This window comes from Paenibacillus sp. FSL H8-0548, assembly GCF_038630985.1.
Classification (GTDB): domain Bacteria; phylum Bacillota; class Bacilli; order Paenibacillales; family Paenibacillaceae; genus Pristimantibacillus.
In genome coordinates this window covers 2,082,317-2,139,987 of record NZ_CP152049.1, presented here as the reverse complement: position 1 = coordinate 2,139,987, position 57,671 = coordinate 2,082,317, and the positions used below count along the sequence as shown (strand labels likewise).

Annotated in this window: 55 protein-coding genes, 1 tRNA gene and 2 other annotated features (1 of these 58 cut by a window edge); of the genes, 3 read left to right on the top strand and 53 right to left on the bottom strand. The window is 46.5% G+C overall.

Going from position 1 to position 57,671, the window contains the following annotated elements:
- The 32 genes from MHI37_RS09040 to ccsA all read right to left on the bottom strand — a co-directional run.
- A protein-coding gene (locus tag MHI37_RS09040; RefSeq protein WP_076337376.1) for a homoserine dehydrogenase crosses the window boundary here: on the bottom strand, positions 1-1,020 show its 5' portion. The gene continues 267 nt to the left of window position 1, outside the view; 1,020 of the gene's 1,287 nt are visible here — the first part of the coding sequence; its start codon is at positions 1,018-1,020; the stop codon falls past the left edge of the window.
- A 30-nt stretch (positions 1,021-1,050) separates the two neighbouring features.
- On the bottom strand, positions 1,051-1,488 hold the full coding sequence (locus MHI37_RS09035; RefSeq protein ID WP_076337375.1) for an ACT domain-containing protein: 438 nt from the start codon (positions 1,486-1,488) through the stop codon (positions 1,051-1,053).
- A 144-nt stretch (positions 1,489-1,632) separates the two neighbouring features.
- Complete coding sequence (obgE, locus tag MHI37_RS09030; protein ID WP_076337374.1) at positions 1,633-2,958, bottom strand: GTPase ObgE; 1,326 nt, start codon at positions 2,956-2,958, stop codon at positions 1,633-1,635.
- A gap of 13 nt (positions 2,959-2,971) precedes the next feature.
- Positions 2,972-3,709: a Spo0B domain-containing protein gene (locus tag MHI37_RS09025; protein WP_076337373.1), complete on the bottom strand. Its 738-nt coding sequence runs from the start codon at positions 3,707-3,709 to the stop codon at positions 2,972-2,974.
- A 141-nt stretch (positions 3,710-3,850) separates the two neighbouring features.
- Positions 3,851-4,162, bottom strand: coding sequence for a 50S ribosomal protein L27 (gene rpmA / locus MHI37_RS09020; protein WP_054027240.1), 312 nt, complete (start codon positions 4,160-4,162; stop codon positions 3,851-3,853).
- A gap of 49 nt (positions 4,163-4,211) precedes the next feature.
- Positions 4,212-4,550, bottom strand: a complete 339-nt coding sequence (locus tag MHI37_RS09015) for a ribosomal-processing cysteine protease Prp (RefSeq protein WP_076337372.1) — start codon at positions 4,548-4,550, stop codon at positions 4,212-4,214.
- 11 nt (positions 4,551-4,561) lie between these two features.
- Positions 4,562-4,873 (bottom strand): 50S ribosomal protein L21, encoded by a 312-nt coding sequence (gene rplU, locus MHI37_RS09010; RefSeq protein ID WP_053374798.1) that lies wholly within the window; start codon positions 4,871-4,873, stop codon positions 4,562-4,564.
- Between the two features lie 15 nt (positions 4,874-4,888).
- Positions 4,889-4,978, bottom strand: a sequence feature (ribosomal protein L21 leader region).
- A gap of 83 nt (positions 4,979-5,061) precedes the next feature.
- Positions 5,062-6,309 carry an Rne/Rng family ribonuclease gene (locus MHI37_RS09005; protein WP_076337371.1) on the bottom strand — a complete coding sequence of 416 codons (1,248 nt, stop codon included), beginning with the start codon at positions 6,307-6,309 and terminating at the stop codon, positions 5,062-5,064.
- A gap of 37 nt (positions 6,310-6,346) precedes the next feature.
- On the bottom strand, positions 6,347-7,228 hold the full coding sequence (locus MHI37_RS09000) for a M50 family metallopeptidase (RefSeq protein ID WP_076337370.1): 882 nt from the start codon (positions 7,226-7,228) through the stop codon (positions 6,347-6,349).
- Positions 7,221-8,021, bottom strand: a complete 801-nt coding sequence (locus MHI37_RS08995) for a M23 family metallopeptidase (RefSeq protein ID WP_076337369.1) — start codon at positions 8,019-8,021, stop codon at positions 7,221-7,223. The genes MHI37_RS09000 and MHI37_RS08995 overlap by 8 nt, the downstream gene beginning before the upstream one ends.
- Positions 7,993-8,427 (bottom strand): hypothetical protein, encoded by a 435-nt coding sequence (locus MHI37_RS08990; protein WP_076337368.1) that lies wholly within the window; start codon positions 8,425-8,427, stop codon positions 7,993-7,995. The genes MHI37_RS08995 and MHI37_RS08990 overlap by 29 nt, the downstream gene beginning before the upstream one ends.
- A 452-nt stretch (positions 8,428-8,879) precedes the next feature.
- Positions 8,880-10,025, bottom strand: a complete 1,146-nt coding sequence (locus MHI37_RS08985) for an FtsW/RodA/SpoVE family cell cycle protein (protein WP_076337367.1) — start codon at positions 10,023-10,025, stop codon at positions 8,880-8,882.
- A gap of 7 nt (positions 10,026-10,032) precedes the next feature.
- The gene (gene minD, locus MHI37_RS08980) at positions 10,033-10,824 is read right to left on the bottom strand and encodes a septum site-determining protein MinD (protein ID WP_076337366.1); all 792 of its coding nucleotides are present in this window, start codon (positions 10,822-10,824) and stop codon (positions 10,033-10,035) included.
- Positions 10,825-10,827: 3 nt separating this feature from the next.
- On the bottom strand, positions 10,828-11,493 hold the full coding sequence (locus tag MHI37_RS08975; RefSeq protein ID WP_076337365.1) for a septum site-determining protein MinC: 666 nt from the start codon (positions 11,491-11,493) through the stop codon (positions 10,828-10,830).
- Positions 11,494-11,558: 65 nt separating this feature from the next.
- A complete protein-coding gene (gene mreD, locus MHI37_RS08970; RefSeq protein WP_076337364.1) occupies positions 11,559-12,083 on the bottom strand; it encodes a rod shape-determining protein MreD in 525 nt (174 codons plus the stop codon).
- The gene (gene mreC / locus MHI37_RS08965) at positions 12,080-12,943 is read right to left on the bottom strand and encodes a rod shape-determining protein MreC (protein ID WP_179090230.1); all 864 of its coding nucleotides are present in this window, start codon (positions 12,941-12,943) and stop codon (positions 12,080-12,082) included. Before mreC ends, mreD begins: the two co-directional genes overlap by 4 nt.
- A gap of 58 nt (positions 12,944-13,001) precedes the next feature.
- Positions 13,002-14,030 (bottom strand): rod shape-determining protein, encoded by a 1,029-nt coding sequence (locus tag MHI37_RS08960; protein WP_076337362.1) that lies wholly within the window; start codon positions 14,028-14,030, stop codon positions 13,002-13,004.
- Positions 14,031-14,069: 39 nt separating this feature from the next.
- Positions 14,070-14,759 carry a DNA repair protein RadC gene (radC, locus tag MHI37_RS08955; protein ID WP_076337361.1) on the bottom strand — a complete coding sequence of 230 codons (690 nt, stop codon included), beginning with the start codon at positions 14,757-14,759 and terminating at the stop codon, positions 14,070-14,072.
- A gap of 90 nt (positions 14,760-14,849) precedes the next feature.
- Positions 14,850-15,479, bottom strand: a complete 630-nt coding sequence (locus tag MHI37_RS08950) for a Maf family protein (RefSeq protein WP_076337360.1) — start codon at positions 15,477-15,479, stop codon at positions 14,850-14,852.
- A 32-nt stretch (positions 15,480-15,511) separates the two neighbouring features.
- Positions 15,512-15,754, bottom strand: coding sequence for a DUF4321 domain-containing protein (locus tag MHI37_RS08945; RefSeq protein WP_076337359.1), 243 nt, complete (start codon positions 15,752-15,754; stop codon positions 15,512-15,514).
- Positions 15,755-15,815: 61 nt separating this feature from the next.
- Complete coding sequence (locus MHI37_RS08940; RefSeq protein ID WP_076337358.1) at positions 15,816-17,222, bottom strand: SPOR domain-containing protein; 1,407 nt, start codon at positions 17,220-17,222, stop codon at positions 15,816-15,818.
- A gap of 1,178 nt (positions 17,223-18,400) precedes the next feature.
- Positions 18,401-19,795 carry a UDP-N-acetylmuramate--L-alanine ligase gene (gene murC / locus MHI37_RS08935; protein ID WP_076337357.1) on the bottom strand — a complete coding sequence of 465 codons (1,395 nt, stop codon included), beginning with the start codon at positions 19,793-19,795 and terminating at the stop codon, positions 18,401-18,403.
- Between the two features lie 7 nt (positions 19,796-19,802).
- Entirely contained in the window at positions 19,803-21,188 is a 1,386-nt protein-coding gene (locus MHI37_RS08930; protein ID WP_076337356.1) for a folylpolyglutamate synthase/dihydrofolate synthase family protein, read from the bottom strand.
- 31 nt (positions 21,189-21,219) lie between these two features.
- A complete protein-coding gene (locus MHI37_RS08925; RefSeq protein WP_076337355.1) occupies positions 21,220-23,865 on the bottom strand; it encodes a valine--tRNA ligase in 2,646 nt (881 codons plus the stop codon).
- 57 nt (positions 23,866-23,922) lie between these two features.
- Positions 23,923-24,163 (bottom strand) — a binding site (T-box leader).
- Positions 24,164-24,283: 120 nt separating this feature from the next.
- Complete coding sequence (locus MHI37_RS08920; RefSeq protein WP_076337354.1) at positions 24,284-25,567, bottom strand: LysM peptidoglycan-binding domain-containing protein; 1,284 nt, start codon at positions 25,565-25,567, stop codon at positions 24,284-24,286.
- Between the two features lie 89 nt (positions 25,568-25,656).
- Positions 25,657-26,658 (bottom strand): RluA family pseudouridine synthase, encoded by a 1,002-nt coding sequence (locus MHI37_RS08915; protein WP_083676304.1) that lies wholly within the window; start codon positions 26,656-26,658, stop codon positions 25,657-25,659.
- A 53-nt stretch (positions 26,659-26,711) separates the two neighbouring features.
- Positions 26,712-28,013 (bottom strand): glutamate-1-semialdehyde 2,1-aminomutase, encoded by a 1,302-nt coding sequence (gene hemL, locus MHI37_RS08910; RefSeq protein ID WP_076337353.1) that lies wholly within the window; start codon positions 28,011-28,013, stop codon positions 26,712-26,714.
- Positions 28,006-29,016, bottom strand: a complete 1,011-nt coding sequence (gene hemB / locus MHI37_RS08905; RefSeq protein ID WP_076337352.1) for a porphobilinogen synthase — start codon at positions 29,014-29,016, stop codon at positions 28,006-28,008. Before hemB ends, hemL begins: the two co-directional genes overlap by 8 nt.
- A gap of 16 nt (positions 29,017-29,032) precedes the next feature.
- Positions 29,033-30,586 (bottom strand): uroporphyrinogen-III C-methyltransferase, encoded by a 1,554-nt coding sequence (cobA, locus tag MHI37_RS08900; protein ID WP_256710548.1) that lies wholly within the window; start codon positions 30,584-30,586, stop codon positions 29,033-29,035.
- Between the two features lie 5 nt (positions 30,587-30,591).
- Positions 30,592-31,563 (bottom strand): hydroxymethylbilane synthase, encoded by a 972-nt coding sequence (gene hemC, locus MHI37_RS08895; protein ID WP_076337350.1) that lies wholly within the window; start codon positions 31,561-31,563, stop codon positions 30,592-30,594.
- Entirely contained in the window at positions 31,563-32,207 is a 645-nt protein-coding gene (locus tag MHI37_RS08890) for a bifunctional precorrin-2 dehydrogenase/sirohydrochlorin ferrochelatase (protein WP_076337349.1), read from the bottom strand. Before MHI37_RS08890 ends, hemC begins: the two co-directional genes overlap by 1 nt.
- A gap of 29 nt (positions 32,208-32,236) precedes the next feature.
- Positions 32,237-32,830, bottom strand: a complete 594-nt coding sequence (gene ccsA, locus MHI37_RS08885; RefSeq protein WP_076337348.1) for a cytochrome c biogenesis protein CcsA — start codon at positions 32,828-32,830, stop codon at positions 32,237-32,239.
- Between the two features lie 135 nt (positions 32,831-32,965).
- On the opposite strand from ccsA, the gene MHI37_RS08880 reads away from it, so the two are divergent.
- Positions 32,966-34,210 (top strand): IS4 family transposase, encoded by a 1,245-nt coding sequence (locus tag MHI37_RS08880; protein WP_076340182.1) that lies wholly within the window; start codon positions 32,966-32,968, stop codon positions 34,208-34,210.
- A 176-nt stretch (positions 34,211-34,386) separates the two neighbouring features.
- On the opposite strand, the gene MHI37_RS08875 is transcribed toward MHI37_RS08880, so the two are convergent.
- The 19 genes from MHI37_RS08875 to MHI37_RS08785 all read right to left on the bottom strand — a co-directional run bounded on the left by MHI37_RS08875 (position 34,387) and on the right by MHI37_RS08785 (position 55,094).
- Positions 34,387-34,656 carry a hypothetical protein gene (locus tag MHI37_RS08875; protein ID WP_076339080.1) on the bottom strand — a complete coding sequence of 90 codons (270 nt, stop codon included), beginning with the start codon at positions 34,654-34,656 and terminating at the stop codon, positions 34,387-34,389.
- 22 nt (positions 34,657-34,678) lie between these two features.
- Complete coding sequence (gene hemA, locus MHI37_RS08870) at positions 34,679-36,061, bottom strand: glutamyl-tRNA reductase (RefSeq protein WP_076339081.1); 1,383 nt, start codon at positions 36,059-36,061, stop codon at positions 34,679-34,681.
- A 197-nt stretch (positions 36,062-36,258) separates the two neighbouring features.
- On the bottom strand, positions 36,259-36,657 hold the full coding sequence (gene speD, locus MHI37_RS08865) for an adenosylmethionine decarboxylase (protein ID WP_076339082.1): 399 nt from the start codon (positions 36,655-36,657) through the stop codon (positions 36,259-36,261).
- 587 nt (positions 36,658-37,244) lie between these two features.
- Complete coding sequence (locus MHI37_RS08860; RefSeq protein WP_083676486.1) at positions 37,245-37,913, bottom strand: YjgB family protein; 669 nt, start codon at positions 37,911-37,913, stop codon at positions 37,245-37,247.
- A 298-nt stretch (positions 37,914-38,211) separates the two neighbouring features.
- Positions 38,212-38,361: a hypothetical protein gene (locus tag MHI37_RS08855; protein WP_218638950.1), complete on the bottom strand. Its 150-nt coding sequence runs from the start codon at positions 38,359-38,361 to the stop codon at positions 38,212-38,214.
- 6 nt (positions 38,362-38,367) lie between these two features.
- Positions 38,368-38,958, bottom strand: a complete 591-nt coding sequence (locus MHI37_RS08850) for a non-ribosomal peptide synthetase module (protein ID WP_076339084.1) — start codon at positions 38,956-38,958, stop codon at positions 38,368-38,370.
- 189 nt (positions 38,959-39,147) lie between these two features.
- On the bottom strand, positions 39,148-39,735 hold the full coding sequence (yihA, locus tag MHI37_RS08845) for a ribosome biogenesis GTP-binding protein YihA/YsxC (protein ID WP_076339085.1): 588 nt from the start codon (positions 39,733-39,735) through the stop codon (positions 39,148-39,150).
- A complete protein-coding gene (gene lon, locus MHI37_RS08840) occupies positions 39,732-42,101 on the bottom strand; it encodes an endopeptidase La (RefSeq protein WP_076339086.1) in 2,370 nt (789 codons plus the stop codon). Before lon ends, yihA begins: the two co-directional genes overlap by 4 nt.
- Positions 42,102-42,138: 37 nt before the next feature.
- Positions 42,139-43,842, bottom strand: a complete 1,704-nt coding sequence (gene lonB, locus MHI37_RS08835) for an ATP-dependent protease LonB (protein ID WP_076339087.1) — start codon at positions 43,840-43,842, stop codon at positions 42,139-42,141.
- Between the two features lie 146 nt (positions 43,843-43,988).
- On the bottom strand, positions 43,989-44,231 hold the full coding sequence (locus tag MHI37_RS08830) for a hypothetical protein (RefSeq protein WP_076339088.1): 243 nt from the start codon (positions 44,229-44,231) through the stop codon (positions 43,989-43,991).
- Between the two features lie 13 nt (positions 44,232-44,244).
- Positions 44,245-45,468, bottom strand: coding sequence for a Ger(x)C family spore germination protein (locus MHI37_RS08825; protein WP_076339089.1), 1,224 nt, complete (start codon positions 45,466-45,468; stop codon positions 44,245-44,247).
- Positions 45,469-45,470: 2 nt separating this feature from the next.
- Complete coding sequence (locus tag MHI37_RS08820; RefSeq protein ID WP_076339090.1) at positions 45,471-46,568, bottom strand: endospore germination permease; 1,098 nt, start codon at positions 46,566-46,568, stop codon at positions 45,471-45,473.
- Positions 46,565-48,139 (bottom strand): spore germination protein, encoded by a 1,575-nt coding sequence (locus MHI37_RS08815; protein WP_076339091.1) that lies wholly within the window; start codon positions 48,137-48,139, stop codon positions 46,565-46,567. The genes MHI37_RS08820 and MHI37_RS08815 overlap by 4 nt, the downstream gene beginning before the upstream one ends.
- Positions 48,136-49,233 (bottom strand): endospore germination permease, encoded by a 1,098-nt coding sequence (locus MHI37_RS08810; RefSeq protein WP_076339092.1) that lies wholly within the window; start codon positions 49,231-49,233, stop codon positions 48,136-48,138. Before MHI37_RS08810 ends, MHI37_RS08815 begins: the two co-directional genes overlap by 4 nt.
- Before the next feature lie 174 nt (positions 49,234-49,407).
- Entirely contained in the window at positions 49,408-50,517 is a 1,110-nt protein-coding gene (ispG, locus tag MHI37_RS08805) for a flavodoxin-dependent (E)-4-hydroxy-3-methylbut-2-enyl-diphosphate synthase (protein ID WP_076339093.1), read from the bottom strand.
- A 194-nt stretch (positions 50,518-50,711) separates the two neighbouring features.
- A complete protein-coding gene (clpX, locus tag MHI37_RS08800; RefSeq protein ID WP_076339094.1) occupies positions 50,712-51,968 on the bottom strand; it encodes an ATP-dependent protease ATP-binding subunit ClpX in 1,257 nt (418 codons plus the stop codon).
- Positions 51,969-51,984: 16 nt separating this feature from the next.
- Positions 51,985-52,578, bottom strand: a complete 594-nt coding sequence (gene clpP, locus MHI37_RS08795; protein WP_053374767.1) for an ATP-dependent Clp endopeptidase proteolytic subunit ClpP — start codon at positions 52,576-52,578, stop codon at positions 51,985-51,987.
- Positions 52,579-52,809: 231 nt separating this feature from the next.
- A complete protein-coding gene (gene tig / locus MHI37_RS08790; RefSeq protein ID WP_076339095.1) occupies positions 52,810-54,099 on the bottom strand; it encodes a trigger factor in 1,290 nt (429 codons plus the stop codon).
- Positions 54,100-54,188: 89 nt separating this feature from the next.
- Positions 54,189-55,094 carry a hypothetical protein gene (locus MHI37_RS08785; protein ID WP_256710668.1) on the bottom strand — a complete coding sequence of 302 codons (906 nt, stop codon included), beginning with the start codon at positions 55,092-55,094 and terminating at the stop codon, positions 54,189-54,191.
- 239 nt (positions 55,095-55,333) lie between these two features.
- On the opposite strand from MHI37_RS08785, the gene MHI37_RS08780 reads away from it, so the two are divergent.
- A tRNA-Arg gene (locus MHI37_RS08780) sits at positions 55,334-55,410 on the top strand.
- Between the two features lie 156 nt (positions 55,411-55,566).
- Here MHI37_RS08780 and MHI37_RS08775 read toward each other — a convergent pair.
- Positions 55,567-55,764: a hypothetical protein gene (locus MHI37_RS08775; protein WP_076339096.1), complete on the bottom strand. Its 198-nt coding sequence runs from the start codon at positions 55,762-55,764 to the stop codon at positions 55,567-55,569.
- A 607-nt stretch (positions 55,765-56,371) separates the two neighbouring features.
- Between MHI37_RS08775 and MHI37_RS08770 the strand changes: the two genes are divergently transcribed.
- Positions 56,372-56,851 carry a GNAT family N-acetyltransferase gene (locus tag MHI37_RS08770; protein ID WP_076339098.1) on the top strand — a complete coding sequence of 160 codons (480 nt, stop codon included), beginning with the start codon at positions 56,372-56,374 and terminating at the stop codon, positions 56,849-56,851.
- Between the two features lie 130 nt (positions 56,852-56,981).
- Here the strand turns inward: MHI37_RS08770 and MHI37_RS08765 are convergent, their stop codons facing one another.
- Positions 56,982-57,590 carry an AAA family ATPase gene (locus MHI37_RS08765; protein ID WP_076339099.1) on the bottom strand — a complete coding sequence of 203 codons (609 nt, stop codon included), beginning with the start codon at positions 57,588-57,590 and terminating at the stop codon, positions 56,982-56,984.
- Positions 57,591-57,671: the final 81 nt, after the last annotated feature.

Genomic DNA, 57,671 nt, shown 5'->3' with positions numbered 1-57,671 from the left:
TTTCAGCTTCTTCTCTTTGTAAGAAAGACTTCCTTGCATGCCGTTTACGCCGAGCTTAAGGTTTTTCACGACTGCCACTAAATCCGCTACGATCGAGGTCGCAGTTGGAAGCTCGCCTGCTCCAGCACCGTAAAACATCGTCTCGCCTACTGCTTCGCCATGCACATACACTGCGTTAAACACGCCATTAACCGAAGCAAGAGGATGCGTTTTCTTCACCATCGTCGGCTGAACGCTAATGCTGATCAGATCATCCTGACGCTCTGCGATGCCGAGCAGCTTCACTTCATAGCCAAGACGCTTAGCGTACAAAATATCTTCTTTGCTCACCGATGAAATGCCTTGTACGGATACATCCTCAAGCGCTACGTTAGCACGGAAGCCGATCGTCGCTAGAATCGTCATTTTACGTGCTGCATCAAGCCCTTCCACATCGGAGGTCGGATCTGATTCGGCATAGCCCAGCTCCTGTGCTTCCTTAAGCACATCCAGATAAGAAGCGCCCTCTTGACTCATCTTTGTCAAAATAAAGTTTGTTGTTCCGTTGACGATCCCCATAATTTTGTTGATACGATCGGAAGAGAAGCCTTCTACTAGCGTCCGAATAATCGGAATACCGCCAGCTACGCTCGCTTCATACATGATGTCGCAGCGATTCTCCTGCGCTTTGGCCAATATCTCCGGTCCATGCAGCGCCATCAAATCCTTATTGGCCGTTACAACATGCTTGCCGAGCGACAATGCCTCCAAAATGTATTCCTTCGTAAGCCCAATTCCGCCCATAACCTCGATGATGACATCGATATCAGGATGACGGATAATATCCCAAGGATCCTCCGTCAGCTTATCCGAATCAATGGCAATGTTGCGAGCTTTATTTTTATTTTGAACGAGTATCTTTTCGATGACGATCGGCGACCCAACCTGGCTTGCCAAATCCTCTTGATGCCCTTCGACAATACGAACTACACCTGTGCCTACAGTACCTAAACCTAACAAACCTACTTTAACTGGCTTCATATATACCCTCCAATAATCTTTTCTTATCTATTATCCTTGCCCGATGACCGAGGCTTTGCGTACGCCAGGATGGCTGCGGAGCATTTCGACCAGCGATGACAGTTCCCCGGAAAGCTGCGAAATATCGACGGAAATGACAACGTTAGCGAAGCCCTGCAGCGGAATGCTCTGATTCATCGTCAGTACATTACCTTCAAGGCTGGCAACCATGCTGATCACGTTCGAGAGCACGCCCGAGCGATGCTCCAAATCCATTGAGATCGTCGCAATACGTTCGCGCTCCAGCTGATCCAGCACATAAACGCCGTCTTTATACTTATAAAAAGCGCTTCGACTGAGTCCTACGCGTTCCACCGCTTCATGAACGGTTGCCGCTTCCCCCCGACTAAGCATCTCCTTCACTTGTATCGTCTTCATAATCGCTTCCGGTAAAATGTCCTCCCGAACGACATAATAGCGTTTAGTCACTATACGTCCTCCTCAAAAAGACAATTGTTCACCTATAGTGGACATTATAACTAAATTTACGGATTGGAGCAATAGGTAAAAAAGAAAAGACGGCTTTCGCCGTCTTCATTCGTTCAACTATTAGAGAGGATATGCACGTGTCAACTAGCCATTCGGGTTATAATCGCTGCCCTCGAAAAATTCGAATGCAAAATCGCCGATTTGAACCATATCGCCGTCCTTGGCACCCATTTTACGAAGCTCTGCATCTACACCCATTTTGCGCATCGTACGCGCAAAGCGCATAACGGCATCATAGGAGGTTAAATTCATCCGCTTCATATAATTATCGATACCAACGCTCACGATGACATACACTTCATCTTCTTTATGAATCGTAAAGGTCGTCTCTTCACGCTTCTCGTAAGTATAGACCTTACGCTCAGCAACGTCCTTCACATCCTCAATTTCGACATCCTCCGATATCGTATCGAGTACATCAGCCGCTTTGTACAGAAGCTCCTGCACCCCTTGCCTCGTTAACGAGGAGATCGGCAAAATTTCATAATGGCGGTCGCCGCTAACTTCAGCAAGCTTTTGCCTAAACAGCTCCAGCTGCTCCGCGGATTCCGGCATGTCCATTTTGTTAGCTGCAATAATTTGCGGACGATCAACTAGCTTCTCATTATAAAGCACTAGTTCTTCGTTGATTTTTAACCAGTCATCAAAAGGATCGCGCCCTTCTGAAGCAGACATATCAATCACGTGAATAATGACCCGGGTCCGCTCAACATGACGAAGGAATTCATGTCCTAGACCAACGCCCTCGTGCGCGCCTTCGATCAAGCCCGGCAAATCAGCCATAACGAAGCTGCGGCTATCGCCAACATCTACGACACCAAGATTGGGCGTAATCGTTGTAAAATGATACGCACCGATTTTTGGCTTAGCGCCAGAAACGACAGAGAGCAGCGTCGATTTGCCGACGCTTGGAAATCCGACAAGCCCAACATCAGCCATAACCTTAAGCTCAAGCACAACCCAGCGCTCTTGCCCTTCTTCGCCGTTCTCCGAAATATAAGGAGCAGGGTTGTTCTGCGTAGCGAAGCGAATGTTGCCGCGTCCCCCGCGTCCGCCCTTTGCGATGACGATTTTTTGACCATGACGCGTCATATCAGCAATAATTTCTTGCGTATCATCATCTACGATGATCGTTCCAGGCGGAATACGTACAATCGTATCCTCAGCGCCAGCTCCATGCATGCTCTTTACTTTGCCGCGCTCGCCGCGATCAGCTTTAAAGTGCTTCTGATAGCGGAAATCCATGAGCGTACGAAGCCCTTCATCCACTTGGAAAATCAAATCTCCGCCGCGGCCGCCATCACCGCCGGCAGGACCGCCCTGCTCAACATACTTCTCGCGGCGAAACGAAACGATACCATCGCCTCCGTCGCCGCCTTTTACAAATATTTTCGCTTTATCGACAAACATGTTGTGCCCCCGTTCATGCGCGCATTTCCGCCCTCAGCAGCACCTTTGCATACGGCTGCTCGAAGTTGATCGGTTGCATTGGCGCGCCTTCCAACTGCTGTTGTATTTTTTGCTTCCATTGCTGTTCATTCATTAGTTCGCCATCATAATAGAATATTGCATTCAGTGCATCCTCATCCAGCGATAGCTCCAGCGTAAGAACAGCAGCATTACCATAGCCAGGCTTCGCCGCAAACCGATATGCGTTAATCGTATGAATGAGCGATTCGGCTATTTGATCGGCATCTGCCGTTAATTCGTTTAATTGAATATCGCCTTTAATCACAACCTGAAGCTCCAGCGAATTCGATATCGTGCGAAATGATTGAATGTAACTAATAAGAGACGGTACACCCAACTTAGAGATACTGCTCTCCACAGCCATCCGCTTACTTATCTTCTCCACATACTCGGCCGCTTTATCCAGCTTCTTAAGCCGAATGTAGCCAAACACCACTTGCAAGTCGTTCATCCAATCATGACGATGATGATTAAGCGTTCGTATTGCAGAGCTTTGCGAAGAATGAATCGTTCGCGTAGTCAGCACCGCATGCTCTTTCCGTTCCGTTCGTATCCAGTATGTCGCAGCAGCTATAAGCCAAACAAGAAAGACAGCAGTTAACCACACTTTAGCAGGCCAAATAAGTACCGCAGCACAGGGCAATATAATAGATGCCGCCACGTAATATTTCGCCGATGTTAAGCGCTCCATCGATTAAACCTACCTTCTTCAAATTTCCTAGCTTATCCAGTATATCACGCTGCCGTTCCACGGTCATTAGTCATTATCCTTGAAACAAAAAAAACCGGCCTAGCGATGCAGGCCGGGACTTATTGCTTATATAAGGCTGTATTAAGCTTCTACTGCTGCAGCTACCGGAGCAAGAACTGCTGGATATACGCTCACTTTTTTGCGATCGCGTCCCCAACGTTCGAACTTCACTACGCCTTCTACTTTTGCATAAAGCGTATCGTCTTTCCCGATGCCTACGTTAGTACCTGGGTGAATTTTTGTTCCGCGTTGGCGAAACAAAATGCTTCCAGCGGATACGGTTTGACCATCAGCACGTTTAGCGCCAAGGCGCTTCGACTGTGAGTCACGTCCGTTTCTAGTGGAACCAACACCTTTCTTCGAAGCGAAAAGCTGAAGATTCAGTTTCAACATAGTTATTCCCTCCTTTTAAAGGATTGTGAAGCCAATTTGCTTCTCATGCCTAAGCATGAAGAAGATCATGAATGACGACATGTTTGCCGTATGATTTTGCGATAGTGTCAAGCATAACCGCCATCGATTCCAGCAGCAGCTGCATCCGAGCATCTGAAGCTTCGTCTGCCAGCGTCGGAATATCCGACGATAGCCAGCCGTTCTTCATCTTGCACGGCAGCTCTTCTCCTGCTAAAGCTTCGATTGCGTTAACGGTACCGACCGAAATGGCTGATACACCCGCACAAACGATATCTTTGCCCGGTTTCGCATATTTAGCATGTCCTTCGACTGCAAAAGATACGATACGTCTGTCAGCGGCTCTCCGTACAAATGTAACAGTTATCATAGAAATCCCGCTTACGCTTGGATTTTCTCGATTGTTACTTTTGTAAACGGTTGACGATGACCTTGCTTACGACGATAGTTCTTTTTGGCTTTGTATTTGTAAACGATGATCTTTTGGCCTTTACCTTGTTTCTCAACTTTACCTGTTACTGTAGCGCCGGATACTACCGGAGTTCCAGTTACAAGACCGTCACCTTTAGAAACCGCCAAAACACGATCAAACGTTACGCTCTCGCCTGCTTCAGAATCCAGTTTTTCGATGTAGATAACATCGCCTTCCTGAACTTTGTATTGCTTTCCGCCTGTTACGATGATTGCGAACATTGTTAGTGCACCTCCTTATTTTCGAAGACTCGCCTAATTCAGGTGGCTCTCAGCTTTCGCCAAAAACGCTTATTTACCCAATCGGAGCGGTACTTGTACATCTCGTTCCTTACGAGGTACGAGACACACACCCAAAGAGTATACCATACTATAAAAGCTATATCAATTCTCTATGCAGAAAAATATATTCAATGCCTATTTTCAGCCTGCTTCGTTTGCGCTCCACAGGCTACACAGCGCTCTGTTAGCTGATGGGCGATGTTTTCACGAGCTTTTTTGCGGGTCATTTCAATTAATCCCAGTTTCGTCCACCCAAGAATCGTACATTTCGTCTGATCGTTTCGCGACTTTTCAATCAGTCGCTGCATCACTTGCTCACGATGCTCGTTTTGCTCCATATCGATAAAATCAATAATAATGATGCCGCCTACGTCTCTTACGCGAAGCAGTCTCGCAATTTCATCCGCAGCTTCCATATTGGTGCGAAACACAGTATCCTCGAGGCCGGAGGAACCCGTAAACTTTCCGGTATTCACATCAATGACCGTCAGCGCTTCCGTCTCTTCCCAGATTAAATGACCGCCGCAGGAAAGTGATATTTTCCGATCAAACGCCTTCGTCACCTGCTCTGTAACACGATAGAAATCAAATAAAGGAACGCCGTCCCTGTGCACATACTGCTTGAGGCGCTCACGCAGCCTCGGCGTCATTTCCTCCAGCAAAGCAGAAACTTCCTCAAATCGTTCAGCATCATCTATCCAAATTTCATCCATGTCCAGCGTCAAGGTGTCACGAACCGCTCTACGCATCAGGCCTGCTTCACGGTGCAGCTCAGACGGTACAGCCGCTTCTATGCTCCGCACTGCTATACTTTGCCATGTCTCCCTTAACTGAGCTACATCACCGTGGAGAGACTCCTCACTCTCTCCGCTTGCTGCCGTCCGCAGTATGATGCCTTCCTCATGCATCCGCAGCCTCTCGCCAATCGAGCGCAAGCGCGTCCGTTCGCCCTCGGTGCTAATTTTTTTGGAAACCCCCACATAATCAGAGATCGGCATATAGACTAGGTACCGTCCTGGAAGTGAGAAGTGGGTAGTTACACGAGCGCCTTTCCCTCCAAGCGGCTCCTTCATCACCTGTACGATCAGCTCTTGACCTGGCTTAACAAGCTCTTGAATGAGCGGTTTCTGCAGCGGCTGTTTCTCTAGATGCGGATCGAGCAGCTCATCAATATACAAAAATGCATTTTTGGCCAAACCAACATCAACGAATGCCGCCTGCATACCAGGCAAAACATTAATTACGCGGCCTTTATAAACATTGCCGACCAAGCTGCTTGCTTTCGTTTTTTCCATAAAAAATTCAACTAGGCGTCCATTCGATAGCACTGCGGTTTGCAGCATCTCACCCTGTACATGCATCAACATTTGCTTCATTCCCGAGCATCACCTGCCAGTACGCTTTTCATCTATTTTAACTGAAAAGTTCAGATACTGCACGATTAGGATTACTGCCTGACAAACAGCCCTCAACAATTTTCTGCTCTGGCAGCATTCTGACCTCCTTACTGCGATCCTCCACCATATAAATCAAATGATATCGTTCTCTTTGAAAGAGTCTCGCAACAGAGAGAATGCTTTGTTTTCCATTAACGATAATTGGATTTGCGATATGCCCCATCGTTAAAGCTTTAATGTTTACCCGATCACGGTACATGAGAAATCGATAAAATAAAAAGGGCACATTCCGATAATAAGTCCAATTGGTCATAAAAAGAAATATACCGACGATCATCAGATTCAGCTGTATGCCATCCTTATAAACAAGCAATGGAAGAAGCGATGAAACGATCATAAGCACGCTAAACAATAAGCTTATTCGAGCTGACCAAATTAGCATTTTGTAATAATTGACGACATAGCTCAATGAAGCCTGGAGCAGCTTTCCGCCATCGAGCGGATGAATAGGCAGCAAGTTAAACAAGCACAGCATCAGATTCGCCTGCCACACATACTCGGCCCAAGCTTGATCCCACAAGCCAAGCTGACCGCAGCCCCAAGCGGCTAGTCCCATCCACACATTTTGCAGGGGGCCCGCAATGGCTACGAGAGCTTCCTCCTTGGCTGGAAGTCCTCCTGACTCCTCTACCTCCACAACCCCGCCAAAGGGCAGCAGCTTCACTTCCCTAATCGTCCAGCCAAAGCTGCGCGCCATGATCACATGACCCATCTCGTGGACCAGCACTAGCAAAAACAACGTAATCAGCTCCGCAAAATAACCAGTCATAACCGATCCGAGCATAATGATTACGAACAGCGGATGAACGGACCAAATAATACCTTTCCATTTAATCAAGCGGTATCACGTCCACCGGGTCGATATACAGGTCATTTTGCTTCACTGCAAAATAAAGCAGGCTCGGCTGTACGCCCTCTGAGCTCATCAGCTTCCCGATAGGGTCCCCCGCTTCTACCCAGTCATTTACACGTACCTCAGTTTCTCCAAGCTTTCCATAAATCGTTACACGCTGATTAGCATGCTGAATAACGATTGTAGAGCCCTTGTCGCTTGGGTCCGTCAATACGAGTACACGGCCTGTCTCAGCAGCGACAACCTGCTCTTCAGAGCCTCCCGCAAGCTCAATGCCATTTAGCAGCTCTGCAAAGGTTCGTACAAGCGATCCTCCTTGCAGCGGAGCAACAATGGGTAGCCTCACCGTTCCATCTGCCCCTACCGCGGCCTCATTCTTATCCTCAAAGATGGGAATAAAGGATGGAGCACCTGCAAATGTCTCCTTGTACCACGCTGCCGCCGCTGCAAAATCAATCTCATCGACAAGTGCCTGCCTCACGAGCGCTTGTCCCTTGCGTGTATATTCCGTATCATATTGAAACATCGTCCATATTCCGCCAAACAATACGAGTGCAATTACGAGCTTCCACATCAGCTCCCTGCGAAATGGATGCTTGCTGCGTTCAAAGCGAGTATCTTTGTTAGGCGTAGAATGAGGAGCTTTCACGAAGCTTCTTTTTTCGCTAATTTCGTTATCCTCGCCCCAGCTCGCCCATGGATTAGGGTTTGTTTTCCATACTACCTCTGGATCAAGCTCTTCTTTGTCCTTATGCTGCTTGCCGTCCTTCATATTCATCTCGGCGCTCCTCCTCCGCTTCCATCGTCGTTACGACAGCTTGTTCCTCATTACATGGATATGTAGAGAGTAAGACAAGTATGCGAACGTATGCGAGGACTACTAGCATAGCTTTATCGAAGCGGAAAGGAGCTGTATAATCCCACAAGCGTAAACGGCTGTCGCCGTCCTTTAAAGGCAGAGCTCGTATGCAAAGGCGAACCCTTCGTTTCTCCAAAACGATCTTCTCGCTTCGCTTAATCTTCATTTTTTTAAAAATAGAGGGAAGTAGATCATTTCGCCATACTTTCTCTATATTTCTCCGGAATGAAACGCACTGACGCCGCCAAAGGACGGCGACAGCCGTTTCACCTCGGTTCAAATGATATCGTTTAAGGAGAAGCAGCCTAGACTGTACTTTGTACACTAGAAACCTCACATGAGAGCTGTTTCAGATGGCTACATTGTAATTTTGCAGGAGAATGAGCTCCAAACCAACCAATATCGCCCTAGAATAAGCATTCTATTGCACAAACTACAGTGTAGGTATCGAGTCAGGCTAGTAACGTCAATTACGTTGTACAAACTGCAGCGTAGCCTCGTCCTATCGCGCTATTCTCTAAACGAACTAACCCGGCTATATCAGTTGAACCAAAGAAATTGACGGTGTCCTTGACTTCTTTTCCCTTAAGATATAAATATAACGCTTGATAACGTTCATACCTGCCTGTTCCAGTTATTTGCGTTCTTATTCGACATGCGGGTCGTTATTTCCTCACCATAGGTTTCTAAAACTTTAGTTCAACTTATCTATTAAAAAAAGCTGCTTCTGAAACGGATAAATTCCGTTTTAGAAGCAGCTTTACAGCCGGCTTGAATTTAATCAGCCAGTTCATATATTTCTTGATGTGCCTTAATGCTGAATACGAGCCCAATGCACATCATATTGAGCAGGAGAGACGTACCTCCATAGCTTATAAATGGCAGTGTAATGCCCGTTATCGGCATAAGTCCAATCATCATGCCAATGTTTTGGAATACCTGGAATACATACATCGACACAATTCCGATGACGATAAACGACGCACGCAAATCATAACATTTGAAAGCGATAATGATCATACGATAAATCAGCAGGAAATACAGGAGCAGCAATATGGCTGAGCCCTGAAAGCCGAATTCCTCTCCGATAACGACGAAAATCGAATCCGAATACGGATAAGGAATAAAACCGCCATTTTTCATATCCCCCTGCAAATACCCATCACCGCTTAAGCCGCCTGAGCCAATTGCAATTTGCGCATTTTCAGATTGATGCCGGTCATCGGACGAGGCCTGCTCCGGATTTATGAACGTATTGATCCGTCCATGCCAGTGCTTCATTCCCTTATCGTCCAAATAATCATATATTTCTTGATTGAAGATGTTAAATAGGGAAACGAACAAAATTAATCCAGCTACTACAATAGCAAGTCCAGTTATGACGTGGGAGTACTTCACATTTCCTATCCACAGCATTCCTAGAACAATAACCAAATAAATGATCGCATTTCCCAAATCAGGCTGAATCATAACTAGCATAAATGGTACAAATGCAAAGGCGGCAATCGGCAGCAGATCATGTGAAAACGTCAATCGATCTCCTTGACGCCGCCCCATAAGATAAGCAATGCCAATAATCAGTATGATCTTGGCAATTTCTGCTGGTTGAATAGAGAAGCTGCCCAGCTTGAACCAGCCTCTTGCACCATTTATGGTAGCCCCGAAAAAGTACACAAGCACCAGCATCGTAATACCAATTCCATATAGGACATGCCAGCTCTTAAGCACAATTCGGTAATCGAACAAGGTGGCTGCGATTGCGATAACGAAGCCTAATATATAAAACTTAAGCTGTTTCATGTCGTTTCCTGCATACAGGGGGAAATTAGCGGTTGCACTATGAATAACGATTATACTGATAACCATGAAGAATACTAAAATGATTAATATTCCCCAGTCCAGTTTTTTTAGTTTGTTAAGCAATTTGCTATCATCCTATTCCAAGAAACTTACGAAAACGCTTGAAAGCTCCCGCCTTCTCATCAAGCAGCATTAACGGAACCATGTCACCGAGGATCCGCCTTGCAATGTTTCGATAGGCGATTGCAGCACGCGAGGTCGGGTTCATAACCGTAGGCTCTCCACTGTTAGCAGCAGAAATTACTTTTTCGTCATCAGGAACGATGCCTACCAGATCAATAGCCAGTACTTGACAAATCTCATCGATATCGAGCATTTCACCGTTTTTCATCATATTGGGACGAATACGGTTAATAATTAGCTTGCTCGGTATTTTTTCTTGCTCGAGTAGCCCGATAACTCGATCGGCATCACGTACAGCCGCATTTTCTGGAGTTGTAACGATGATCGCTCGGTCTGCCCCGGCAATGGCGTTGCGAAAGCCATGCTCGATTCCAGCAGGACAATCAATAATGACGTAGTCATGCTCTTTTTTCAGCTCGTCAATCATTTTTTTCACCTGCTCAGGCTTCACAGAATCCTTATCCTTCGTCTGTGCGGCAGGAAGCATATATAGCTCATCGAAGCGTTTGTCTTTCACTAGCGCTTGATTTAATCGACAACGCCCTTCGGCTACATCTACTAAGTCATATATGATCCGATTTTCAAGTCCCATGACTACATCAAGATTACGTAGGCCAATATCGGTATCAACCATACATACCTTCTTGCCAAGTAATGCTAGCGCGGTTCCCAGATTTGCTGAGGTGGTCGTTTTGCCAACGCCGCCCTTGCCTGAAGTAACTACAATCGCTTCTCCCATGCTCTACACTCCTTTAAACATTATAGGATTATGCCGTATGCGAAATAATTGCGATAGCTTATCAATTTGCATTCGACCTTCACTTAGAAAGGCGAACTCCATTGATGCATCGCTCGTCATCCATTCCTCGGGCGGCCTGCTTATCACGTCTGCAATACGCAGCTGTGTAGGACGCATGAGAGACGTAGCGATTATGACATCCGTGCGTCCGCTTATCCCTGCATGTGCTGTTCCACGCAACGCGCCTAGTACGTAAATATCACCTGTGCACAGCAGTGTGCCGCCTGGATTCAAATCGCCGATTAATAGCAAATCGCCATCATGCTCATAGGTCTGACCAGAGCGTATAATAGACGTGAGCACTTGCAGATTAGGCTGCTGATCCTCCTGTGAATCAACCTTTGGCGGGTCGGATTCTACAGATTGAACCATCAGATTCCCCTGCGTCCGTATGACATTTCGTATCCGATCCTTATCATCATCCGTCACTTGTCTTGCTCCAAGCTTCACCTGCACATGAACAAGTGGACCTGCAAGCAGCTGTTGATGCGTTTTTTCCAGCTTGTATTGAAGCTCATCCAACAATGCCGCAAATTCACATTTATCGTCGAGAAGGAACACGAGACCTTCTTTTACACCCTTTATTATAATATGCTGCCTCTCGGTCACGTTCGTCCCTCCCCAACCTAATCATTTCTGGCTCTACCTAACAAATTCCTGCAAGGACTCAATTTTTATTCCTCGTCCTTCTCCGCATTCGTCTTGGACTGCCCTTCAAAAAGCTTCCTTGCAGGCACATAGCAGGCTAGTGCAAATGCTAGCTGGAGAAATAAACTTGGTAGAATGTGATCGATTAGTGCCCAGGCATAGCTTTCATGCGTAATGCGAAATACGCTGTATATGAAAAAAATAACACTGTCATATAATAGACAAGCAAAGCCAATAACAGAAATAGCCATCATTATAGTTGAACGTCTCCGCTCTAAGAGCACACCCGTAAAATAACCCATTAATCCCATAATGAAAGCATTTGTACCTAGTAAATGACCAAAATAAACAATATCCTGAAGCATACCAAAGCAAATGCCAAGCAGCAATGCAAGATGCCTTCTACTATAAAGTCCAGAAAAAATGACAATGACAAACACAAAATGAGGAATGATCCGATGACCGAAGCCAGCAGGAATAATCCATGACATCACGGTTCCCTCGATAATAAACAGAAGAAACATGAGCAAAAGGATTCGGTTCATGCTCATTGCTCGCCATCCTCCAATTCAGGAACCTGAACGACGAACACCTCAGTCAAATGATCGAAGCTCGCTGCGAGCTTGACCGTTGCCGTATAGGTAAGACCAAAGTCACCCAGCTGCTTATTTTCCACTGTACCGACAACGAGTCCCCTAGGGTAAACATTGCCTAAGCCGGATGTAATGACCGTATCCTGAAAAGCCATTTTATCGTCTTCGGGGATCTTCGTCATCATAACTCTCGATGTTTCCTTATTGTAGTTGCTTAAAATACCAAAGGATTCATTCACGCGCCCCAAAATCGTAACGGCAACCGGACTAAACGTTTGCGAAGACTCGCTTAGCTCTGTAATCGGTGTTACCGCTGCTGTAAAGGGGGTTACTGAGCTTACGATGCCGATTAAGCCATCGACCGTAGTTACGGCCATATTCGGCTTTATTCCGTCTTTGGAGCCTACATTGATACTCATTGTCCGATTATTTGCATCATTGCTGACGGCCACTACCTGTGCAATGATATAGTTATAATCAAACATTTCTTTCTGCTGCTTCGTAAACGCTAGCTCCTCTTTGTATCTTTCATTCTCTTTTTCTACGAAATTGTATTTGATCTTGTCACGAGAGTAAGCAGCCGCTGTAATGCGAAGCTGCTCGTTCTCTTCATAAATCATACGCATATTGCGAATATCCTCAAACAAGCCCGCTATGTAACCAGCGGGCTTGTAAAACCATTGCTGTACGTATGCTGTTGAGTCCTTAAGAAACTTTTCCGGCAAGGACAATTCCTTGCGATCACTGAGCGAGAAGCCGATGACCGCTATAAACAAAATAAACCCGATCATCAGCATAAACACTCGCTTATTTCGCATTAGCTTAAACAGCTCGACCACCTGCCCATTTCATATCCGTTTCCGCACTAGCCCTTGTCTATCTTCTCGAACGAGATGAGTTTCTTGCTTTGAATAAATGAATGTTGTCCAGCGAACGTCCCGTGCCAATCGCTACGCAATCAAGTGGATTTTCCGCAACAATGACAGGCATGCCCGTCTCGCGCTGCAGCAGCTTGTCCAGATTGCGAAGCAACGCGCCGCCTCCCGTAAGTACAATACCGCGATCCATAATATCCGCAGAGAGCTCTGGAGGACATTTCTCTAGGGTAACTTTCACCGCATCAACGATCGCGTTTACGGTATCTGTAAGCGCCTCAGTAATTTCGTCGGATGTTATCGCAAGCGTCTTAGGCAAACCAGATACGAGATCGCGTCCACGAATTTCGATTGTTTCGGCTTTATCCAATGGAAGAGCAGAACCAATTTCCATTTTCAATTGCTCTGACGTTCTCTCGCCGATCATGAGATTGTATTGCCGTTTAATATACTGAATGACAGCATCGTCCATCTCATCGCCAGCTACACGAATCGATCGTGCAGTAACAATCCCACCTAGTGAAATGACCGCAACCTCTGTTGTACCGCCGCCAATATCAACAACCATGCTTCCTGTCGGCTCCCAAACGGGCAAGTCAGCACCGATAGCGGCTGCGAAAGGCTCTTCTATCGTGTAAGCCTCTCGTGCTCCGGCTTGCTTTGTCGCGTCCTCAACAGCACGTTTTTCTACTGCCGTAATTCCTGAAGGTACACAAACCATTACGTTGGGATGACGCGGAAATAAGGAGCGCTGCTTTTGTGCTTGTCGAATAAAATATTTAATCATCGTTGCTGTCGTTTCAAAATCAGCAATAACACCGTCCTTCATAGGACGAACTGCTCGAATGTTGCCAGGTGTTCTGCCAATCATTTTTTTGGCTTGCTCGCCGACTGCTTCGATTGTTTTTGTATCGGTACGAATAGCCACCACCGAAGGCTCCCTTACTACAATTCCTTTTCCTTTGACGAATACGAGTGTGTTTGCAGTGCCTAAGTCAATACCTAAATCTTTCGAAAAACCACCAAACATGTTGTTGCTCCCTTCTAATTGCCACATCACTTTATTATATTACATATAGCCTTTTTCCTTCAAACTAACGAAACGCCCGTCACCGATAACTAGATGGTCCAACACTTCTATTCCGACAAGCTGTCCGGCTTCCACCAAACGCTTCGTTAAAGAAATATCCTCCGGGCTTGGTGCTGGATCGCCACTCGGGTGATTATGGACGCAAATAATGGATGCACTATTACGCTGAATTGCCGCACGAAATACTTCTCGAGGATGTACCAGCGACGCATTTAGCGTCCCGACTGATAAGGTTTCACGAGCAGTAATATGATTTTTGGTATTTAAAAATAAACAGACGAAATGCTCCTTCTTCAAATAACGGAGATCTTCCATTACATAGTCCGCCGCATCCTGCGGTTTGCGAACGATTACCGCGTCGCCTGCCAGGCTGCGCGTAATCCTTCTTCCAAGCTCAATGCCCGCACGCAGCTGCACCGCTTTGGCCGGACCAATTCCTCGAATGGTCGTTAATTCTTCCATACTCATATCCATCAAATTACGCAAGCTTCCGCATTGTTTCAGTATTGTACCTGCCAAATGTACTGCTGATTGCTTCTGCGTGCCTGTGCGCAGCAAAATGGCAAGAAGTTCGGTATGGCTAAGTGCTTCGGCCCCATATTTCATCATGCGCTCTCTCGGACGTTCTTCATGGGGGACATCACGCAAAATCATCGATTGCGGCTCCATGTCCCAACCCGCCTTTTCATTAAATTAGGATGCCATCATATATTGCCTAAATATTGAAAAAAAATCCGGTTCCGAGCAAACAACTTCGTATTAGAATACAGAAATATCGAAAGTACCAAGCATATCTGACAGCAGCGACAACGGTAGACCGACAACATTAAAATAACAGCCATCGATTTGCTCTACTATCGTCGAGCCTAGACCTTGGATTCCATATGAGCCGGCTTTATCATGAGGCTCGCCAGTTGCGACATATCTCGCAATTTGTTCCTCGCTAAGAGATTTCATTTTCACCTTAGTCATCCGATATGCAACCAAGGCTTCCCCATTTGAGGATCGCACGCAGGCTACTCCCGAATAAACCTCATGAGCTCGCCCTTGAAGACACTTAAGCATAGAGATGGCCTCTGCATCATTCGCAGGCTTGCCAAGCACATGACCATCAAGGACTACAATCGTGTCCGCACCAATAATTAGAGACGACTCGTCCCCCTGCTTTTGTTGCAGTAATTTTAAAGCTGCATTCGCCTTGCGCAGGCTGAGCTTCTCCACAACCTGTGCCGGTGACCAGCCTGCTTCAATCGATTCATCCGTGTCCGTAGACAAAATATAAACCGGCAAAGAAAGGTCCAGCATTGCGACCAGTTCCTTCCGGCGCGGTGACGAAGAGGCCAGCACCAGCTGGCTTATCGCTTCGTTGCGTAATGGTTTATCATTCATAAAATAAATGCCGCGCTCCTTCGTGCTTTTCTTTACATTTTACGATACAACCAGATGGCAATAATGGCTCCAATCAAGCTAAATAAGCTGAATTGAAGTTGAAGCGTCATATTAAAGCTGATTACATACAAATCTATGGCAGGAGACCAAGTTGTTTCAATTGGATTTGTCAAAAATGCGATGCCTGAAACTGGAGCCAGCCATCTTGCTACTAATGCGCCGGCTAATAAGCCAATTATGATAAAAATGAGAAGAATCCAGCCGTTTTTCTTCATCTTTCAACGCCTCTCGCCATGAATTGACACCTAAGTTCATTATACGCATGAACCTATTCGTTTACAATGCACTGATGGTCTCAAACCATTCATTTTGTGTTAAGATCGCTTCCATAGTTCCCATTTGAGTCGACCATAAATGTGTGCGAGACGGTTTTTTATCATACTCTATTAATGATTTAGCTGCCGTATTAATCGCTTGACTAACTTTATCCAGATAGGCTTTCCCCTTCTCATCCACTATACCTATTCGCATCGCTGCTGCGTTTTCTGTCCATTTTTGATATTGACCCTGCCATGAAGCAGCAGCTGACTCGCTCAAAGATGACATTGTTGGCTGCTCTAGCTGTGCAAATGTTAGTTCATCCAACATTTGGACGAGTAATGCTGTCTGATCGAAGAAGGCTTGTGCCGCGGATTGGTCTCCACTAAATGGAATTTCCTTCGGCGCCACAAGATTGATTTCTTTAACATAGAGATCTAATTCGGGCAGCAGAGCGCGAATCGTCTGTGCGCTGCTTTTGTCATTTGCGACCCCTGCGTATACACGATAATCAGCAGCACCACTCAAGCCAGCGCCAGCAAGTCCTTTTTGAGCTAACTGTGCCAGTGCAGCATCCCTTCCTTCAGTGTTGCTGAAAACGCCATATTGGAGCATATAGTAGGTCTGATCCAGCCCTTTAATACTTGCCATCGCCGTATTCGAGTCTGGTTTCGCAGCGTTAGCGTCATCCGTTCCTTTTTCTTCACTGCCGTTGCTTGTGTCTACATTTGTATTTCCGTTTACCGCTCCCGAAATCGCATTCATGTTCTCAGGCTGCGTTAATGAATTGTCAGTAGCTCGACTAGGCCATAGGCTCGCGCCTGTAAATAGCGACAGCAGCAAATACCCAAAAAACGCGCCCGTAGCCAGTGCAGCCGCAACTGACAAAAACACATTAAGCCAGGAAGGCGTTCCTTTCTTATGAGTCATTCTTGAATATTGCGCTTTGCTTCTCCTCGTCTCATCGTAAACTGACTCCTCCTGATACATGTGAGGTAATTCTTGCAAATGCTCCTCTTGCAAATCACTTTCTTCTGCTATATTTTGAATTTCATCCTGCTGTGCGGCTGTCTCCAGAAATGCAGGCTTTTCTTTTTCCCGCTTGACTTTGGATGTGATTGACTTCTGAGACCATTTCGATACAGGCTTGGCATCGGTATTTCTAATCAGCTTCTCCAAAGCTCCAATATCCTCTTGAAATGCACTGTTCCAGGGACTGACTTCACTGACTGCATGCTTCTCAGTAGAAGGATACAACGGTATAACGTTCATTTTTGCCGGTTTATTGGCATCACTATTAATTGGGCTGAAAGAGTCTTCTATAGCTGCGGTTGGTTCAGGCAGCTTATTAGTATTCGGAATTTCATCACTAATGGATTGGCCATTACGGTCAAAGCGGTACGTCATTCGATTTTTTTGATTCATTCCATCCACTCCTTGTCCCCTTGTTCTATTAACAATCTATGAGAGTTTTAAGAGATTTAGACCGGGAGGGGAATCCACAAACATGTAGGACATAAAATCAAAAGGTTTCTCCCCCTCTGGCACCATCCTTTGCAAGGGAGGGCCCCAAGGCTCGCAGCCTCCGGACTCTGGCAACTGAACTAACGCAAATGTTATATAGATGCTTGTTAGCTGTATTCGCCCTAGGAGCGCACAGTCACTGCGTGACACGCTCGAAGCCTGCGATATGTATTCAGGGTGTGTCGCAGAAGGAGCAACGCGCTCCGCCCCTCTGAGACGGGCTCGTGACTGGTGGGGATTAGTTAGTTGAGTAACATGGATTGGAGCGCTCGGACTTTCGAAATTCGCGCGTTGGCGGTTCAAAAGCCATGAGTTTGGCTTAAGCACCCTCTTTATTAGCTTCCAATTAGAGGCGGTTTTCGCTCACTCGGGTGCGATAAGACCACATACGTGCTTATGGCAGCAAAGCAGCTTGCTTTCTCCGCCGATAAGCACCTATATGTGCTTATGAGCTGGATTTAGTGGCGGGTTTCGATGATTCAGGCGCGATAAGACCACATACGTGCTTATGGCAGCAAAGCTTCTTGCTTTCTCCGGCAATAAGCACCTATATGTGCTTATGAGCTAGATTTAGTGGCGGGTTTCGATGATTCGGGCGCGATAAGACCACATACGTGCTTATGGCAGCAAAGCTTCTTGCTTTCTCCGCCAATAAGCACCTATATGTGCTTATGAGCTAGATTTAGTGGCGGGTTTCGATGATTCGGGCGCGATAAGACCACATACGTGCTTATGGCAGCAAAGCTTCTTGCTTTCTCGCGAGATAAGCACCTATGTGTGCTTATGAGGTGGATTGAGTGGCGGGTTTCGATCATTCGGGCGCGATAAGAGGGTGCAGTTGAAGAGTATACACGGAGAAAAAATAGAGCAGCTACGAAATGAAGCATCGTCATGATCGGAGGATTTCGAAGGTTTCAGCTTCTATGCTTACTTAAAGTAAGTATAGTTGTGGGGCCGCTTTCGCTTGCCAATAATCTGCTTAAGCAAGCAGCCATGGATAAACAAAGGAAAATGGCGGTACAGGAGTAGACTCCCGCACCGCCATTTTTTAAAAAAACTCTAGTTTTATCCACTAATCTTTAGTGATTTGCTTTCAGTGACTTAGCCAATGAATCTGCTACCTTCCAAATGTCGCCTGCACCCATTGTGATCACAAGATCGCCTGGTGCGATCCGCTCAGTTAAATATACGAGTACCTCTTCTTTGGTTGGCAAATGCACCGTATTGGTATTGCTGTTGCTCTTAATCAGCTCTACCAGCTTGAGTGAGGTAACTCCCTCTATTTGAAGCTCGCCAGCAGGCGAGTAAATATCAGTAATAATTACCTCATCCGCCTCGGGAAAGGCACGGCTAAATTGCTCAAACAGGAAAAACGTACGTGTATAGCGCTGGGGCTGGAATACCGCGATGATACGCTTGCCAGTCGCCTTAGCCGCGCTGATCGTTGCTCTAATCTCCGTTGGATGATGAGCATAATCATCAATCACTAAAATGTCATTGACTTCGCCGAGCACCTGGAAGCGGCGTTTCGCACCTCTAAAGGATTTAATTCCTACTGCGACCTTGTCAAAGGACAAGCCCGATTCCAAACATGTAATAACCGTTGCCATTGCATTATAAACGTTGTGAAGTCCAGGAACTAAAAGCTCAATCTGTCCAAGCTCCGCCCCTTTATGGGTCATAGTAAAAGAAACCTTGCGGTCTCCAAGTACAATGTTCTGGGCTTTAAAGTCAGCTTCACTGTCAATGCCATAGGTAATAAGCTGCTCTTTATTGATTTCACCTTTGTACACCTGCGGTATCAATTCGTTCACCGTCTCGTCATCCGCGCATACAATCGCTTTGCCGCCTTCTTTCACCTGCTGCAAAAATTGAACATAAGCAGCTTTAAGCTTGCCGAAATCGCCGTCATAGTTTTCAAGATGATCCGGCTCGATATTCGTTACGATCGCTATTGTTGGATGATAGTGGAGAAACGAGCCGTCGCTCTCATCTGCCTCAGCCACAACATACTCTCCCTTGCCTGCTTTCGCATTCGTGCCTAAATTAACGATTTCACCACCGATAATATAGGTCGGATCTGCATCACAGGCTTCCATAACAAGTGCGATCATCGAGGAGGTCGTCGTCTTGCCATGTGCACCAGCGACCGCTATTCCTTTTCCAGCATTCATAAGCCTTGCCAGCATTTGCGAACGGTGCAAAACAGGAATGTTGAGCTCCTCTGCTGCTTTTCGCTCAACATTATCCCTCGACAGCGCTGTCGAGTATACAACCAAGTCCGCTCCCTTTACATGCTCTGACTGATGCCCGATATAAATGCTAGCGCCATTTGCTGCAAGCTTCTCAGTTAATTCTTGACGCGCGACATCGGACCCAGTCACCTTATAGCCCATTTCCAGCATAACGCGGGCAATGGCACTCATTCCGTAACCGCCGATTCCGATGAAATGAACGTGTTCTGCCGTATTCAAAGACGGTTCACCAACCTTTTTCAGAATCCGAGTTATACAAAATGCGGGAGCGAACGTCAGCTATTAAATACAGCGTGCCTGTCACGACCCCGAGGTCTGTTTCCCCGGTTAACTGTTGTAGTTTTTGTAATGCAGTTTTCCAATTTTTTTCCACAATCAGCTCAAAATTATACTTATCAGGCTGCTGCTGCTTCATTTCCAATACCAAATCAGCCAATTCGCGGGCTTCTTTTTTCATGCGATAATCAGGCTCGGTCACAATAAGCGTATCCACTATGGGTAGTATATGCTCAAGAACTTGTTGATGATTCTTATTCTCCAGCATACCCATCATTAGATGCAAATGATCATGCTTATACGTATTTTTCAAGGCGTGAGCAAGCGACTCTGCGCCTTCTGGATTATGTGCCCCATCCAGTAAGATACGTGGCTGCTGCGACACCATCTCCAGTCGACCCGGCCATGCCGCTGCTCTTAGCCCTTCCGCCAAAACATCATCCTCAACAACTAGCGCTTTATACTGGCGCAGCACCTCAAGCGTCATAACAGCAACAGCTGCATTCGTACGCTGATGTGCGCCGTTAAGCGTAATCGTTATTGGCTCAATCGTACGGAATAAATTATCGAAGCGGAATACCTGCTCATCTTCTTGAACAGACAGCACCGTTTCATGGAATTGCTCCCCGAGCAAATAAAGCGTACTTTTTTTGTCAGTTGCAGCTTGCTTGATCACTTCAACAGCCTCTGGCTGCTCTACTGCGCTTACGACAGGAATGCCGGCTTTAATTATGCCGGCCTTCTCGCTTGCCACTGCCGCAATCGTATCGCCAAGCCGATCCATATGGTCATGTCCGATATTCGTAATAACCGAAACCACGGGATGTACAATATTCGTTACATCAAGGCGACCGCCAAGACCGGTCTCCCATACGACGTAATCGGGATAAGTAACGGTAGCGAAAAATAGTACGGCAAGCGCTGTAGACACCTCGAACATCGTTGGCGAACCAAGCTCCGTCTCCGCAATCGCTTCAACATGAGGCTTCAGTTCATTGGCAAGCCGAAGCAGCGTTTGCTCTTCAATATCCACACCATTATACTGAAAACGATTCGTGAATTTTGTAATATAAGGCGATGTAAATGTTCCTACATCATAACCCCCATGTAGAAGAACACTCGTTAAATACGCGCAGGTGGACCCTTTGCCATTCGTACCTGCAACATGAATAAACTTCAATCTGCGATGCGGATTGGCAAGCCGCTCCATCAGCTCCTCAATTCTCTCGAGCCCTGGACGAATGCCAAAAGGAATAAGCCCGGTAATCCAAGCTACCGCTTCTTGATAGGTTTGCAGCGGCATGGATGGCCGCTGCTCTATATTTTGATCCGTCATTCTTATCGATCCTTCTTCCGTTTGTACAGATTTATCCCCGCAATTCAGCAATTCGTGCCAGAACCTTTTCACGTTTATCTGCATAATCATTCATTTTGGCGCGTTCCTCATCAATAACCTTGGCTGGTGCCTTCGCAACGAAGCCTTGATTGCCCAGCTTCTTCTCAATCCGCTCCACCTCGGTGTTCAGATGCTGATGCTCTTTCTCAAGACGCACGATTTCCTGCGCTATGTCAATCAAGCCTGCAAGCGGCAAATATAGCTCTGCTCCTGTCAATATAGCAGTCATCGATTTTTCTGGAGCGCTGATATGAAGACCTGTCTCCAGCTTAGATGTTCCGCAGAAGCGCTTGATAAACTCTTCATTGCGCAGCATAATCGCTGCTTCCGCTTCACCGGAGGGCTTAATTTGCATCTCGATTTTTTTGCTCATCGGCACGTTTACTTCCGCACGAATATTGCGCACTGCGCGGATCATCTCCATGAGGAGCTCCATTTCTTTCACAGCATCAGGAGCTTCAAGCGCAGCATCGTATACCGGCCATTCCGCTAATGTGATCGTATCGCCAACATGCGGCAAATGCTGCCAAATTTCTTCACTGATATAAGGCATGAACGGGTGGATCAGCCGCTGTGTACGATCCAATACGTAAGCAAGCACCGACTGCGTCGCCTTCTTCGCAGCTTCATCCTCTGTATTGTACAGACTGAGCTTCGCGAATTCGATGTACCAATCACACAGATCATCCCAAATGAAATTATACAATGATCGTCCAGTCTCACCAAACTCGTAGCTGTCGATCTGACGAGTGACTTCACGAACCGTTTCATTCAAACGATGCAAAATCCAGCGGTCTGCGGTGCTGAGGTTAACGGTAATGTCAATATCCTCAGCTTTCACGCCTTCTAAATTCATTAGCGCAAAGCGCGACGCATTCCAAATTTTGTTCGCAAAGTTGCGAGCTTGCTCAACCTTCTCCCAGCGGAAACGCAAATCCTGACCTGGCGTACTGCTTGTCGAAATCATATAACGCATCGCATCTGCGCCGTACTTCTCAATTACTTCAAGAGGATCGACGCCGTTGCCCTTCGATTTTGACATTTTTTGTCCTTCGGAATCACGTACAAGTCCGTGAATCAGTACATCCTTGAACGGCGGCTGCTCCGTGAACTCAAGTGCGGTAAAGATCATCCGAGCAACCCAGAAGTAAATAATATCGTAGCCCGTTACGAGCACATCTGTTGGATAAAAGCGTTTCAAGTCCTCGGTTTCATCCGGCCAGCCAAGTGTCGAGAACGGCCATAGGGCGGAGCTGAACCATGTATCTAGAACATCATTATCTTGACTAAGGTGATCGCCTGCCATATCCTCGCGGGAGACATGCATCTCTCCTGTCGCCTCGTCATACCACGCAGGAATGCGGTGTCCCCACCATAGCTGCCTGGAAATACACCAATCGCGAACATTTTCAATCCAGTGCATATATATTTTCTCGAACCGTTCCGGTACGAAGTTAACGCCCTTGCCTGCCTTCTGGGCTGCGATTGCCGCTTCTGCAAGAGGTTTCATTGCAACGAACCATTGCGTTGACAAATAGGGCTCAACGACAGCGCCGCTGCGCTCGCTATGGCCAACCTGATGCACATGATCCTCGATTTCAACACAAACGCCCTGCTCCTGCAGATCCAAAACGAGCTGCTTCCGGCAGTCGAAGCGGTCCAAGCCTTGATACGGGCCTGCCTCTGCGTTCATCGTGCCGGTCTCATCCATGACAATAATTTGCGGCAGACTGTGACGCTCGCCAACCTCAAAGTCATTCGGATCATGCGCCGGTGTAATTTTTACAGCGCCCGAGCCAAATTCCTTATCGACATATTCATCGGCAATAATCGGAATTTCACGTCCAATAATCGGAAGCACGATAAATTTTCCAATTAAATGCTTATAACGATCGTCTTCTGGATGAACAGCTACAGCAGAATCGCCTAGCATCGTTTCGGGACGAGTTGTGGCTACCGTAATAGAGCCTGAGCCATCTTTAAGCGGATATTTCAGATGATACAAATGGCCGTTAACCTCTTTGTGCTCCACCTCAATATCCGACAGGGCTGTGCGTGCTGCTGGATCCCAGTTAATAATTTTTTTGCCGCGATAAATAAGCCCCTTCTCATAGAGACGAACGAATACTTCGCGAACAGCCTTGGACAGACCTTCATCGAGCGTAAAGCGCTCTCTCGAATAATCTAGGGAAAGGCCCATCTTCGCCCATTGTCCGCGAATGGTATCCGCGTATTCCTCTTTCCACTCCCATACCTTTTCAAGAAAAGCTTCACGTCCTAAATCATAACGAGAAATGCCTTGCTCACGGAGCTTCTGTTCAACTCTTGTCTGAGTTGCAATACCCGCATGGTCTGTTCCGGGCAGCCAGAGCGCATCAAAGCCCTGCATCCGCTTCGTCCGAATCAATATATCCTGTAAGGTAAAATCTAACGCATGCCCGATATGCAGCATTCCGGTCACGTTAGGTGGCGGAATAACAATCGTATACGTCTCCGCTTCAGGGCGTTTGCCCGCTTCAAAAAATTTACCCTGCATCCAGTAATCGTACCATTTCTGCTCGGCTGCCTTCGGATCATAGGTTGTTGGCATTGCAGTTGTCGTTTGATTTTCTGACATTCGTTCCATCCTCCATAAATCGATCTACAAAAACAAAAAAAACCTATCGCCCTTATCATAAAGGACGAAAGGTTTAGCTTCCGTGGTACCACCTTTGTTTCACGCGAAAAAGCTTCGCATGACACTCAAACAGATAACGGCTGTGGCCGGCCTGACTTCGGTAGAGCACTGGTTGCTCCTACTTGGCTCAGGCAACTCTGGGGCGACTCGTAGCAGTCACTTCCTGCGGAACCTCTCAGCGTAACGGTTCCACTCTCTGAAGGCTTTGCTGCATACTATTCCCCTTCAACGTCGTTATAACGCATATATAGCTTTAATCATACCTTTGTTACTGGTCTGAGTCAACTAAACCAGCACAACAAATGCCCCTATCACTCAAATTTATGAGCAACAAGGGCATTTTCATTAAGGATGATTACTATGGGATATATAAAAGCTGTCCTTCCGATACACCAGAATCATCCAAACGGTTATAAATGAGTATCTCTCTTGGATTCAAGCTGTAACGCGAGGCGATAACATCAAGAGTCTCTTCGCGCTGCACGATGCACACTCGAATTTTCCGAAATTCCGAATCCTCGGAGCGTTTGCCTAAAAATAAATTTTTCCATTCGATTTCATCACTCGGCAGCTGCACCTTAGCTTCCTCATCAGCTCGCTGCTTAGCGACGACCTCTTCAGCTGCCTGACGGGCAGCTTGCTCCCGCCTGCTCGTCTGAAGAAGGGTAAGAATACCGACATCCGCCGCCTGTTCTGAGCTTTCCTGTGGCTGCTTGCCTGATAATGCCACACGAATTTCCTGCTGCTCAGGTTCTGCCTTCTGCGTCAGCACCGACTCTGCCAATGGATCAAATGACGCTGTGTTTGTTTCCAGCTTAGAGCGTTCCTGCTCGTTAGCTTGCTCGAAATCCGTGACTGCATCATCATTCGGTAAAAATTCAGGTTCTGCGCCCGCCACTTCTGAGGAAGTTACCAGCCAGCCATCGTCACTCGTCTGCTGAGAGGCTAACGTAATTTCCCGCTCCTCCTGAAACTCTGGAGCCTCCTCCTCAGCTTGCTCTATTGGCGAAGAGAACAGCTGTGAGGACGACCAGCCTGAATCGGAACCAGCAGATGATATGGTTACCGAAGCCTCTGACTCTTCCGACAATTCCGGCTGCTGCGCATAAGAGATTTCCTCTTGCGCAGCAAAATCATTCACCTCCGGTATGTAGGGCTGCTCAAAATTAGCATACTGGCCGGTGAACGTCTCCGAAATTCTTTCCTCGTAAACTTCCCGTTGATGCACAACAGTAAATGGCTCTTCCCTCCAGATTTCCTCCTGCTCCTGAACAGGCTGAGCAGAAATGCCTCTCAAGGAAAGAACACCTGTAATGTTCAATGTGCGGGAAGACAACAAGTCTACATCAAAATTGTCGATGTCAATCGAAATATCGTCCAGACGTGAAATACGATTCATCGGCAGCGTGATCTCGACTGGAATCCAGTGCTCAAGCGTCAATGAATTTTCGGAATCATTTTGACTCCTATATATTCCGCTTAGCAGCAGCTGCCCTCTAAGCACGGCATGATCTCCCTGATCGATGACCTGGATACGAGGAACAAGCTCAATTTCCTCCAGCTCTTCAATTGCCGCAACATCATCGGGCAAATGGACACGTTCATATACGTCAAAGCGTAAACCATTCGTTTGATCTGACACGCCTAAGTCCTCCCCTCTCATACTGAATGCTTGGTCTAACATTACATTCACTACTTATCTATATGGTAGGTTTGGCAAGTGCATGACTATCATTTTGCTCCGAATTGTATGTTTTCTGAAAGCTGCATCAGCCACCTCGGCCAAGGCGAGCGAACTTCGGTTCCCTCATCCGTCCATGGATGAGGGAATAACAGCCGCTCGCCATGCAGTGCTTGATGCTTAAGCAAGCGAGAATCGCCGCCATACAAGCTGTCTCCAAGCAGAGGATGTCCCATATGGCTCAAATGAACTCTAATTTGATGGGTTCGTCCGGTCTCCAGCTTTACACGCATTAAGGACAGCTGTCCATTTGATGCAATGACCTCGTAATGACTGACAGCATGCTCGCCACTATTCGTAACTCTCCGTCTTGCCGAATGGTGGCGATCCTTACCGATCGCAGCTCTTATCGTTCCCGAAGGCTCGGAGAGCTGTCCATGGACAACCGCCACATATTGTCTATCGATCACTTTCGCTCTCATGGCTTCATCGAGCTTCCACTGCGCCAAATCATTTTTGGCATACAACACTGGACCTGACGTTTCATCATCGAGTCTATGAATATGACGAACAATCAGCGGGTCGCCCTTGCTTAGCAAATGTCTAGCTGCTGCCTCATCCAGGGTCCCTCTTTGTGCGGGTGACGATCCGTGCACAGCCATCCCTGCAGGCTTATCGAGCACGATACAAAAATCATCCTCATACAGCACTGCAGGCGCTTCACTGTTCGCTAGCAGCAGCGCATTGCGATATACGGCATCGCTGTTCGGCTCAATGCGAGGGAATGCTAGCAGCTGAAGCTGATCACCGCTCCATTTAATGCCGCCTACTGAAAACAAACGATTGATCCATTTTACCGGAAATAAGGAACGGGCCAGCAGCCACTGCCGCACGAGGTGCGGATGACTGCCAGCCCGCGGCTGCGCATGCTCCGGCATCGCTGCCGGCTCCTTCTCCGAATGGGGATCAATGGCGTTTGAGGCAGCAGCGCCTAGAGCCAACCAATCCAGCTCCAGCCACTGTCCATTCCTCTTTGCTTGCCCCTTGACCATCTAAGGTTCCTCCCAATCCTAAACGCTGCAAAATCTTCTTGCATGACTACGAATTATAAACGGCTGAATGCTGTATCATGCGCCGCAATCGTTGCATCAATGTCCTCATCGGTATGAACGGCAGAAACAAACATACCCTCAAATTGAGAAGGGGCGACGCTTACCCCTAAATCCAGCATAGATGAAAAATAGGACTTGAACCGTTCAAGATCCGACGTCTTTGCCGTTTCAAAATTAATAACAAAGGTGTCCGTGAAGAACGGACATACCATGGAGCCTACACGATTAATCGTGCTTGCAATGCCATGCTTCCGCGCATTGGCTTCGAATCCAAGCTGCAGTCTCACGGCTTGACGCTCAAGCTGCTCGTATATTTTAGGCGTAAGCAGCTTAAGTGTTGTGTAGCCGGCCGCCATCGCCAGCGGGTTGCCCGACAACGTACCAGCTTGATAGATTGGTCCGCTTGGCGCGATCATTTCCATCAGCTCGCGTTTGCCGCCGTAGGCGCCAACTGGCAAGCCGCCGCCGATGATTTTGCCGAAGCAGGTTAAATCAGGCTTTATGTCATAAAGCCCCTGCGCGCAGCTGTAGCCGACGCGGAAGCCCGTCATGACCTCGTCAAAAATAAGTACCGTTCCATATTGTGTCGTAATATCGCGCAGTCCCTGCAGGAATCCAGGCAGCGGAGGAACCACACCCATATTCCCGGCAACTGGCTCAACAATAATACAAGCGATTTCCTCGCCGAACTTTTCAAAAGCAAGCTTTACCGATTCAATATCATTATATGGAACGGTAATCGTATGAGAAGCCACATGATCAGGCACGCCAGGACTATCCGGCAAACCAAGCGTGGCAACACCGGAGCCGGCTTTAATGAGCAGACTATCCGCATGTCCATGATACGAGCCTTCAAATTTCAAAATTTTATTCCGCTTCGTATAACCGCGTGCAAGCCTTAAAGCACTCATCGTTGCCTCCGTACCTGAGTTGACCATTCGAACGATGTCAACCGAGGGCACACGCTCGCAGACGAGCTCAGCCATAAGCGTCTCAAGCTCCGTTGGTGCGCCGAAGCTGGTGCCTCTCTCTGCTGTCCGCTTAATCACTTCAACAACCTCAGGATGAGCATGTCCCATAATGAGCGGACCCCAAGAAGCTACATAATCAATATAGCTGTTGCCATCAATATCATATATGCGGCTGCCCGCTCCGCGCTCCATATAAACGGGATTCAAGCCAACGGATTTAAATGCTCTAACCGGACTGTTCACACCGCCAGGGATAACTTTCTTTGCCCTTGCAAATGCTTCAACCGAACGTGCGTCATTTCTAGGGGTCGACTGATTACTCATTTGCTTCACCCGCTCCTTTCAGCCAAAGGGCCGCATCCTTCGCATGATACGTAATGATGAGATCCGCGCCTGCACGCTTCATCCCTGTTAGCGTCTCAAGAACGATTGAGCGCTCATCAATCCAGCCATTTGCAGCAGCGGCCTTGACCATGGAGTACTCCGCACTGACGTTATATGCGGCAACCGGCAAATGATATTTGTCTTTAAGCAGCCGTACGATATCGAGGTAGGCTAGCGCAGGCTTTACCATAAGCATGTCGGCACCTTCAGCAATGTCAGATTCCGCTTCGCGAAGCGCCTCGCGCACGTTTGCCGGATCCATTTGATACGTCTTCCGATCACCGAATTGCGGCGCCGAATGAGCAGCATCCCGGAAAGGACCATAATACGCGGAAGCAAACTTCACGGAATACGATAAAATCGCAATGTCGCTATAGCCTGCATCGTCGAGACCTTCGCGAATTGCAAGCACGAAACCATCCATCATATTCGATGGAGCAATGATGTCAGCACCTGCCTCCGCTTGTGATACAGCCGTCTGTACAAGAAGATCTAAGGATGAGTCATTATCCACTTCAGCAATTCCTGTTTCCTCGTGGACATGGACGATGCCGCAATGACCGTGATCAGTGAATTGGCACAGACAGGTGTCCGCAACGACAACAAGCTCAGGCGCCCACTCCTTCACTGCTCTTATGGCTTGCTGAACGATACCATTCGCATCATAAGCCGATGTCCCTAGTGCATCCTTAGTCTCGGGGATACCGAACAATAGCACCGATTGGATGCCTGCCGCCACCGTTTCACGAATCTCTTCTTCCAAACGATCCAGCGAAAAATGATAAACACCCGGCATTGAAGGAATTTCTTCTTTAATGTTATGCCCATACGTTACGAAGATCGGATATATAAAATCGTTCGCGCTCAGCACTGTTTCCCTAACCATGCTCCGAAGCGCAGATGTTCTGCGCAATCTGCGATTTCTAACTGTTGGAAAAATCATCGTTTATTCTTCCCCCTTACTTTATTAGCTTGCTGCTTTGCTGATGCTCAATAATGGCCTGAAGCAATCCATCCAGCGTCGAGTCCTCTGCCTCAATCGCAACCTTTAAGCCTGCATTAATAGCCGTCTGTGTCGTAATCGGGCCAATACTTGCAATCGGAATATTTTCCAGCAGCTCTACTGGATCTGCTATTCCTTTGCGCCTCAGCAATTCCAAAAGATTAGTTACGGTAGAGGAGCTCGTGAACGTAATCATATGAATTTCCTTCTCACGAATCCATTCCATAGCAAGCTCGTCCTGCTGATCCGCGAGCACCGTTTCATACACATCGATGACCGTCGGAATAAGTCCTAGAGCCTCCAGCTCACGAGGCAGCACCTCACGCGCCAAATCACCGCGCGGCAGAAGCACTCGCTCACCCGCATTAAGCTGCGGGGCAAGCTGCTCCAGCAGCCCTTCCGCGTGGAACTTCACTGGCAGCACCTCTGCGATTAAGCCATACTTTGCAAGCGCTGCAGCGGTCTTAGGACCTACCGCTGCAATCCGAGCACCGAAGAAGCGCCTGATATCGATTTGAAATTTACGCAGCCAGATGAAAAAATACTCAACGCCATTTACACTTGTAAACAACAGCCAGTTATACTGCTCCGCCTGCTCCAGCTGCTCTCTCATCGATTCGATAACGAGTGGATTAGAGGGCTCAATCGTCTCAATAACAGGAAATTCGCAAGGCTCCCCGCCGAGCGCTTCAATCTGATCGGCAAGCTCGCTCGCTTGCGCTCTAGCGCGAGTAACCAGCACACGCAAGCCAAATAGCGGCTTTCTCTCATACCATTGAAGCTTCTCGCGCTGCAGTACAACCTCGCCAACGACAATGACTGCAGGAGGCTGGAAATTCGCCTCTTTCACAATCGCTTCAATCGTGCTCAGCTTTCCAACAATCGTCCGCTGCTCGACTCGAGTTCCCCAGCGAATGAGTGCAACCGGCGTTTCAGGCGGCTTGCCATGCTTGATAAGCTGACCAGCAATATAACCTATTTTGGCAACACCCATTAGAAATATAAGCGTGCCTGTTGCGTTCGTAACTTTATCCCAATGAATCGAGCGATCAAGCTTATCCGGGCTCTCATGTCCCGTGATGATGGATAAGGACGATGCCAAATCACGGTGTGTAACCGGAATGCCTGCATAGGCAGGCACCGCTATCGCCGAGGTAATTCCGGGTACAATTTCAAATTCAACTCCATGATCATAGAGCAGCTCAGCTTCTTCCCCTACACGTCCAAAAATAGTAGGATCTCCGCCCTTCAAGCGTGTAACTGTTTTCCCTTGAAGCGCCAAATCCACAAGGAGTTGATTAATCTCCTCCTGCTTCATCGTATGGCGATCAGGCAGCTTGCCGACATAAATCCGCTCCGTCCCCGGCTTGACATGCCGAAGCAGTCTTGGACTTGCCAAACGGTCATATACGACCACATCGCATGCCTGAAGACATTCCAATCCGCGAATTGTAATCAGCTTCGGATCTCCCGGTCCGGCTCCGACCAAATAAACCTTCCCCTTGTTCAAGGCGGTCATCCCCCAATTTCAGCTAAAATTCGATCAGCGCCGCGGGCAACGAGTGCAGCCGCGACTTCTCGACCAAGCTGCTCAGGGTCCGTACCTTGCCTGACTTCCTTCAACAAGGTTATACCGTCTGGCGTCCCCACCATGCCCGTCATTACAAGCTGGAGGGTTCCGCTATCGCCTTCAATCTCATCTCCAAGCACGCAATAAGCGCCGATTGGAACTTGGCAGCCGCCGTTTAAAGAGCCAAGGAAGCTGCGTTCAGCTCGAACCGTAAGCTCTGTTTCATGGTCATTAATGAGGTTCAGCAATTCCCTAATCTGCTCGTCATTCTCACGGCATTCAATGCCGAGTGCACCTTGTCCTACCGCGGGCAAACAAATATCAACTGGAATATTCGAGGAGATGCGCTCCTGCCAGCCCATTCGGGTAAGCCCTGCAGTTGCAAGAACAATCGCATCAAGCCCTTCGGTTTCTAATTTCCGAATACGGGAATCAATATTTCCTCGGATCGATTCCAGCTGAAGATCCGGTCTCGCGTTTTTGAGTTGGCTGGAGCGGCGAAGGCTGCTCGTTCCGACCCGAGCACCTAGCGGCAAGTCATCGAGCGAGCTGCCTTCCCGCATCACAAGACAGTCCCTAGGATCAACACGCCTCGGAATCGCACCATTAATCAAGCCTTCTGGAAGCTCGTAGGGCATATCCTTCATACTATGGATCGCCAAATCAATATCGCCGTCCACAAGCGCTTGTTCAATTTCTTTAACGAACAAGCCTTTCCCGCCTACCTTAGACAAGGTGACATCAAGAATACGGTCACCCTTGGTTACAATTTTTTTCACCTCGAACGTATAATCAAAGCCGTGCTTCTCGCAAATTAACTTCAGCTCATCAATAACCTGTCCGCTTTGCGTCAATGCGAGTGCGCTTTGCCTTGTTCCTACTACGATGACGCGTTTACCCTGATCTGTTACTTTCATTATGTATGCCTCCTGTCTGTCCGATGAATCAGGCTTTGCAGCCATTCATCGATGTCAATGCTATGATGCTCCGGCTGTTCGATCTCATCGGCCGCGAGCTTGAGAATGGTCTTTCTTTTCTGTTCATCGCTAATGGTGCTGCGAACATGTTCACGCAATCGACGAAGCTGCATGACCATATGTTCATACTCCGGTCCATAACTCGCAGCCAGCTTTTGTTTAATTTGCTGTGACAATGCGGGACTTGCTCCTGAGGCGGTTACGGAAAGCAATAAATCGCCCCTTCGCACTACCGAGGGGGATATGAACGAGCTGCTCTTTGATTCATTGGCCGCATTCACCCATATGCCGAGTCGCACTCCATCGGCAGCTACAGCCTCATTTACCTGTCTATCATCTGTTGCCGCAAAAACAAGCCATGCGCCATGAAGATCGGCAGCCGAATATGCCCCTTGCCGACTTCGAATCTTCCCCGCAGCAGCCCACTCCATGATGACCTGTGTAAAGGCTGGACTAATGGCCCATACGTCATCCGCCCCGGCCTCCAGAAGTCCAAGCAGCTTCCGCTGCGCGATTGTGCCACCGCCAATGACGACACAACGTTTGCCTTTTAGCTGTAAGACAACCGGATAAAAACCATTCATAGCGCTGCTCCCTCCGGTTTATTCACCCTTTAGTGAAACGAGGATAAATAGTTAGTAAATAAATTCAAGAGCAGCATGGTGAATGAAATTAAATATAGACGGGCCAGCTGCAGTCCCGCACGTTTAAGCATCGATCGTTGGTAGACGTAAATAATATACATAATCAAAGTGCCAAAGGAGGTCAACACCTTCCAGTCCAAAAGAAGTGCCGCTTTTCCTTCAACTAGCAAGGTGGTTACTGCAATTGCCAACGACATCGCGAGCAAGGGAACGCCGATGATAGCCGCTCGGTCGCCATATCGTTCAATCATGTCTAAGCTTGGCAGTCTTCTTACAAAATTTGTCCATCTTTTTCTTTTTAATTGATTATGCAAAAACAAATACATGCCTGCAAATAAAGCTCCGAGCGTCAATGCTGCATAAGCGCATAGGATGAGACTGATGTGTATGTATAATAGCTCTCTTGTTGTTTTCCAAACCTCAAGCGTCCCGCTGTTCCCAGGATTGCTGTATAGATTTAAAGCCAGTACGGCAAAGCCGATAACATTGACAAAAAACACGATAAAATCAATTTTTATAAACCGGCTCACTAGCATTGCATAAACAAAAATCAGATTTGTCAAGTGCGATCACCGAAAAGCCTATATGAGAAAATTGTTCTAAATATGTAATAATTAAGGTGGCTTTACCCAAAGAAAAAACCTTATGATTAGGGAAGAAGACAGTCCTGTCCAAATCCCTACTCATAAGGAGATCGCATGGACAAGGATACTACAAAATCCACTTTTAAGGAATACCTTATTCCTCTTGATCGAGAATTTTTATTGAACCAGATTGCAAAACTTGGACTGGATAAGTACACGAAGAAGCTGGATTCCGTTACATTCTGTAAGTTGTTTATCTTTGCACAGTTGTGCCAAGTCAAGAGTTTGGCTGACATCAGTTTGGACGTTCGCATGAGTGAAGAGCTGCAACGAGAACTGGCATTGGAATCGATCAGTGCTTCGCAGCTTTCCCGAAAATTGCGAGACTTGGATCCAGGTCTATTCGATGCGACACTTGGCCATCTCATTCAGCAGATTCACAGGGAATACGGCTTTCAGAAAGGAACGGCAGCACTTGGACGGTTGAATCTGATTGATTCTTCCACGATCTCTCTCTGTCTAACGAAGCATCGGTGGGCAGAATTTCGCAACACGAAAGCTGGCATCAAGATGCATACCCGCGTAGTCTATCACGAACAGATGGTAAGTCCAGATAAAGTCGTCCTTAAACCGGCAAAAGCCTCGGACAAGACAGAGATGAACGAGCTTGTCGTGCAGGAACCGGATGCGATGAATCTGTTTGACCGCGCTTATCTCGATTATGACTTATTCGACCAGTATTGCGAAAATGGTACGCGATTCATCACTCGTTTGAAGGCTAATGCGGTCGTCACGGTCCTTGAAGAGAAGGTTGTGAATGCCGAGGGACCCATTCTAAGAGAAGCCATCGTGCGATTAGGCAAGCCTGGTGTAAACCAAATGGAGCATACGCTGCGGTTAATCGAAACACATGATAGCAAGGGCAATCTCATTACCATCATCACGAATGAAAGGACCATGGAGCCAATCGAGATTGGCGAGCTCTACCGTCGCCGCTGGCACATCGAGTTGTTCTTCAAGTGGGTCAAGCAGCATCTGCACATTAAGCGGTTCTATGGTATCAGCGCCAATGCAGTCTATACGCAAATCCGCATTGCACTCATCACGTATTGTCTGCTTCTGCTTCTTAAGCGAAAGATTGCGTTCCAGGGTAACTTATTAATCATCTATAAACTGATGCAACGTTGCTGGGACGAGCCCTTGATAGCGATGATCCGAAAATGGTACGGGGACCGCACCCGAACATCCAAGGGGCGACGGACCTACGATCATGAGCGCATATTTGCGGAGACGCTACAGCAATTCGAGAATGGTGAAGAAGATCACTTGGACGAACTGGCATATGATCCGGTAATTTAAATATCTAACATTATGTGGATAATGGATTGTCTGAATCACAGCACCCCTTGTCTTTTTGGCACTAACTGTCATGATTTTATATTCTGAAAATTCTCACTAACCATAGGTCTCCTTTCTTTTACTAATACTGTAACCTGGATAAGCGCTTGACAAGACTATACGATTTTTATGCAATGCTAGTGAAACCGGCTAATAACTAATGAAATCGTGACGAGAAGCCAAGAAAAGCCAAGCCAATACCCAAAATTAGTTACTGCCGATATTTGCAAGTGATAAATAATTCTAGAAAGCAAGTAAGCGGTCTGTAATACCCATACAAAAACAAGCAGCCCTGTACCCATCCGTTTTGCTTTCCGACTTGCATTAATAAAGTCGGAAAAATAAAACAGTAGGCTCAGGGCGTAGATGTAAAGTATCGCATCGTATAAAAAGTTTTGCGTCACCATGTTTCCTCCACATTGCGGCCCTCTAGCTTGTAATGGATGCTAATACCGCCGCGGCTGCATGGGGTTGAACGTTTTTCTTTTGGGCTGCAGCGACAGTAACTGTTGCCGTTTCAAGCTCTGCTTGACGCGTCTTAGCAAGCTCTTCCTCCAGCGCAAACAGCTTAACGAACATATCCATTGCCTCGTCCGCTCTTTTTTCACCAGCCATTTCTTTAATACGCAAAATTGGGTCCTGCATCATTTGGTTCACAATGCTTTTTGTTAGCTTGCGAATGACCTTCAGCTCGTGTTCGCCAAGGTCAGGCAATTTATTCTTCAGGCTGTTCATCGTTTCCTCATGAATGCCTGCTGCTTTGGTTTGCAGCGATCTAATCAATGGCACTACCCCCAGCGTTTTATACCACTGCTCAAAGAGCTCAATCTCTTCGGAAATCATCGCTTCAATTTTAGCAGCTTCCGACCGTCGATGCTCTAGGTTGCTCTCTACTATACCTTCCAAATCATCAATATCGTAAAGGAACACGTTCTCCACCGCAGCAATGGAAGGGTCTAAATCACGTGGAACTGCAATATCGATCATGAACAATGGCTTGGCCTTGCGGCGCTGCATTGCTGCTGCTACCTGTTGTCGAGTAAGGACATAACCATCAGAGCCCGTAGAGCTGATAATAATATCCGCTTCATGAAGCTTCTCAGCAGCATCCTCCATGGACCAAGCGAGGCCGTTAAACTTGTCCGCCAGCTTCGCAGCCCGTTCAAAGGTGCGATTGACGACCACAACACGATCCGCGCCATTGGAGTACAAATGTTTAGCCGTCAGCTCGCTCGTTTCGCCAGCACCAATGACCATAACCGTTTTTTTGTTGAATTGACCAAATATTCGTTTGCCAAGTTCAACTGCTGCATAGCTGACAGATACAGCCGATTCACCAATGCTAGTCTCCGAATGCGCGCGTTTAGCCATTGTAACAGCCTGCTTAAATAGCATATTAAATACGGTACCTGTCGTCTTCTGCTGTTGAGCAAGCAAAAAAGCGCTTTTGACTTGTCCTAAAATTTGGGTCTCGCCGATAACCATGGAATCGAGCCCGCTCGTAACACGGAATAAATGCTCAATTGCCTTCTCGTCCTCATACATATATAGATGGTTCGTAAAATGCTGCCTAGGCAGCTTAAACCATTTTTCCATAAAGCTACGAATATAATGTCCGCATAAGTGATGCCTGTCTACTACTGCATATATCTCAGTCCGATTGCAGGTCGCTACTATGACACATTCCATTATGCTTTGTGTCTGAATGAGCTGTATTAATGCTTCCGGCAAATCCCTTTCCGCGAACGCAAACTGTTCTCTTACTTCTACGGGAGCCGTTCGATAATTCAGTCCTACTGAAATAATGTGCATGCGCGGTCACCTGCCTCCTTCTCTAGTGCGTATACTCCATTGATGTCATCGATAATTATAGCATAGTTCGACATTCAGATAATGTTCATTTATGAATAATATTTGAAAAGTACAATCATATTATTCCCTTTCATGCAAAGAAATAACCATGGATAGAATCCATGGTTATTTCGCTATGACGATAAGTTTTAAGGCTCCTATACGAGCTCAGTTTGTTTCATTTTCGGTTCTTCTACTTGCAGTTCGCCCATACCGCGTACAAGCTTCTTCGCGTATGTCGCTTTTGGCTTCAGTACAGCTAGCATGTAATCAATCGCAAGCTGAGGATCAACAGTTTCACCGCAGGTATAACAGTCCAGCGCGGCAAAGCCTCTCTCAGGATACGTATGAATCGAGAGGTGACTCTCCGACAGCAGCACGAGCACAGTTGCGCCTTGAGGATCAAATTGTTTCGCTTGAACTGACATTACAGTAGCACCACATGCTTCAGCAGCCTCTACCATATGTGATTGCAAAAATTCAGCGCTGTTCAACAAGTCAAAATCTACACCCCAAGTATCAACAGCAACGTGTCTTCCGAAAGTTGAGTATTCCATCTTCCGGTTCCCCCTTCCTAGGAATAAAATGTTTGAAAAATTTCATCCGCTAGGACCTACGTCATTCACTTCTCGAGGGATTAATCTCTCGCAACATAACTATGTCCTGAGTGAATCCTGGTTCCTATTATTGTCGTAAACAATGCTTTCAACAATGTTTTCAACGAGAATAAAAATAACATCTATCCGAGATAATTGCAACAGTTATTTTTTTTATACTAGGAAATTATACGTTTCACATTTATAATCCGCCTATATTATTGCGAGATAATTCTTGTGAATAGATAAGAACGGCAACAGCCGTTTCACCTTGAAATATAGGAAAGCATATCACTTCGCCATGCTTTCTCTATATTTCTCCGGAATGAAACGCGCCAACGCCATATGGATGGCGACAGCCGTTTCACCTTGAAATATAGGAAAGCATATCACTTCGCCACGCTTTCTCTATATTTCTCCGGAATGAAACGCGCCACCGCCATATGGATGGCGACAGCCGTTTCACCTTGTTAATGGTCATTTGCCATAAAATTTAGCTCCGTCTTTAATTTATGACAGGTAAGCTTATCCTGTAACAGCGCCTTTACTTACCCAGCCATATTATTTTTAGCGTCAGCATCGCTATAGACAGAGATGTGATCAACCTTGCCCGTTGCCTTAGGAATGACAAACTTCAGCTTATATTGCTCGCTCACTTGATAGGTGAAAATATCATCCGTGCCATTTGCCAATATTTCATCCGCAGAGCCTAAAGCGATCTCTAGTTCCTTCAGTGTAATGGACTGAAGCTCGTCTGCGTAGGATCTTACATCAAACACAATCATCCCTTTGTTGTACCCGAACGTAATTCCTCTATCTTCGTACGTTGCGTATATCCCTTTGCCCGCCGACTCATTCGAATCAGCTTTCCCCCACTTCTTCTCTATCTCATCAAAAAGTGCGGTATGCGCGGCATAATCACTGCCTGCTACCTTGCCTTCCTTCGACAGCTTATAAATCGAGCTAATCAATTGGCTGACTTCATCGGGGGCGCTCGCTGGGTCTCCCGCAGTATTCTCTGCCCCCTTGCTAGGCTCAGCAGTAGCTTCAGGAGCCCCAGGAGGCTCTGTGCTTGGCGAATGGCTTGGCTGCACTGTCTCCGATGCTGGCGGCGTTACGTCCGCCTCCTCATTGCTGCAGGCCGTCAAAGATAAAGCAATCGCAAAGGATATTCCGATTGCGAAATACTTGAATCGTTTAGCATGCTCCATCATCATCCATCTCCTTACGGTGTCTAGTTTCTCTGCCTTGTTATAACTAACAGCAAATCAGTCCAATTTGTTGCACTATTCTCAAAAGAACAAAATCACCCTTACAGGTAATTGGAAATCACAGACACATCAGCTCACACTTCTAACGGAAACCACAGCCGCTAAATCGCCTTTATTGTTCATTTTAAGATTCTAACGGAAACACAGGCCTCTATTTGTACCCTGCATGCCGGATCTCGCTTCATTTCTGCGGAATAGCGTCTCCCTCTTCCGTTAAAATGTGAAGCTAACCAAAAATGGAACTTTAGCGTCCCTGGTTTCCGTTAGCTTTCGTTATCCGCTCTCCGGCTGCTGGTGCAGCATCGTTATCAACAGCTTCAGGGAATGCATAGTTTCCTATACAGAAAAAAAAAGGAGCCGCTGCTGCGGCTCCTTTAATCATTTCTATTCTCATTCTCAATTAAGCTTCAAGAACGAAAAGCTTGTGCGTCAAATCCGATAATCGCTCATCGATTTTGCTAATTTCCACAGCATCTGATGTTTGATTGCGAAGATCAAGCAGTTCGTTAACCGCACTGCCAAGCAAGCCAATCTCACGTTCAATTAAACGACTGCGGAACACTCTCTCCAGTTGACCGAGTGTATCCTTAAACTCAAATACGACACGGTCGCCCGTCTTGGAGCTTTCAACAATTTGGTGGACGGAACCATTCTTATAATGATAGATCATCGTATAATGACTGTAGATTCGGTTGACGATCGCGTTGCCGCGGAAAGCAGATATTGCTTTTCGCATGGCATTGGTCAGCCTCGGTTGCACAAGACGGCAAGACATTACGCAAACATAATATTGGTTTTGACGTTCAAAGGTCAGTCGGACTTCTTCCCTCCCTGCCACATCTTCGAGAACGAGCTCCTGATTTCCGTTATCGAGCACTAACACCTGAAGGTGAATTTGCTGCTCTTCAAATAAACGGATAAACTCAGCCATCTCTTCATTCGTCAACTGCAGTTTGGCATTTACATACTCTGTGGCTAGCCGCTTAGCCATAAAAATCTCCTCAATTCTTTGAACTTGCACGCTTTGGTCTTGTTGCTTAAATATATTATACGTGATCCGAGCACTTTATTCCTGCTCTCCATCCTCGATATTCTCGCATATTCCACAATATAACGGAAAAATTCACGAGGAACACCGACTTTTACACTGTATCCTCTGCTTTTTCCTGCACTAGCTACCTCATGTAGCTATAGCCTCGGTAATAACCTCCCAAAGCTGCTCGCGCCCAAGCCCTGATTCAGAGGAAAATAATACGACGGTATCGCGCGAATTAGTCTCTAGCGTCGTCTTAATCATTTTAATATGCTTGTCCCATTTGGTCTTTGGAATTTTGTCCGCCTTCGTCACAACGATACAGGTTGGAATATCGTAATGCTTGAGCCATTTGTACATTTGCTGATCCTGCTCCGAGGGCTCATGGCGAATGTCGATAATGAGCAGCTGCAGCTTGAGAGGTTTGCGATCGCGAAGATAACGCTCGATCATCTCACCAAATTGGACACGCTGCGTCTTAGACACCTTAGCATAGCCATAGCCTGGAAAGTCTACTAAATAAATGAGATCGTTGACGCGGTAGTAGTTAAGCTGCTGCGTCTTGCCTGGCTGCGAGCTTGTTCTTGCTAAGTTTTTGCGTAAAATCAGTTTATTAATCAATGAAGATTTTCCAACATTCGAACGTCCTGCCAGAGCAATCTCTGGCAAGCCGTCCTCTGGGTATTGATGAGGCTTAACTGCACTGATGACAAACTGAGTATCTGTAATTTTCATAATATCGATGTACCTGCCTTCTCCTCCGTTTGAATCGGAAGCAACGCATGCTGCAGCACTTCATCCATATGACTGACAGGAAAAAATCGCATTTCATTACGTACGCTATCGGGAATATCCCGTAGATCCCGTTCATTGTCTTTCGGCAACAGTATGGTACGAATACCTGCACGATGCGCGGCGAGCGATTTTTCCTTCAAACCGCCGATCGGCAGCACTCGTCCTCTAAGTGTTATTTCTCCAGTCATCGCTACTTCCTTGTTCACATAGCGGTTCGTAAGAGCAGAAATAAGCGCTGTTGCAATGGTAATGCCAGCCGATGGTCCGTCCTTCGGTATTGCGCCCTCGGGAATATGAATATGAATATCGTTTTTCTCGTGGAAGCCGGGGTCAACACCGAGCTCAATTGCCCTCGAGCGCGTATAGCTGAATGCTGCTTGAGCGGATTCCTTCATGACATCACCTAGTTTACCAGTTAACGTTAGCTTTCCGCTACCCGGCATTATCGTTACTTCGATAACTAACGTATCGCCGCCCACCTCAGTCCATGCGAGTCCCGTAACTGCACCGATCTGGTTTTCACTCTCAGCAAGGCCATGTCGGAACTTCGCAGGTCCTAGAAACTCCTGAAGCTTCTCACTAGTTAAAAGCAGCGGCTCCACCGTTTCCTGCTGCTCCTGCGAGACAAAGTGTTTCGCTGCCTTCCGGCATACCGCCGCAATTTGCTGCTCCAAATTCCGAACGCCTGACTCCCTAGTATACTCCCTGACGAGCTGCAGCAGCACTTCTTCTGAAACGTTAAGCTGCTCCTCGGTCAAGCCGTGCTCTCTCTTCTGCTTCGGCAGCAAATATCTTTTACCGATTTGCAGCTTCTCAAGCTCCGTATAACCAGGAATGTACAATACCTCCATCCGATCAAGGAGCGGACGAGGAATATTGTGCATCGCGTTGGCAGTCGTTACGAACATTACGTTGGACAAATCGAAAGGAACCTCGACAAAATGATCGCTGAACGTATTGTTTTGCTCCGGATCGAGCACCTCTAACAGCGCCGATGCCGGATCTCCACGGAAGTCCTGGGCCATTTTATCAATTTCATCAAGAAGAAATACAGGGTTCAAAGAGCCAGCCGTCTTCATCCCCTGAATAATTCTGCCCGGCATTGCACCTACGTAAGTCCGACGATGACCTCGAATTTCAGCTTCATCACGAACGCCCCCGAGTGAAATACGAACAAATTTACGGCCGAGCGACTTGGCAATCGAACGCGCAAGCGACGTCTTCCCGACTCCTGGAGGCCCAACCAAGCAGAGAATAGGTCCCTTCAATTGCTTGACGAGCTGCTGCACTGCCAAATATTCCAGCACCCGCTCCTTCGGTTTCTCCAGGCCGTAATGATCATCGTTAAGAATCGCTTCCGCCTTGCTGAGGCTTAAGTCGTCATTCGTCGTCTTATTCCATGGCAAAGATAGCAGCCAGTCGATATAGTTGCGAATAACACCACCCTCTGCTGAAGTTGAAGGCATTTTCTCAAGACGATCGATTTCTTTCTCGAGCTTTTCCTTTACCAGCTCAGGCACGCCTGCTTCAGCCAGCTGCGCTCTTAACTCTTCTACCTCGCCGGCGCGGCCTTCCTTCTCACCAAGCTCCTTCTGGATCGCTTTCATTTGCTCCCGCAAATAATATTCCTTCTGCGTTTTTTCCATTTGCTTCTTGACGCGTTGGTTTATTTTGCGCTCAAGCTCAAGCACCTCGCGCTCATTATTCAAAATATCGAGCAGTCTCTCCAGTCGTTCACCAACCTCGACGGTTTCAAGAATATCCTGCTTATCTTTGATTTTGAGCGACAAATGGCTGGTAATCACATCTGCAAGCCGTCCTGGCTCATCGATATCTGACACAGCCGCATAGGTTTCCGGTGTGACCTTTTTGGACAATGAAATATAATGCTCAAATTGACTGAGTACAGAACGCATAAGCGCATCAACCTCAGGAGCATCCGTTTCCTGCTCCGGCAATTCCTTTACTGACACTTCATAAAACTCATCATTAGGCAAATAGCTCAAAATTTCTGCGCGACTAACGCCCTCCACCAGCACGCGGATGGTGCCATTAGGCAGCTTCAGCATCTGTCTTACCTTTGCGATGGTGCCAACTTTATAAATATCTTCCTCTGTCGGCTCCTCAATATTCACCTCAGACTGTGAACAAAGCAATATCATATGATCTTCGACCATCGCGCGCTCTAGCGCCCGAACCGATTTGTCCCTACCCACATCAAGGTGCAGCACCATGCTGGGATAAACGAGCAGCCCTCTAAGCGGAAGCAAGGGCAGCCGACGACCTTTCGATTTATTAGGTCCCACACCAGCACCTCCAAATGTTAACATCTACCCTAGTTTATCATTCTACGGAATCAGCCTGCAAATATGGAACGGCAGAAGCGATAAAAAGATCGGTTCCAAATGGCGCTTCCATATGAACGCGGGACACTTCTTCCCCTGGAAACACATATTTAAACACTTCCTCTACCTTCTCAACCGGAATTACCTTGAGGCCTTCTAAATCAGCGAAGATCGCCTGCCAGTTCTCTCTAGGTATAATAACAGTCTTCGCACCCGCTTGGAAAGCAGCCTCTACCTTAGCTAATACGCCGCCCACAGGCTTTACGTTCCCATGAATACCCACTTCGCCGGTCATCGCCAGCGTATTGTCAATGGGTATGCCTTTAATTGCCGAGGTGATCGCTGTTGCCATAGCAATGCCGGCAGAAGGACCATCAATCGGTGTACCGCCAGGAAAGTTGATATGCAAATCAAAGTCCTGCGTATTCAGGCCTACACGTCTTAATACAGTCAGCACATTTTCTACAGAACCCTTGGCCATGCTCTTCCTTCTTAGCGTCCGTGAACCACCGCCCAGCTCTTCCTCATCCACAACGCCAGTAATCGTAAATTGGCCTTTCCCGACAGCAGCAGGGATGGCGCTCACTTCAATTTCGAGCAGCGTTCCCATATTGGGCCCATACACGGCAAGTCCGTTCACGAAACCAATTTGCGGAGCCTCCGGTACCTTGCGGTCAGGACGGGGCGGAATTTGACTGCTATTTACAACCCACTCGATGTCGCCAGCAGTTATCGTATCACGCTTTTCTGATAAAGCAACACCAGCAGAGAGTTGAATGACATTTACCGCCTCACGACCATTGGTCGCATATCGTTTGACAACCTCAATCGCCTCTGGACATGGTGCAAAACCAATTTTTTTGACCGCATTTTCTGCTACTAAACCAATTTCCACTGCAAGCAAGGGACGGAAAAACACCTCCATGCAGCGTGAACGGATGGCAGGCGGAATTTCCTGCGGTGAACGTGTCGTTGCTCCGACCAGCCGAAAATCGGCAGGCAAGCCATTTTGAAAAATATCATGAATATACACCGGAATATTGGCGTCCTCCGAATTATAATAGGCGCTCTCGAGAAACACTTTGCGATCCTCCAGCACCTTTAACAATTTATTCATCTGTACCGGATGCAATTCCCCGATTTCATCGATAAATAAAATACCGCCGTGCGCTTTTGTCACAGCACCTGCCTTAGGTTGAGGTATGCCAGCCACTCCCATGGCGCCAGCGCCCTGATAAATGGGATCATGGACCGATCCGATAAGCGGATCAGCTATCCCTCGCTCGTCAAAACGTGCAGTAGTTGCATCGATTTCCGTAAATTTGGCTTCCGGCAAAAACGGAGAGGTCGGATTTTTTTTTGCCTCCTCCAGCACGACACGAGCCGCTGCAGTCTTCCCTACGCCCGGAGGACCATATATGATAACATGCTGAGGGTTTGCACTGCACAGTGCCGCCTTGAGCGCACGCAGTCCATCAAGCTGCCCTACGATGTCCTGCATCGACTGCGGCCTAGTTTTCTCGGCGAGCGGCTTAGTGAGCGATATGCTTCTCAGCTTGCGAAGCTTGTCCATCTCCTTACGAGACTCACGATCGACAGCAGAGCGGTTCGTCTTCTGATTGCGCAGCAAATTCCAGAAATACAAGCCAATTACAACAGCAAAAAACACTTGAATCAACATCAATATAACGCTAAAATTCATTAGCAACTCGCTCCTTTCAAGCGTAAACGGCAATAGCCGTAATTTAAATAAGCAACCTATCCGTAATAAGCATGCATACTTGATAGTATTGCCTCTATAAACCGGTAATAACCGTTATCGCGGTTATTTTTCATGAAGCAAATCCGTTAATCCAGAAAGCTTATTAGGTTAATGAAACGATTGATTGGTGCGAATAAAAAGCTGACCAGTGAAATCAAAGAATAGGTTGACCAGTCAAAATAATTGGATACAGCTATATAAAACGACCAAACCACCATTACAGCATAGAGAATACTTGACCGAAGCTGACCTTTTTTCAATAACGGCTTCATCCCAAGCCATAAAGACCCGATCAGCGCCAATGCGATGGCCACCATTGTGAAATTCAAGCCGCACCCCCTGCTATTGACTTTCCTGTATTTTTTTCATATTTATCGGTTGATTGGCAAGACCCACGTTAGACATTTTAATGTCCGCGGCTACTTTAATTTCAATTTCCGAAAATACGGCATCCCAATCCTGCTTCCATGTTTGCCATTGCTTGCGATACTTGCGATGCGCCAAGTCCGCAAAGCCAACCGCATCTGTATTCAGCCTTTGAACCGCCTTCCAGCCCGCTTCTGTATATCGAATGATATCCTGCTCTGCTGCCTTCTCCAGCTCAGATATAACCTCCGGCTTATAGTAATCGACAGCAGAACAATCCGACTGTGTCAATTCTGTTTTGCCTTTAATATCAACCTTCACGCTAATTTTCCCATCCTTTAACGTTGGAATAAGCTTGGTTCTGGATGTATCTAGCAATGCAGTTACATGCTTAGTGCTGTCGTTCGGGCAACCAAAGGTTAAGGTCGTTTTTTTGACATCATTTTTAATAAAAGCTACACCAAGCGCTTCTTCGCGGGATAGCCAGCCAACCATTCTATCCTTCTTGAGTACAGCTACCCTGCCTAATTTCACTTTTGCCGGCAACGTCGTGCTCTCAAACACTTTCAAAGAGGAGGCATCCGAATTTCCTGCAATAAAAACTTCCGGAAGCAATGCACTCGCAGAATCACTCGTAAGATTCATCGCTAGCTGATACATCTTCACCACCGGAAGCACAGACGCTTCCTCCGCCTCTAACATATTGATTTCCCTTATCGCATCACCCGAAATTTTACGAAGCTGCATCATCTGCTCCAATATCTTTCGCGAGCTTCCTGGCGTAACCAATACATTGACCGTTTCCCGAGCGTCCGAATTACGCAAATAGACGTCAAAAATCGGGTTCATACCGCGTCTAGCTGTTTCCTCACTAACAATGATGACTCTGTTATGAGCAAAATAAAGCTTTCGAGGACTCTCGAAAAAACTTTTGGAGTTCGCGTCCCTTATTGTTTTGCCAACAGTAGAATAGACATTTATAGGCGCGCCTGCGCCTCCGCCCGTTATCCCAATTCCCGAGGAAATGGAGGAGGGAATAACAACTTGAAAGGAGACGACCCAATCGTCCCCCTTCCGATCAATCGAGGTTGCGGATGTAATGGCAAGCTCATCAAGCTCAATTCTGTTCCAGCAGCCTGATAGAGAGGCGGAGCACAACAGAATTAGCATTATTTTCAGAGCTGTAATTTCCCATTTCATACCTACGCCCCCTCCGTTTTTCCTTTATGACGCGTGAACAGAAGACCGCACCAAATAAACAAGCAAATACCGTAATTACTAAACAAAAGAAAGAAGTTAAGCGTTGTATAGCTATATCTAACCATCAGTATATTGCTTGGCCAAGAGTACAACGACGTCGCCATGATGAGCAAACCGCCGGCAATGTATAAGCTCATATGTGATGTGACTTTAAAGGTTTGCGTAACGAGATGGAAGAAACAGAACATGAACACCGACACCTTCGCAAACATAGAAGCCATCCACGCTGAGAGCAGCAGCACATCAACACGTTCCACAAAGTTTCCGAACTCTACCGTACTGACCATTTCAAATGCAGGATAAGTAAATATACTTATTATTGTCTTCCCGAATACCGCTAAAGTGACCGCTGTAATTAAAGTAATCAATATACCGGAGATCAATGTGCCCCACACCGCAATTTTTACTGCAGCTTCCTTATTCTTCAAGAAGGGAACAAACAGCAGCAGTACGGATATTTCCGACAGCCAGCTTATAGGAAGAATGCCAGCTGCTAGATGATGAACTAGCGTCGCTTCAAACATCGGCAGAAACTGCTTAATATCAAATTGCTTCCATAGTAGAAAAGCGTTTATTCCCATAAAGATCAAGACCAGCACCAGCACAATAAAATGAACATTTCCGAGCGTGGGAATCCCCTGCGAACTCATATAGATACCCACTAGCGCAATAATTGCAGCCAGCATGAATAGAGGCGTAGAATACAGCATCTGCTCGGACAAAAAATTAGAAAAAAATCTCATAGTTGTAGCCGCCACTATTAAGTAATAACCGCATAAAAACAGTCCAATTACTGTCGTTATCACTTTGCCAAATCGGACTTCCAGCCAGGCCAGCAGTGACGATTGATCATTTTGGCGAGCTATACTCCCAATCGCAAAAGCGAAAAATAGCGCAGCAGCGACGCTCAGCAGCAGCGATATCCATCCATCCTGCTTTGATATTTGAATAATGTAGCTCGGGAGCAACAAAAAACCAGTGGGTAAAATCGTATTCACGACGATCGCCACAGCTTGAAGGCTGGAGAGACTTGGCTTCACAATACATCACTGCCTTCCTCAGAGTCGCCCTGCATGTCAGCGACACTGCTAGGCTGACCTTGACGCCTGCTGCCCTTCATTTTAGCGCTCGATGGACGCTTGCTCATGGCCCACCACGGAACTCTTATAAATACATCCTTTAAATTTCCAGGCACGAGCGGCGCTATAGGAGTTAAATACGGAACACCAAAGGAGCGCAGCGCCGACAAATGTGTAAGAAGAATCATCAGCCCAGCCAATATGCCAAATACACCGAAGCTGCCAGCTAGAATCATCAGCACAAAACGAATGAGGCGAGCTGCCGTCCCCATATTAACAGCCGGAATGACGAAGCTTGCAATAGCCGTAAAGGATACCACGATGACCATCGCAGCAGACACCAAGCCTGCTTGAACCGCAGATTGACCGAGCACAAGAGCACCAACGATCGATATGGCAGGACCGATAATCCTCGGCATCCTTACCCCAGCCTCCCGCAAAACCTCGAAGGTAATCTCCATAAGCATGGCTTCAACTAACGCAGGAAAAGGCACACCTTCTCTTTGTGCAGCAATGCTTATTAAAAGCGGTGTCGGGAGCATTTCCTGATGGAAGGTCGTAATCGCAATGTAGAGCGACGGCAGCAGCATGGAGGCAAAAAAAGAACCAAATCGAATAATTCGCAAAAAGGTTGCAATATCGTATCGCTGATAATAATCCTCACTGGACTGAAAAAAACGAACGAACGTTACGGGCGCCAGCAGAACGAAAGGTGTGCCATCAACAATAATAGCTACCTGTCCCTCCAGCAGCCCTGCAGCAACTGCATCAGGACGCTCAGAGTTTTGAAGCAGCGGAAATGGAGTGAAGGTCGTATCCTGAATAAACTCTTCAATATATCCACTCTCAAGGATGCTGTCCGTATCGATTGACTTTAGCCTTTTGTGCACTTCCTGTACGACGCTCTCAACTACAATACCCTTCATATATGCAACCGCTATTGTTGTTTTGGTTTGATGACCGATGATCATATACTCGAAACGCAAATTAGCCGATTTAATTTTTTTTCGAATGAGCGTTGTGTTCGTATGTAAACTTTCGGTAAAGCCTTCCTTAGGGCCGCGAACGACGGTTTGTGTGCTCGATTCCTCCACCGAACGTTTTTCCCCGCCAGTGGTACTAGCGATTAGCGCCTCATTAAAGCCGTCCAGCAATATAACCGAATTTCCTTCAAGCATCGAAAGCAATACTTCGCTTATACGATTGAGCTTCAACACACCGCCGATGGCTATAGAGCGATACATTAGGGTCTGAAAGGGTGTCTCCTCTTCTTCTGCCCTATCGCCGCAAAGAGGTGAAGGCTCTGAAATCATGCTCATCACAAGTAAATTAACGGCATTGGAATCCGCCATTCCAGCAATATAAAGCAAAGCCGCTTTGCTGTCTTTGTAGAGATGCAGCTGCCGAATAACGATATCCGGCTCAGTCCCGAGCTCATCCGTTACCATTTTTAAATTTTGCTCCAAATCCGTGGATAAGAGCTTTTCATTATTTTTAGTTGAATCCATTTCGATATCGATCTGCTTGTTCATTCCAAAAGCACCTTCTCACTTCTTCTCTTTTTCATAATGGCCAATAAAAGCAGCAGCAGCGGAAGTAGCATTTGGAAGATTGGAAAATGATATTTCACATTAAGCTGAAAGCCAATTCGCACTTGCTCCATGTAGCTTCTAAATACGAAGGACCCAATGAAAATCGCAGCCCCAATTAATATAATATTGTACTTCCGCTTAAATTTTATTAAATACGAGAGTGCTAATACAGCACCAAAATAATACGCCGTCAGCTTAAAAAACACACCTGTAAAAAGCTGTAATGCTACAAATGAGTCGATACGATCTAAGAACTGAAAAACTTCAATATGGCTGGTCAGCTGCATAAGCGGAATGCTTACTGTGGTGGAAATGTTCCCCAGACCCGCAAAAATAATCACATTCGTTAGCGTAATAAAGCAGCCCGCAAAAAAATAACTTTTCAAGCTCAGACTCATTAAGCCCTTCGATTTCGCGACATACTTCCAAAACATCAAGAACAGAACTAGCTCGCCAAATGGAAAGGATATGAGCTCCGGAAAGGCGGCATCCCAGATCGGTCCAAAGCCTGCGTCCATTATAGGGGTCAGGTTCTGAAAATGAAGCAAGCCTGAAACAGCAATTAGTACAAAAAATAAAATATAAATGCCGACGATGATCGGCAGAATTGCCTCCGCCATACGAAAAAAAACATCAATACCATGAAATACAGTAAAGGCTGCGATCGCACAAATAAGCAGCATCAACGCCGCCAATGGTGTTTCAGGCAGCAAATACATAATCATCAAATCTCCAAATTCTCTTACATTGCGAATAGCTTTATAGCAAAAATAAACGACATAAGAAAAAGAGATTATGTATCCTATTGGCTTCCCCAACAATTCAAATATCATTTCAACCAGATTTAGCTCCGGCATCAATCGATACAAGGTTAAATTAACAGCCCCTAACAATACCAAGCCAATTAACATACCTACAAATACAGCAATCCACGCATCCTTACCTGCATCGCTAGCCAGTAAAAACAAAGAGGAGCTTCCGATTAAAAACAGTATGATCATAGATCCAAGCTGATTCAGACTGATCTTCTCCACATTCGCTCTCCCCCCTTAGCGATCCGCACATAAAGAACTTTGTAATCATTATTTTCCCTTATTTTCTGAAAACTATGCATGATGCTAGCATCTATGCGAGCTCTTTCAGTTATAGGCAAACAAAAAAGAGGCTAACCAACATCTAAATTAGATGTTAATTAACCTCTTTATCGATTAAGCCGGCGTATGATGCTTGCGGCCAGGAATTTCGCCGGTCGCTTCAAATACTCGCACGATTTCATCTATTTCCTTCTTCAGTTCATCCAGCAGCTCAGCCTCAGGCACCTTACGGATCAGCTCACCGTAGCGGAAGAGCATACCCTCGCCTCTTGCTCCTGCAATGCCGATATCAGCCTCACGGGCCTCACCAGGACCGTTGACCGCACAGCCTAGTACAGAGACCTTGATCGGAACCTTGATCTTCGCAATATAATCTTCTACCTCGTTTGCAATCGAGAATAGATCAATATCCAATCTACCGCAGGTCGGGCAGGATACGAGCGTAGCTGCATTTGTGATTAAGCCGAATGTTTTGAGCAGCTCGCGAGCCACTTTAACTTCTTCCACTGTATCTGCACTAAGACTAATACGTAGTGTATTCCCTATGCCAAGCGCAAGCAAGGCGCCTATGCCTGCCGAGCTCTTGATCGTACCCGTATGCAGTGTGCCTGCTTCTGTAATACCAAGGTGGAGCGGATACTTGATTACTTTTGCTGCCATCGAGTAAGCCGCTATCGCCATCGGAACATCAGACGCTTTGAGCGACACGATGATATCATGGAAATCCAGCTCCTCCAAAATACCAATATGAAAAAGTGCACTCTCTACCATTGCTTCAGGCGTTGGATAGCCGTACTTCTCTAATAAATGATTTTCGAGCGAGCCTGCATTAACGCCGATTCGAATAGGGATGCCTTTTTCCTTGCACGCCTTTACAACAGCCTCTATCCGCTCACGACGACCGATATTGCCCGGATTAATCCGAACCTTGTCAATCCCGTTCTCAATTGCGAGAAGAGCCAAACGATAGTCAAAATGAATATCCGCAACGAGCGGAATATGAATGCGTTTTTTAATTTCTTTAATAGCTTCTGCTGCTTCCTTGTTGTTAACCGTAACCCTTACAAGCTGACAGCCTGCTTCTTCAAGACGCAATATCTCAGCGACTGTCGCATCCACATCAGCGGTCTTGGTCGTACACATACTTTGAATAAGAACTTCATTACTGCCGCCGATTGTAAGATTGCCGACTTTGACCGCTACCGTATCTTGACGTAAGTACATAAGTTTATCTCTCCCATGAACGTCAAAGTCCACCCTTTGACTGGCGGTAAAAACCGCACGGCTGGGTGGAAACAATGACGGTAGTCAAGCGTAAACGAATGCCGCCGTTCAACTGGTGGCGGCAAGTCGCTTCGCGGTGAAATATAAGATAAGCTAGAGGTTTGATCTATAGCCGCTTATATTTGAGCGCTAGCTTACGCGCTTTCTTCCTTCTTCTTGCTCTTCTTCGTCGTAAGCTCAGGCATGATTTTCTCTTGAACCGTTTGCTCAGTAATCAGGCATGTACTCAGATCATCGCGTGATGGAACCTCATACATAACTTCAAGCATGATGCTTTCGATAATGGCACGCAGGCCCCGTGCGCCTGTATTGCGCTTGATCGCTTCCTTAGCGATAGCATCAAGAGCAGCAGGCTCGAAATCCAGCTTCACATTATCCATTTCAAGCAGCTTCTGATACTGCTTAACAAGCGCGTTCTTCGGCTCAGACAAGATCCGAACGAGTGCTGGCTCATCAAGCGGCTCCAAAGTTGAAATGATTGGCAAGCGTCCCACAAATTCAGGAATAAGCCCAAACTTCAGCAGATCCTCAGGCAGCACCATCGTCAGATACTCGCCAGCTTTCAAATCCTTCTGCATTTCGCCTGCAGAGCTGAATCCAATTACTTTCTTGCCGATACGACGTTTGATCAATGACTCCAGCCCGTCAAACGCGCCGCCGCAAATGAACAAAATGTTCGTCGTGTCGATTTGAATGAACTCTTGGTGCGGATGCTTGCGTCCACCTTGTGGCGGAACGGAAGCTACCGTGCCTTCAAGAATTTTCAATAGTGCTTGCTGTACACCCTCGCCAGAAACATCGCGCGTGATCGACGGATTTTCTGATTTGCGGGCTACTTTATCGATCTCATCGATATAAATAATACCGCGCTCAGCCTTCTCCACGTCATAGTCTGCTGCTTGAATGAGCTTAAGCAAAATATTTTCAACATCCTCACCAACATAACCCGCTTCGGTAAGCGAAGTTGCATCAGCTATAGCAAAAGGAACATTCAAAATTTTCGCCATCGTTTGAGCGAGTAGCGTTTTACCTGATCCAGTAGGACCAAGCAGTAGAATGTTACTCTTTTGCAATTCAACGTCTTCAATTTTGCTGCCGGAATTAATTCGTTTGTAATGATTGTATACCGCTACAGACAACGATTTTTTCGCAAATTCTTGACCGATAACATAAGAATCCAAAATAGCACGGATATCTTTCGGTTTCGGAATATCCTTAAGATCAAGCTCTTCCTCATTGCCGAGTTCTTCCTCAACAATTTCGGTACACAGCTCGATACATTCATCACATATATAGACGCCGGGACCGGCAACCAATTTACGTACTTGTTCCTGCGACTTGCCGCAGAATGAACATTTTAACTGTCCTTTTTCGTCGTTGAATTTAAACATGTAATCACCCCTTCGATTAAATCGTCGATACCGGTGCTGTAATCACCTTGTCAATCAAACCGTAGGCAAGAGCCTCTTCCGCGCTCATGAAATTGTCACGGTCGGTATCGCGGTCGATTTTTTCATAAGGCTGGCCGGTGCGATCTACGTAAATTTGATTTAGCTTTTGTTTTGTTTTCAAAATCCAATCCGCATGAATCTTAATATCAGACGCTTGGCCACGAACTCCACCTAGCGGTTGGTGAATCATTACTTCTGCATTAGGAAGTGCAAAACGCTTGCCCTTCGCGCCCGCAGTAAGAAGAAGAGAGCCCATGCTTGCTGCCATTCCCATGCAAATGGTGGACACCTCAGGCTTAATATATTGCATCGTATCAAATATACCCATTCCTGCAGTCACGGAGCCGCCAGGTGAGTTAATGTACAAATGAATGTCTTTCTCTGGATCGTCGGCCGCCAGAAACAGCAGCTGTGCAATGATGGAGTTTGCTACGTCATCATCAATTGCGCTCCCAAGGAAAATAATACGGTCCTTCAGCAAACGGGAGTAAATATCGTAAGAACGTTCCCCGCGATTCGTTTGTTCGACTACGATCGGTACCAGATTCATGCGACCAACCTCTTTTCATTTATGGCTTAGGTTACTTACTTATTGTAACACGTCATCGTAATGATGTCATTTTTCCAAGTACTAACAGTATACGACGCCGGCCGTTCGATATGTACGGAGATTACTCTCCAAGACGAGCACATTTCCATATGTAGGGTCAAAACAAGGCACGTACCAATGACGTGCCTTGCCTTGAGTCAAGCTTTTATTAAATTATGCTTATGGTACAACTTATGCAGTTTTGCTGTTATCAAGCAAAAACTTAATTGTTTTGCGAAGCGAAATATCTTCTTTAATACTGTTGATGTTGCCATTTTGTTCAAAAATTGCACGAAGCTCTTCCGATGGACGGTTGTATGATTTGGACAGCTTCTCAAGCTCTTCGTTCAAGTCCTCGTCATTTGCAACGATGCCTTCAGCTTTAGCAATTGCATCAAGCACAAGGTTGTTGCGAACGCGTTTTTCTGCATCCGTGCGCATTTGATCACGAAGTACAGACTCGCTTTGACCGGAGAATTGGAAGTACAAAGCCATGTCCATACCTTGCATTTTAAGACGGCTTTCGAAATCCTTGATCATATAATCTGTTTCAGTAACGATCATCGGCTCAGGAATTTCAACGTCTGCAGCAGCAGTAGCTTTATCAACTACAGCAATTTCGAGTGCTTGCTCAGCTTCTTGATCCTTGCGCACTTTCAACTTGTCTGCAAGATCCTTCTTGTACTCTTCAAGCGTATCGAACTCGCTTACGTCTTTAGCAAACTCATCATCCAACGCTGGAAGACTTTTGCGTTTAATTTCATGCAGCTTAACTTTAAATACAGCAGGCTTACCAGCTAGATGCTCTGCATGGTAAGTTTCAGGGAAAGTGATGTCAATATCCTTGAAGTCGCCGATTTGCATGCCAACCACTTGCTCTTCGAAACCTGGGATGAACGAATTCGAACCAAGCTCTAGTGAATAGCGCTCACCGCCTCCACCTTCAAACGCTTCGCCGTCTACATAGCCATCAAAATCGATAACTGTGATGTCGCCGTCTTGTGCAGGACCTTCCTCAATAACGGAAAGCTCAGCATGACGCTGCTGCAAACGCTCAAGTTCAGCTGCGATTTCATCTTCAGCAACTTCGGATACAACTGCTTCAACTTCTAGGCCCTTGTATTCGCCAAGCGTAACTTCTGGCTTAACGATAACTTTTGCTTTGAACTTGAAGTTCTCGCCTTTTGCAAATTGCTCAACATCGATCTCAGGACGGTCAACCGGCTCAAGATCATGCTCTTTAATTGCATCGGAATAAGCGTCTGGAAGCAGAATATCAATAGCATCCTGATACAGACTTTCAATTCCAAAACGGGATTCAAAAATGCCGCGCGGCACTTTACCTTTACGGAATCCAGGTACATTTACTTTTTGAACGACTTTCTTAAATGCTTGATCAAGAGCGACAGTGACTTTCTCCGCTTCAACCTCCACGTCGATCGACACGATGTTCTTGTCTATTTTTTCCCAAGTTGCTTTCATTTTATGCCTTCCCCTCCGAAAATGCTCATGCATTCAGTAGTAATCACGTTTCATAAACCATTCTATTATAAACAAGCTACGCCAGATTATCAAGACTCTGGCTCATCATCTCCCGATTGCTGCAGTACAGCAACCTGTCTGAGTGCCTTGCAGGCTTGCTCATAACGGAATCTTAATCCTTCGGTAATGCCGTATGTATCACGAATATCGTCATCGTTCGCAGAGCCGTAAACAGTTAGAAGCAGCGTCAAATGCAGCGCAGCTGCAAAATAATCGACTGTATCCTCGTCTTCTCTCAGCATCCAATGATAAGCAGCCGTACCATACAAAAATTGCAAACTTTCCTTCCAAAGCTCTCTAGCAAAATGCGGTAAAGTCGGATCATCAACCTCGGCTATCTGCTCCGTTCTCTCTAATATCCGATTAACCGGTGAAGGAAAATCGTCCATAGAAAGCGGCGTAGCGACTAGATCGAGCTCCACAGTCTCTCCTAGTCTATCTAGAACGAGTGCTCCAGTAGCACCTCGCTTACGCAAGCACTGGAGTGCCTTGAACTGAACGACCGGGTGAACCTGTCCGGTTACGAGCCAATTCTTGATGGAATCATCCAAATCCGGCGATTGAATATATGCAGCACGTTCAAGGGCAAGAATTTGCTGATCGATCATCGGATGATTTTGCATGATGTAGAGCACTTGGTTCACATAAGCCTCATCCTGATCAGGCGGATTTAGAAGCTGCTCGCGAATAGCTGCCTCGTCCTCTTCCCTTTCCTGCTTGGCCAAAACAAATCCAACGCCGCCTTCACCATTTCCATCTTCAGGAAAAGCCATGTCGAGCCATGTTAGAAGGCTGTCCCACTCTTCATAATGGCGCGCATCCTCGCCCTGGCATTGCAGCAAAAAGCGCAGCAACTCCTTGGCCTCCCCGTATTGCTCCGCCTCTAGCATACGGGTTAACTGTACCTGATAATGGTCCAGCATGCTAGGGAACAAGTAAACGTTATCCTTGCTGTCGCCTTGTGTGTCGTTGGGAGTTGTAATGATAACACCGCCTTATGGTCACGCCGTTTGATGATTTGTTCAATCTTGCGTTCGATTATACCATGTTAGAACAAAAGAAAAAACAAATGTCGATGATCAGCCCTACATAAATTGTAATTTACATAAAAATGAGTTTAATTTACAAAAAGGGCTTGCAATAAAATAATCATATGTGCTATATTATTTCTTGTGTCCCGGTAGCTCAGCTGGATAGAGCAACGCCCTTCTAAGGCGTCGGTCGGGAGTTCGAATCTCTTCCGGGACGCCATAAGAATTAAACTAGATCATTTTAATGATTTACATAAACCCGCAAACCCCTTATCTATTATGGGATTTGCGGGTTTTTCTTATTCGTGGGTCAAGTTGAGACTGCGCTTGGATAAGATAGGCTTTGATTTTTTTCACATATCGGTCAGGCGCTGCATCACCCAGCACGCTGCTTCACTAACTCTACATCTATGATCTGTTCGATGTTAAAAGTACGCGGCGCGTTAGCGTCTAAACAGAACGCCTTAACTTTACTATCACGTACAGCGCGAACCTCAATGGTTCGAATAGAAATTTTGCGATTGCGGTCGTTATATATGATTTGAACAGTACGGCCAATATAATTTTGAATCATGACCATCACCTCGATGCGAATGTTTGTTCTTATATTACACCAAACATACGTTCTTATGCAAGAGCGAAATAAAACTCCACCAACAATAATTGGAGCTGGAAATTCCATATAGATGCACCACGAACAGGCCAGATCGCGCTGAAACAGTCAAACGACGAGTTATTAGCAACTTCGCTTACGCTTAGCGCACGAGCCTCCGTTCTACCGCAAATGTACAGCCTATCCTGCACATTTGCAGTAACTTCATGCTTTTCAGCCTCACCGAGCTGCCTATCCTGCACATACGCATTAAAATAGACTAATTTCAGCTCATGACGCACCTGTCAGGCACTCTATAGTGCTGGAGTGCAACATAGATACGTGGGAGTTCGATAAAGCGGCTGCTATCCTGCTAAAGTGCAGGATAGCACCGTAGTTGGTTAGTTGGAGAACCCTGTCGAGAACTGTTGGAGAATTAGTTCTAGGTTAGTTGTAACAAAGAGAATGAATATGATGATAGGAAAGCACCTATCGAGCTCACGGGCAGGTAACTCAATTTGTAGTAATATTAAGACTGCTTTATTAGCATAAAAAAACATTTCTCTTTCTTTTAAAAGGAGCTCTTATAATGAAAGTTGTAAACGCAACAAAAGAGGATTTGAACGAATGGTTGAAATTAGCTTCTGAAGTTGAATACCTCTTTGGACCAATGATAAATGACCCAAACTTCATTCAGGCAATAGAGAAAAATATTAATCAATGTAGTGCATTTTGCGTGAGGGAAAACGATGGTTCTCCAGGCTCCCCCTTACTCGGCGGCGTCTTATTTTCGTCAGCAAATGCCCCAAGCTACAAGATTGGATGGCTAGCAGTTTCGTCTCGAGCGAGAAACAAAGGGATAGCAGCGGAACTAATGAGGTTTATATTAAAACGTGTTAACATCCCGGCTGAAGTAACCGTCACTACATTTGGTGATGATATTGTTGATGGAAGGCCTGCGAGAAAGTTATATCAAAAGTTTGGCTTTGTACCTCAAGAGGAAACAATTCCAAATGGTTCAGAAGGCGGCAGTCGTCAAAAATTCAAGCTAGTACTTGCGCGGCATTAGAATCGCATTTGTTCCCGCTTCTAATGGCAGTATGAAACTTATTCTTTCCTATATTTTCAAAAAAAGGGCAGCTCCATCGGTTTTTCGCCGCATGAAGCCACCCTTCCTACTCTCAGAAAATTCGACAGTATTAAACGGACATACTCGTCTGCTTACCACCCACAAAATGATATAATTGCTCTGCTTTCTCCTCTGTGAGCTCACCGCTGTTATCAAATATGAACACCGAGGAACTCGGAATGTCCCAGTTGATTTGCGGCACGAATTCAATCCGTTTCTCAAAGTCGCCCCAGTTGCTTAGCTTCCATTGATCGCGCTCCGTCTGACGACCTACGATGCGATTCTTCTGCAGCTCCATATCCGAAAGCGTAACAACTACAACCCTCACATCTACCATCTGCAGGGTCAAGCCAGCCGACTGGGCAACCTCTTCTATCCACTGCTTATTTTTAAGCTCCACTGTAAACGGAGAAATCATAAATACGTTTTGACCTGCCGCGAGGTTCTCAATACAAACATCCTTAGCTGTATCGTATTCCAAATCACGCAAATTCTTCTTGTAATATTCCGAATCACGATCTCTCTTATCTAGGCCATTGAGCTCTAAAATCGCTTCTACAAATCTGCCGCCTATCGTATCCCGATCCAGAAATGCAGCTGGAATGCGGTCCGCCAGTTTTCTAGCTACCGTTGTCTTGCCTGTGCCTGCTACTCCGACGAAAAAAACCAACTTTTGCAAAAGAAAAAGCCTCCACTATTTTTTTGTAGAAGTATATCATTTTTTGCGCCAGTTTAATAGTTTAGCTAGTTACAAGATACG

Excerpts from the sequence above, each read along its gene's own strand:
- MHI37_RS08860 (WP_083676486.1), bottom strand. The coding sequence starts at position 37,913 with ATGATGATGGAGCATGCTAAACGATTCAAGTATTTCGCAATCGGAATA.
- MHI37_RS08890 (WP_076337349.1), bottom strand. The coding sequence starts at position 32,207 with ATGAATGGTTTTTATCCGGTTGTCTTACAGCTAAAAGGCAAACGTTGT.
- MHI37_RS08950 (WP_076337360.1), bottom strand. The coding sequence starts at position 15,479 with ATGAATGATAAACCATTACGCAACGAAGCGATAAGCCAGCTGGTGCTG.
- MHI37_RS08930 (WP_076337356.1), bottom strand. The coding sequence starts at position 21,188 with ATGACGGATCAAAATATAGAGCAGCGGCCATCCATGCCGCTGCAAACC.
- MHI37_RS08875 (WP_076339080.1), bottom strand. The coding sequence starts at position 34,656 with ATGGTGACGCAAAACTTTTTATACGATGCGATACTTTACATCTACGCC.
- hemC (WP_076337350.1), bottom strand. The coding sequence starts at position 31,563 with ATGAAAGTAACAGATCAGGGTAAACGCGTCATCGTAGTAGGAACAAGG.
- clpX (WP_076339094.1), bottom strand. The coding sequence starts at position 51,968 with ATGTTTAAATTCAACGACGAAAAAGGACAGTTAAAATGTTCATTCTGC.
- rplU (WP_053374798.1), bottom strand. The coding sequence starts at position 4,873 with ATGTTCGCAATCATCGTAACAGGCGGAAAGCAATACAAAGTTCAGGAA.
- MHI37_RS08995 (WP_076337369.1), bottom strand. The coding sequence starts at position 8,021 with ATGAATATGAAGGACGGCAAGCAGCATAAGGACAAAGAAGAGCTTGAT.
- mreC (WP_179090230.1), bottom strand. The coding sequence starts at position 12,943 with ATGCGAAATAAGCGAGTGTTTATGCTGATGATCGGGTTTATTTTGTTT.
- MHI37_RS09005 (WP_076337371.1), bottom strand. The coding sequence starts at position 6,309 with ATGAAGCAAATGTTGATGCATGTACAGGGTGAGATGCTGCAAACCGCA.
- MHI37_RS08815 (WP_076339091.1), bottom strand. The coding sequence starts at position 48,139 with ATGAACAAGCAGATCGATATCGAAATGGATTCAACTAAAAATAATGAA.
- MHI37_RS09015 (WP_076337372.1), bottom strand. The coding sequence starts at position 4,550 with ATGATAACTGTTACATTTGTACGGAGAGCCGCTGACAGACGTATCGTA.
- MHI37_RS08880 (WP_076340182.1), top strand. The coding sequence starts at position 32,966 with ATGGACAAGGATACTACAAAATCCACTTTTAAGGAATACCTTATTCCT.
- hemB (WP_076337352.1), bottom strand. The coding sequence starts at position 29,016 with ATGATTTTTCCAACAGTTAGAAATCGCAGATTGCGCAGAACATCTGCG.
- hemL (WP_076337353.1), bottom strand. The coding sequence starts at position 28,013 with ATGAGTAATCAGTCGACCCCTAGAAATGACGCACGTTCGGTTGAAGCA.
- MHI37_RS08915 (WP_083676304.1), bottom strand. The coding sequence starts at position 26,658 with ATGGTCAAGGGGCAAGCAAAGAGGAATGGACAGTGGCTGGAGCTGGAT.
- MHI37_RS08945 (WP_076337359.1), bottom strand. The coding sequence starts at position 15,754 with ATGAAGAAAAACGGCTGGATTCTTCTCATTTTTATCATAATTGGCTTA.
- lonB (WP_076339087.1), bottom strand. The coding sequence starts at position 43,842 with ATGAATTTTAGCGTTATATTGATGTTGATTCAAGTGTTTTTTGCTGTT.
- MHI37_RS08850 (WP_076339084.1), bottom strand. The coding sequence starts at position 38,958 with ATGGCTAAGCGGCTAGCCACAGAGTATGTAAATGCCAAACTGCAGTTG.
- hemA (WP_076339081.1), bottom strand. The coding sequence starts at position 36,061 with ATGCACATTATTTCAGTAGGACTGAATTATCGAACGGCTCCCGTAGAA.
- yihA (WP_076339085.1), bottom strand. The coding sequence starts at position 39,735 with ATGAAAATTACAGATACTCAGTTTGTCATCAGTGCAGTTAAGCCTCAT.
- MHI37_RS08775 (WP_076339096.1), bottom strand. The coding sequence starts at position 55,764 with ATGATTCAAAATTATATTGGCCGTACTGTTCAAATCATATATAACGAC.
- MHI37_RS08940 (WP_076337358.1), bottom strand. The coding sequence starts at position 17,222 with ATGAATCAAAAAAATCGAATGACGTACCGCTTTGACCGTAATGGCCAA.
- minD (WP_076337366.1), bottom strand. The coding sequence starts at position 10,824 with ATGGGAGAAGCGATTGTAGTTACTTCAGGCAAGGGCGGCGTTGGCAAA.
- MHI37_RS09025 (WP_076337373.1), bottom strand. The coding sequence starts at position 3,709 with ATGGAGCGCTTAACATCGGCGAAATATTACGTGGCGGCATCTATTATA.
- MHI37_RS08770 (WP_076339098.1), top strand. The coding sequence starts at position 56,372 with ATGAAAGTTGTAAACGCAACAAAAGAGGATTTGAACGAATGGTTGAAA.
- ispG (WP_076339093.1), bottom strand. The coding sequence starts at position 50,517 with ATGTACTTACGTCAAGATACGGTAGCGGTCAAAGTCGGCAATCTTACA.
- speD (WP_076339082.1), bottom strand. The coding sequence starts at position 36,657 with ATGGAATACTCAACTTTCGGAAGACACGTTGCTGTTGATACTTGGGGT.
- tig (WP_076339095.1), bottom strand. The coding sequence starts at position 54,099 with ATGAAAGCAACTTGGGAAAAAATAGACAAGAACATCGTGTCGATCGAC.
- obgE (WP_076337374.1), bottom strand. The coding sequence starts at position 2,958 with ATGTTTGTCGATAAAGCGAAAATATTTGTAAAAGGCGGCGACGGAGGC.
- MHI37_RS08960 (WP_076337362.1), bottom strand. The coding sequence starts at position 14,030 with ATGTTTGGTGGTTTTTCGAAAGATTTAGGTATTGACTTAGGCACTGCA.
- MHI37_RS08825 (WP_076339089.1), bottom strand. The coding sequence starts at position 45,468 with ATGAAATGGGAAATTACAGCTCTGAAAATAATGCTAATTCTGTTGTGC.
- rpmA (WP_054027240.1), bottom strand. The coding sequence starts at position 4,162 with ATGTTGAAACTGAATCTTCAGCTTTTCGCTTCGAAGAAAGGTGTTGGT.
- MHI37_RS08855 (WP_218638950.1), bottom strand. The coding sequence starts at position 38,361 with ATGAGAATAGAAATGATTAAAGGAGCCGCAGCAGCGGCTCCTTTTTTT.
- clpP (WP_053374767.1), bottom strand. The coding sequence starts at position 52,578 with ATGAATCTGGTACCGATCGTAGTCGAACAAACGAATCGCGGGGAACGT.
- MHI37_RS08925 (WP_076337355.1), bottom strand. The coding sequence starts at position 23,865 with ATGTCAGAAAATCAAACGACAACTGCAATGCCAACAACCTATGATCCG.
- radC (WP_076337361.1), bottom strand. The coding sequence starts at position 14,759 with ATGGAGCCGCAATCGATGATTTTGCGTGATGTCCCCCATGAAGAACGT.
- mreD (WP_076337364.1), bottom strand. The coding sequence starts at position 12,083 with ATGAGCATGAACCGAATCCTTTTGCTCATGTTTCTTCTGTTTATTATC.